The 57,671-nt window shown below is 43.7% G+C and carries 54 protein-coding genes and 1 CRISPR repeat array (1 of these 55 running past the window's edge); of the genes, 10 read left to right on the plus strand and 44 right to left on the minus strand.

The window, feature by feature from the left end; genetic code table 11:
* Positions 1-173 precede the first annotated feature (173 nt).
* The 3 genes from BN1938_RS13620 to BN1938_RS13630 all read right to left on the minus strand — a co-directional run bounded on the left by BN1938_RS13620 (position 174) and on the right by BN1938_RS13630 (position 4,126).
* On the minus strand, positions 174-1,355 hold the full coding sequence (locus tag BN1938_RS13620) for a substrate-binding domain-containing protein (RefSeq protein WP_050641134.1): 1,182 nt from the start codon (positions 1,353-1,355) through the stop codon (positions 174-176).
* A 14-nt stretch (positions 1,356-1,369) separates the two neighbouring features.
* On the minus strand, positions 1,370-2,836 hold the full coding sequence (gene pepD / locus BN1938_RS13625) for a beta-Ala-His dipeptidase (protein WP_050641135.1): 1,467 nt from the start codon (positions 2,834-2,836) through the stop codon (positions 1,370-1,372).
* 339 nt (positions 2,837-3,175) lie between these two features.
* Complete coding sequence (locus tag BN1938_RS13630) at positions 3,176-4,126, minus strand: helix-turn-helix transcriptional regulator (RefSeq protein WP_050641136.1); 951 nt, start codon at positions 4,124-4,126, stop codon at positions 3,176-3,178.
* A 155-nt stretch (positions 4,127-4,281) separates the two neighbouring features.
* Between BN1938_RS13630 and BN1938_RS13635 the strand changes: the two genes are divergently transcribed.
* Together BN1938_RS13635 and BN1938_RS13640 are read left to right on the plus strand one after the other, a co-directional pair.
* Positions 4,282-5,652 carry an MATE family efflux transporter gene (locus tag BN1938_RS13635; RefSeq protein WP_050641137.1) on the plus strand — a complete coding sequence of 457 codons (1,371 nt, stop codon included), beginning with the start codon at positions 4,282-4,284 and terminating at the stop codon, positions 5,650-5,652.
* 21 nt (positions 5,653-5,673) lie between these two features.
* Positions 5,674-6,243 (plus strand): sugar O-acetyltransferase, encoded by a 570-nt coding sequence (locus BN1938_RS13640; RefSeq protein ID WP_050641138.1) that lies wholly within the window; start codon positions 5,674-5,676, stop codon positions 6,241-6,243.
* Between the two features lie 14 nt (positions 6,244-6,257).
* On the opposite strand, the gene BN1938_RS23785 is transcribed toward BN1938_RS13640, so the two are convergent.
* From BN1938_RS23785 to BN1938_RS13665, 6 genes are all read right to left on the minus strand, one after another.
* A complete protein-coding gene (locus BN1938_RS23785) occupies positions 6,258-6,395 on the minus strand; it encodes a hypothetical protein (protein ID WP_207642676.1) in 138 nt (45 codons plus the stop codon).
* Positions 6,396-6,570: 175 nt separating this feature from the next.
* On the minus strand, positions 6,571-7,491 hold the full coding sequence (locus tag BN1938_RS13645; RefSeq protein ID WP_242843862.1) for an alpha/beta fold hydrolase: 921 nt from the start codon (positions 7,489-7,491) through the stop codon (positions 6,571-6,573).
* A 23-nt stretch (positions 7,492-7,514) separates the two neighbouring features.
* Positions 7,515-8,507: a substrate-binding domain-containing protein gene (locus tag BN1938_RS13650; protein ID WP_050641139.1), complete on the minus strand. Its 993-nt coding sequence runs from the start codon at positions 8,505-8,507 to the stop codon at positions 7,515-7,517.
* Positions 8,508-8,521: 14 nt separating this feature from the next.
* Positions 8,522-9,487, minus strand: coding sequence for an ABC transporter permease (locus BN1938_RS13655; RefSeq protein ID WP_050641140.1), 966 nt, complete (start codon positions 9,485-9,487; stop codon positions 8,522-8,524).
* A gap of 12 nt (positions 9,488-9,499) precedes the next feature.
* Positions 9,500-10,990 carry a sugar ABC transporter ATP-binding protein gene (locus BN1938_RS13660; protein ID WP_242843863.1) on the minus strand — a complete coding sequence of 497 codons (1,491 nt, stop codon included), beginning with the start codon at positions 10,988-10,990 and terminating at the stop codon, positions 9,500-9,502.
* Between the two features lie 30 nt (positions 10,991-11,020).
* Positions 11,021-11,935 carry a cupin domain-containing protein gene (locus BN1938_RS13665; RefSeq protein WP_050641141.1) on the minus strand — a complete coding sequence of 305 codons (915 nt, stop codon included), beginning with the start codon at positions 11,933-11,935 and terminating at the stop codon, positions 11,021-11,023.
* Between the two features lie 274 nt (positions 11,936-12,209).
* On the opposite strand from BN1938_RS13665, the gene BN1938_RS13670 reads away from it, so the two are divergent.
* On the plus strand, positions 12,210-13,253 hold the full coding sequence (locus BN1938_RS13670) for a LacI family DNA-binding transcriptional regulator (protein ID WP_050641142.1): 1,044 nt from the start codon (positions 12,210-12,212) through the stop codon (positions 13,251-13,253).
* A gap of 102 nt (positions 13,254-13,355) precedes the next feature.
* Here the strand turns inward: BN1938_RS13670 and BN1938_RS13675 are convergent, their stop codons facing one another.
* Positions 13,356-14,384, minus strand: a complete 1,029-nt coding sequence (locus BN1938_RS13675) for a LacI family DNA-binding transcriptional regulator (protein WP_050641143.1) — start codon at positions 14,382-14,384, stop codon at positions 13,356-13,358.
* A 457-nt stretch (positions 14,385-14,841) separates the two neighbouring features.
* Between BN1938_RS13675 and BN1938_RS13680 the strand changes: the two genes are divergently transcribed.
* Positions 14,842-15,642, plus strand: coding sequence for a hypothetical protein (locus BN1938_RS13680; RefSeq protein ID WP_050641144.1), 801 nt, complete (start codon positions 14,842-14,844; stop codon positions 15,640-15,642).
* A gap of 377 nt (positions 15,643-16,019) precedes the next feature.
* On the opposite strand, the gene BN1938_RS13685 is transcribed toward BN1938_RS13680, so the two are convergent.
* From BN1938_RS13685 to BN1938_RS13750, 13 genes are all read right to left on the minus strand, one after another.
* Entirely contained in the window at positions 16,020-16,730 is a 711-nt protein-coding gene (locus BN1938_RS13685; protein ID WP_050642697.1) for an HAD-IA family hydrolase, read from the minus strand.
* 52 nt (positions 16,731-16,782) lie between these two features.
* Positions 16,783-18,471 (minus strand): glycoside hydrolase family 3 N-terminal domain-containing protein, encoded by a 1,689-nt coding sequence (locus BN1938_RS13690; protein WP_050641145.1) that lies wholly within the window; start codon positions 18,469-18,471, stop codon positions 16,783-16,785.
* 33 nt (positions 18,472-18,504) lie between these two features.
* Entirely contained in the window at positions 18,505-19,458 is a 954-nt protein-coding gene (locus BN1938_RS13695) for an ABC transporter permease (protein WP_050641146.1), read from the minus strand.
* Between the two features lie 10 nt (positions 19,459-19,468).
* Entirely contained in the window at positions 19,469-20,956 is a 1,488-nt protein-coding gene (locus tag BN1938_RS13700) for a sugar ABC transporter ATP-binding protein (RefSeq protein WP_050641147.1), read from the minus strand.
* Between the two features lie 168 nt (positions 20,957-21,124).
* Positions 21,125-22,135 carry a sugar ABC transporter substrate-binding protein gene (locus tag BN1938_RS13705; RefSeq protein WP_050641148.1) on the minus strand — a complete coding sequence of 337 codons (1,011 nt, stop codon included), beginning with the start codon at positions 22,133-22,135 and terminating at the stop codon, positions 21,125-21,127.
* 451 nt (positions 22,136-22,586) lie between these two features.
* A complete protein-coding gene (locus tag BN1938_RS13710; RefSeq protein ID WP_050641149.1) occupies positions 22,587-23,567 on the minus strand; it encodes a sensor histidine kinase in 981 nt (326 codons plus the stop codon).
* Positions 23,557-25,158, minus strand: coding sequence for a response regulator transcription factor (locus BN1938_RS13715; RefSeq protein ID WP_050641150.1), 1,602 nt, complete (start codon positions 25,156-25,158; stop codon positions 23,557-23,559). The genes BN1938_RS13710 and BN1938_RS13715 overlap by 11 nt, the downstream gene beginning before the upstream one ends.
* A 137-nt stretch (positions 25,159-25,295) precedes the next feature.
* Entirely contained in the window at positions 25,296-25,973 is a 678-nt protein-coding gene (locus tag BN1938_RS13720) for an NAD(P)-dependent oxidoreductase (protein WP_050641151.1), read from the minus strand.
* Complete coding sequence (locus BN1938_RS13725; protein WP_050641152.1) at positions 25,970-26,698, minus strand: NAD(P)-dependent oxidoreductase; 729 nt, start codon at positions 26,696-26,698, stop codon at positions 25,970-25,972. Before BN1938_RS13725 ends, BN1938_RS13720 begins: the two co-directional genes overlap by 4 nt.
* A 131-nt stretch (positions 26,699-26,829) precedes the next feature.
* Complete coding sequence (locus BN1938_RS13730; protein ID WP_050641153.1) at positions 26,830-27,408, minus strand: GNAT family N-acetyltransferase; 579 nt, start codon at positions 27,406-27,408, stop codon at positions 26,830-26,832.
* Positions 27,409-27,417: 9 nt separating this feature from the next.
* Positions 27,418-27,993, minus strand: a complete 576-nt coding sequence (locus BN1938_RS13735) for a methyltransferase family protein (RefSeq protein WP_050641154.1) — start codon at positions 27,991-27,993, stop codon at positions 27,418-27,420.
* Positions 27,994-28,497: 504 nt separating this feature from the next.
* On the minus strand, positions 28,498-29,103 hold the full coding sequence (locus BN1938_RS13745) for a hypothetical protein (RefSeq protein WP_050641156.1): 606 nt from the start codon (positions 29,101-29,103) through the stop codon (positions 28,498-28,500).
* Complete coding sequence (locus tag BN1938_RS13750; protein ID WP_050641157.1) at positions 29,100-29,309, minus strand: 4Fe-4S binding protein; 210 nt, start codon at positions 29,307-29,309, stop codon at positions 29,100-29,102. Before BN1938_RS13750 ends, BN1938_RS13745 begins: the two co-directional genes overlap by 4 nt.
* 223 nt (positions 29,310-29,532) lie before the next feature.
* On the opposite strand from BN1938_RS13750, the gene dapA reads away from it, so the two are divergent.
* From dapA to BN1938_RS13765, 3 genes are all read left to right on the plus strand, one after another.
* Positions 29,533-30,495 (plus strand): 4-hydroxy-tetrahydrodipicolinate synthase, encoded by a 963-nt coding sequence (dapA, locus tag BN1938_RS13755; protein WP_050641158.1) that lies wholly within the window; start codon positions 29,533-29,535, stop codon positions 30,493-30,495.
* Positions 30,496-30,520: 25 nt separating this feature from the next.
* On the plus strand, positions 30,521-30,784 hold the full coding sequence (locus tag BN1938_RS13760) for a hypothetical protein (protein WP_050641159.1): 264 nt from the start codon (positions 30,521-30,523) through the stop codon (positions 30,782-30,784).
* Between the two features lie 202 nt (positions 30,785-30,986).
* Positions 30,987-31,721 (plus strand): TraX family protein, encoded by a 735-nt coding sequence (locus tag BN1938_RS13765; RefSeq protein WP_050641160.1) that lies wholly within the window; start codon positions 30,987-30,989, stop codon positions 31,719-31,721.
* Positions 31,722-31,920: 199 nt separating this feature from the next.
* Here BN1938_RS13765 and BN1938_RS13770 read toward each other — a convergent pair whose 3' ends face one another.
* Together BN1938_RS13770 and BN1938_RS13775 are read right to left on the minus strand one after the other, a co-directional pair.
* On the minus strand, positions 31,921-32,670 hold the full coding sequence (locus BN1938_RS13770) for an alpha/beta fold hydrolase (protein ID WP_050641161.1): 750 nt from the start codon (positions 32,668-32,670) through the stop codon (positions 31,921-31,923).
* A 171-nt stretch (positions 32,671-32,841) separates the two neighbouring features.
* On the minus strand, positions 32,842-33,117 hold the full coding sequence (locus BN1938_RS13775) for a DUF1905 domain-containing protein (RefSeq protein ID WP_050641162.1): 276 nt from the start codon (positions 33,115-33,117) through the stop codon (positions 32,842-32,844).
* 399 nt (positions 33,118-33,516) lie between these two features.
* Between BN1938_RS13775 and BN1938_RS13780 the strand changes: the two genes are divergently transcribed.
* Positions 33,517-34,152 carry a GNAT family N-acetyltransferase gene (locus BN1938_RS13780; protein ID WP_050641163.1) on the plus strand — a complete coding sequence of 212 codons (636 nt, stop codon included), beginning with the start codon at positions 33,517-33,519 and terminating at the stop codon, positions 34,150-34,152.
* Between the two features lie 109 nt (positions 34,153-34,261).
* Here the strand turns inward: BN1938_RS13780 and BN1938_RS13785 are convergent, their stop codons facing one another.
* Both BN1938_RS13785 and BN1938_RS13790 read right to left on the minus strand, forming a co-directional pair.
* Entirely contained in the window at positions 34,262-35,431 is a 1,170-nt protein-coding gene (locus tag BN1938_RS13785; protein ID WP_050642698.1) for an iron-containing alcohol dehydrogenase, read from the minus strand.
* Complete coding sequence (locus BN1938_RS13790) at positions 35,421-35,684, minus strand: hypothetical protein (RefSeq protein ID WP_050641164.1); 264 nt, start codon at positions 35,682-35,684, stop codon at positions 35,421-35,423. The genes BN1938_RS13785 and BN1938_RS13790 overlap by 11 nt, the downstream gene beginning before the upstream one ends.
* A 312-nt stretch (positions 35,685-35,996) precedes the next feature.
* Between BN1938_RS13790 and BN1938_RS13795 the strand changes: the two genes are divergently transcribed.
* Complete coding sequence (locus BN1938_RS13795; RefSeq protein ID WP_050641165.1) at positions 35,997-36,881, plus strand: LysR family transcriptional regulator; 885 nt, start codon at positions 35,997-35,999, stop codon at positions 36,879-36,881.
* 92 nt (positions 36,882-36,973) lie between these two features.
* Here the strand turns inward: BN1938_RS13795 and BN1938_RS13800 are convergent, their stop codons facing one another.
* The 3 genes from BN1938_RS13800 to BN1938_RS13810 are packed head-to-tail and all read right to left on the minus strand — an operon-like array spanning position 36,974 to position 38,713.
* Positions 36,974-37,834 (minus strand): aldo/keto reductase, encoded by an 861-nt coding sequence (locus tag BN1938_RS13800; protein WP_050641166.1) that lies wholly within the window; start codon positions 37,832-37,834, stop codon positions 36,974-36,976.
* 26 nt (positions 37,835-37,860) lie between these two features.
* The gene (locus BN1938_RS13805) at positions 37,861-38,196 is read right to left on the minus strand and encodes a carboxymuconolactone decarboxylase family protein (protein WP_050641167.1); all 336 of its coding nucleotides are present in this window, start codon (positions 38,194-38,196) and stop codon (positions 37,861-37,863) included.
* A 16-nt stretch (positions 38,197-38,212) separates the two neighbouring features.
* Positions 38,213-38,713, minus strand: a complete 501-nt coding sequence (locus BN1938_RS13810) for a flavodoxin (protein ID WP_050641168.1) — start codon at positions 38,711-38,713, stop codon at positions 38,213-38,215.
* A gap of 108 nt (positions 38,714-38,821) precedes the next feature.
* Here BN1938_RS13810 and BN1938_RS13815 point away from each other — a divergent pair, with 108 nt between their 5' ends.
* Positions 38,822-39,709, plus strand: coding sequence for a LysR family transcriptional regulator (locus BN1938_RS13815; protein ID WP_050641169.1), 888 nt, complete (start codon positions 38,822-38,824; stop codon positions 39,707-39,709).
* Between the two features lie 281 nt (positions 39,710-39,990).
* Here the strand turns inward: BN1938_RS13815 and BN1938_RS13820 are convergent, their stop codons facing one another.
* The 14 genes from BN1938_RS13820 to BN1938_RS13885 all read right to left on the minus strand — a co-directional run.
* Positions 39,991-41,046 (minus strand): LacI family DNA-binding transcriptional regulator, encoded by a 1,056-nt coding sequence (locus tag BN1938_RS13820; protein WP_050641170.1) that lies wholly within the window; start codon positions 41,044-41,046, stop codon positions 39,991-39,993.
* Between the two features lie 317 nt (positions 41,047-41,363).
* Entirely contained in the window at positions 41,364-42,407 is a 1,044-nt protein-coding gene (locus tag BN1938_RS13825; protein ID WP_050641171.1) for an autoinducer 2 ABC transporter substrate-binding protein, read from the minus strand.
* Positions 42,408-42,431: 24 nt separating this feature from the next.
* Entirely contained in the window at positions 42,432-43,349 is a 918-nt protein-coding gene (locus BN1938_RS13830; RefSeq protein WP_197278218.1) for an ABC transporter permease, read from the minus strand.
* A 31-nt stretch (positions 43,350-43,380) separates the two neighbouring features.
* The gene (locus BN1938_RS13835; RefSeq protein WP_050641173.1) at positions 43,381-44,343 is read right to left on the minus strand and encodes an ABC transporter permease; all 963 of its coding nucleotides are present in this window, start codon (positions 44,341-44,343) and stop codon (positions 43,381-43,383) included.
* A 9-nt stretch (positions 44,344-44,352) separates the two neighbouring features.
* Positions 44,353-45,861 (minus strand): sugar ABC transporter ATP-binding protein, encoded by a 1,509-nt coding sequence (locus tag BN1938_RS13840; protein WP_050641174.1) that lies wholly within the window; start codon positions 45,859-45,861, stop codon positions 44,353-44,355.
* 5 nt (positions 45,862-45,866) lie between these two features.
* Positions 45,867-47,174 carry an ArgE/DapE family deacylase gene (locus tag BN1938_RS13845; RefSeq protein WP_050641175.1) on the minus strand — a complete coding sequence of 436 codons (1,308 nt, stop codon included), beginning with the start codon at positions 47,172-47,174 and terminating at the stop codon, positions 45,867-45,869.
* Positions 47,175-47,193: 19 nt separating this feature from the next.
* On the minus strand, positions 47,194-48,369 hold the full coding sequence (locus tag BN1938_RS13850; RefSeq protein ID WP_050641176.1) for a M24 family metallopeptidase: 1,176 nt from the start codon (positions 48,367-48,369) through the stop codon (positions 47,194-47,196).
* A 453-nt stretch (positions 48,370-48,822) separates the two neighbouring features.
* Positions 48,823-49,728, minus strand: coding sequence for a hypothetical protein (locus BN1938_RS13855; protein ID WP_050641177.1), 906 nt, complete (start codon positions 49,726-49,728; stop codon positions 48,823-48,825).
* 166 nt (positions 49,729-49,894) lie between these two features.
* Entirely contained in the window at positions 49,895-50,353 is a 459-nt protein-coding gene (locus BN1938_RS13860; RefSeq protein ID WP_050641178.1) for a DUF2798 domain-containing protein, read from the minus strand.
* 230 nt (positions 50,354-50,583) lie between these two features.
* Positions 50,584-51,318 carry a class I SAM-dependent DNA methyltransferase gene (locus tag BN1938_RS13865; RefSeq protein ID WP_050641179.1) on the minus strand — a complete coding sequence of 245 codons (735 nt, stop codon included), beginning with the start codon at positions 51,316-51,318 and terminating at the stop codon, positions 50,584-50,586.
* Positions 51,319-51,813: a hypothetical protein gene (locus tag BN1938_RS13870; protein ID WP_148487216.1), complete on the minus strand. Its 495-nt coding sequence runs from the start codon at positions 51,811-51,813 to the stop codon at positions 51,319-51,321. It lies immediately after the preceding gene.
* Positions 51,791-55,213 carry an ATP-binding protein gene (locus tag BN1938_RS13875; protein ID WP_050641181.1) on the minus strand — a complete coding sequence of 1,141 codons (3,423 nt, stop codon included), beginning with the start codon at positions 55,211-55,213 and terminating at the stop codon, positions 51,791-51,793. Before BN1938_RS13875 ends, BN1938_RS13870 begins: the two co-directional genes overlap by 23 nt.
* A gap of 103 nt (positions 55,214-55,316) precedes the next feature.
* Positions 55,317-56,762, minus strand: a complete 1,446-nt coding sequence (locus BN1938_RS13880; RefSeq protein ID WP_050642699.1) for a DEAD/DEAH box helicase — start codon at positions 56,760-56,762, stop codon at positions 55,317-55,319.
* Between the two features lie 39 nt (positions 56,763-56,801).
* A CRISPR array of direct repeats spans positions 56,802-57,216; the repeat unit is 31 nt; unit sequence ATTTCAATCCACGTCCCCACACGGGAGCGAC.
* A 345-nt stretch (positions 57,217-57,561) separates the two neighbouring features.
* Positions 57,562-57,671, minus strand: partial view of a hypothetical protein gene (locus BN1938_RS13885; protein WP_050641182.1) — the 3' end only. It continues 661 nt past the right edge of the window; the window shows 110 of its 771 coding nt (coding positions 662-771); its start codon lies off the right edge, out of view; it ends in the stop codon at positions 57,562-57,564.

Genomic DNA, 57,671 nt, shown 5'->3' on the forward strand with positions numbered 1-57,671 from the left:
TTTCAGCTTAGCTGAAAACCCGCCCGCAGGGCATGCATTACGGGATGCCCTTGGGTATACCTTATTTTTCAGCTTAGCTGAAAATCCGCCCGCAGGGCATGCGTTACGGATGCCCTTGGGTTTATCTTATATTGAAGCAGGAAGACTGTTCATCTTCCCGCCCAATCAAATCTCTATTTATCCAGGAACAGTGCATCAATCTCTTCTTCTGACATGAAGCGGTCCAGGCACCAGTCATCGCTGCGGCCTTCACAAATCTCAAGTGCCTCATCCACACTGATCGCCTGTGTCACGGCGAGCCCTTCCATCCACGGTGCATCCGGGTCGCCGTCATCGGTAACGATATAAGGAGCCTCAAGGCGGATCTGATTGATCAGAGTCTCATCAAAGGAATTCGGAGTCAGAACTTCAGGGTTAATTTCATAACCATCCAGCAGTTTGATCGCGATATTCATTGCATCCACAATCTTTCCCGTATAGATGGAGTAAGCAATACAGGAAAGTCCTTCATCCTTCCAGCTCTGCAGGAATGACTTTGAGGTATGCCCAACCATCGGCACATATTCCGCACCCGAATTCTGGAATGCAAGCAGGGTGCCGGGAGCCATGTCATCCTGTGAAATAACTGCCTGAATCCTGTCTCCATATGTTGCGATGTCCTGTGAAATAATACTCTGGGCCTCAGAGTAATTGTAGTGGCATGGTGCGGACGCCAGGATATTGATGTCCGGATAATTCTGCTCCAGAACTTCATGCATTTTATTTACACGCACCGTATCATCTGAGTGTCCGGGAATTCCTGTAAGTTCTACAATATCACCTTTGCCACCGATAGATTCTGCCACCCATGTTGCCAGAGCAGTCGCCATCAGTTCATTATTGTCCGTAATGCAGTATGTATCTTTATAAGGTGCGGCATCCTGTATACAGAGAACCAGAATTCCTTTATCCACAGCAGTCTGCACCGCATCTGCCAGCGCTGTAGTAGACGCCGGGTCCAGCAGGATACAGTCCACACCTTCGTTAATCATCTGATTCATTTGGTTTAACTGCGTATTCACGTCGCTCTGGCATGTCTGTATCACTAATTCTTTTAATTTTCCTTTTTCCTTCAGCTGTTTTGCCCCTTCTTCTGCATCTTCCATCAGCTGTGCACGCCATTTGCTGGAGATCAGCGTATTCAGGAATCCGATTGTATAGCCTTCTCCCGAAACTTTTTCCTCATCTGCTTCTGATTCAGCAGCCTCCTTGCCCGCATCCTCTTTTGTCATCTCCGCTTCCTGGCTGCCGCATCCGCCTAATAATCCCGCCGTCATCATTGCCGCCATAACAAGTGCTAATATCCTTCTTTTCATACTCTCTCCTTCGCCTAAACCAGGCTCTTTAGTAATCTTTTAAAAATTTCCCAAACCTTACCTACAGATTCAATCTTAAGTTCTTCTTTTGGCGTGTGTACTCCATGCGTCTCGGTCCCTATTGAGATAATATCAAGTCCCTCTATCCTGCTCTTAAACAGCCCTAGTTCCAAGCTCGCCGGCATCACCTCAATCTGCGCTTCCTCCCCGGTCACATCCCGGTATGCTTCCTTTGCTTTCGCCAGCATATAGGACTTTGGATTATAGTCCCATTCCGGAGCATCCGTACCGATCTGATACCCCTTCACACCGTTACCGGCCAGTTCCGCCAATGCTGTAATCTGTTTTAAAACCTCATGTTTCCGTGAAGAAACACTGCTGGTTATAGTAGAAATGATTTTCACTTCATTATCCTTCGTGGTCATCAGACCTATATTATTTGAGCATTCCGATATTCCCTTTATTTTAAAGCTCATATTGATGACCCCGTTTGGAATAAGCAGCAGCGATTTTGTAAGGAGGCCCGCCGTCTTGCTGCTGAAAACGTACTCATAATCTTTGACCGACTCATTCAGCTCTATCACAATATTAGGATCTGTGATCTGATACTCCTCTTTCACTTCTTTTGCTGTGATCTCAACAATCTGTTTCACAAGCTCTGTCTCTGCTTCTTCCACCGCCAAAACGATCTCTGCTTCCGCAGGTATCACATTGTTCTGAACTCCTCCTGAAATATCAGCAATTTTTATCCCGGTCTTTTTCAAAAGATTATTCAGAAAACGGGCCGCAAGCTTGATCGAATTTGCCCGTTCCAGTACAATGTCGAATTCACAGTGCCCGCCATACAGACTATGGATAGACAGAGTATAAAATCTCTGATTCTCCGCCTTCTCCCACAAAACAGGAACCACATATTCCGCCGACACATCCCCCGCACATCCCGCAAGTATGTAATCATCCTTGTGCCAGTTCAGATCAATCATCCTTTTGCCTGTCAGCATCTGCGTTCTGTAGTTTTCTCCGCCAACCTTTCCCATTTCCTCCATAACGGTAATCGCCGCCTCCAGAGGAGGGTGCGGTATATCGTCCGAATCCAGTACGGCCAGAAAATACGCCAGACCGATTCCATTATCAGCCCCCAGGGTAGTTCCCTCCGCTCTTATGTATCCATCCTCAATTTTTAAGTCAAGTCCATCATTGAGAAAATCATGTGATACGCCCAGCTCTTTTTTACATACCATATCCATATGCCCATGGAGGATAACCGGCGGTGCATCCTCATATCCTTTTGTTCCGGGCTTTTTAATCAGGATGTTATAGTATTCCGGATCCTGGTAATATTCCAGCCCTCTTTCTTTGGCAAATGCAGCAAACCAGTTGCTTACCTGTTCTTCATGCCCTGAACCTCTCGGGATGTCACTAAGTATTTCGAAATAACGGAACACTTCTTCCGGAACCAGCTTTTTCAACTTTTCTCCCATTTTTACCTCCTATACTTTTTGCAGATGCTCAATATACTTAATTAATTTAACATCATTTTATAGCTTTTGTTTTCTTTATTAATCCACCTTCTTTCGTTATACTAGTTAACATTTTCTTCCAACGCATTAATTTGTATATTTTGCATCTTTTGTTATTATATTTATATCATTTATTGGTTAACATGTCAATATTATTTAGTAAATAAATTTATATTTTAACCTATATATTTTTAAATTTATTTAGTATTTTATTTTTTATTAAAAGCAGGGCGGTCTGTGTACTACAGACCGCCCCGCTTATATCTATTTCAGCGAAACACTTCAGCAAATTCTCTTCATTCAGAATGAAGCAATATAATTGCGTGGAGATTGATGGAAGTATTCCCGAAAAGCCTTATAAAAATTGCTGCTGTTGCTGTAACCAAGCATCAACGCTATTTCTTCAATTGAGAGAGTCGTCCCTTTCAGCAGGATGACCGCCCGTTCCATCCGCTGCTCCAATAAAATCTCAGTAAAAGTTTTTCCAAGCTCTCTATGCAGCAACGCGGATATATAATTCGGATGGTAAGAAAACCGGGCAGCTATATCTTTTAAGGTCACAACATCCGAGTGAGCCTTCATATATTGAAGGATTCGATCCGGCAGACGTGCCGCATCCGGTTCGGGATGCTCGGCGGTGTACTGCCGCATGACTTGTAATAAAAAGGAAAGTACCAGGGGTTTTAAAATATCCTGAGTATCCTCTTTTTCGTCCGCATATTCTATCACCATCATTTCTAAGAGGGTCCGTATGTTACAGTCATCTTCGATTTTGAAATGGATAAATTCATCCGAAAACTGATTTGTTGATGGGTCAATTAAGAAATGAAATAATTTGGAGTTGGCAGATATCATCGGCAAAAATGAACGAAAAAAGGTTTCCCGACGGATCAGCACGCCAATAATCGTTGTCTCTTTATCATCGTGAACGCAAAGCGCATGTCCTGCAAAGGGCTGTCCCGCATAGAGGTCCCCTTTATGAATCGTGATCCGATTGTCGTATTTATAACTGATAGATTCATACTCGCCTTCATAGGTATAATTAAAATAAAAGAAATCATGCCGGTGAAACAATTCCTGCCGCCCTCCGCTTTGATGTACTAAAATCAAAATCTCGTCATTTTCCGGTCCCGGCCAGCGATACATTTTTTCCATTTGGCCATCTATTTCGATATCATGATAGGTCCAGTCTAACGTTAGATACCGTTCCCGCAGCTTATCCACTGCCGAACATAATTTTTCTCTTCCCATATTTGCGCCTCCTTATCGTTACAGTATAGCACAATGATTAGAATATACCATATAAACTGTTAAGTTTTAGCGTTGTCCTCTGCTTAAACATAGCGTTATACTTTAATCTGCGGGTCTGCTAAACTCCGCAAGATAAAATAAACAGGAGGTTTTCCATGTCATTGCGAACAAAAAACGGCAATAAAACTGTTTTTTATCGAAAGCTGTTTTCTTTAGTACTGCCAATTGCCTTTCAGCAGTTTATGCTGGCCGCTGTCAGTGCCTCAGATGCTTTGATGCTGGGTGTTGTGAATCAGGATGCACTTTCCGCAGTATCTTTGGCGGGTCAGATTACATTTGTATTTAACCTTTTCATGGGCGGGCTTACCATGGGAACAAGTATTTTAGCCGCACAGTATTACGGGAAAGGGGACCGAAAATCAATTGAAAAGATTTTTGCTTATGTTACAAAAATCTCCTTCCTCATAGCTGCCGTATTTTTTCTTTCCTCTTTATGTATCCCAGAGCTTTTAATGAAAATATTTACCAGGGAACCACAGTTGATTTCCGGCGGCATCGTATATCTGCGTATTGTATCGGTTTCCTATTTATTCACTGGAGTCTCACAGATTTATTTGTGCATTTTGAAAAATACAAACTGTGCAGCCAAAAGTATGGTAATCGGTTCCAGTGCTGTCGTATTTAATATTTTTCTTAATGCAGCATTGATTTACGGACTTCTGTTCTTTCCCGAAATGGGGATTGCAGGTGCAGCCCTGGCTACAACTATTTCAAAGCTGATCGAAATGTTGTGGGCGTATGTTGAATCTTTGAGGGAAGGCAGAATCCGGTTACATATAGAATACTGCTTTAAAACGGAGAAATGGCTGGCAAAGGACTACTGGAAATATACGCTGCCGATGTTAGGCGATTATCTGGTATGGGGGTGCGGATTTACTATGTATTCTGTTATTATGGGGCATTTAGGAAGCGATGCCGTGGCAGCGAATTCCATAGCAAATATTGCCAAGAATCTGATCGTCAGCTTCTGTACCGGTCTAGCCAATGGCGGAGGCATTGTTGTTGGAAACGAACTTGGTACAGGCAATTTGAATCGTGCAAAGATGTATGGAAGGCTTCTCTGGAAGATGGCAATTGTCAGCGGGATTTTATCCGGTCTGCTTTTGGTTGCTCTGTCACCATTGATTTTAAATGTAACCGCGCTCAGTCCGCAGGCATCCGAATACCTAAAATGGATGCTGATGCTCTGCGCCTGCTATATGATTGCCAAGGCGATCAACATGACAACGATTGCAGGGATTTTTCCCGCCGGGGGAGATTCCAAATTCGGACTGGTCTGCGACACGATTGTAATGTGGGCGTTTGCTGTTCCATTGGGTTTCCTGGCAGCATTTTATCTACATTTACCGGTAGTGGCAGTATTTCTAATCATTAACCTGGATGAAGTTGTCAAGGTTCCTGCTGCCATCCTTCATTACAAGAAATATGGATGGCTGAAAAATATCACCAGAGAAGAAAGAGGCTAACAGAAAAATGGAGGTTATCAAATGACAGAATTAGAAAAATTGGAAGCAGGGCTTGAATATGATTTTTATGATGATGAAGTCAACTCCCGCAAATTACACGCCATCGAAGGGTGCTCGAAGCTGAATGCGGTCAGTCCTGCAGATGATAAGGCGCGTGAAGCCGCGATTCGGGATTTGTTTGGTACCGCGGGAAGCGCGCCCACGGTATTGCCGGTATTTAATTGCGACAACGGAAACAATATCCATGTTGGAGACAACTTTCTCGCTAATTATAATGTAACTATTTTGGATATTGCTCCAGTACACATCGGCAATTATGTAATGATTGGGCCTAATACCCTGATCACAACCGTCAATCACCCCCTCTCCCCCAAAGGGCGGCGGGCGCATTTAGGCCAGGCTAAGCCTGTTGCTATTGGAAACGATGTGTGGATTGGCGGAAATTGCACCATATTACCCGGCGTAACGGTCGGAAATAATGTCGTGATCGCAGCTGGGGCCGTGGTCACAAAAGATGTGCCGGACAACTGTGTTGTTGGCGGAGTGCCGGCAAAACTGATCAGAAAAATCGAGGATGACACTGAGGAATAACCAGTTTTTAATCTTTAACCAATGACTACCGTCGTATTTACGCCGGTAGGCACTAAAGCAGAGACCCGGTACCGCTCAGCCATGAAACAGCGCTGCAGCCTTTCGGTTGCAGCGCCTTGTATTTTTCCTTCGTATATCCGTATCTTATCCACTGAGGCCCGGCTCTTATGATTTTTAATTATCAATAATTCTTATACATTGATTTTCAGCTTTGCTGAAAACCTGCCCGCAGGGCATGGGTTACGGTGTGCCCTTGGGTATACATTAATTTTCAGCTTTGCTGAAAACCCGCCTGCAGGGCATAAGTTACAGTGTGCCCTTTGGGTATTATTTCTTTATCATAAAATCAATAATTGCCTCTGCAAGTTTTTCATCCTGCTCAATCGCCAGATGATGGCCGCATTCACGGAATACCATATCTTTTTCCACACTCTCAAAGATCTTCAGCGCATGATCCTTCACCGTGATGCCGTAGAATTCCATTCCGCCCACTGTCATGACCCGATGTTTTAATTTTCCGTTTTTCTCCATCAGTTCACGGTTAATATGCATATTTTTAATTTCCGCACGGTACGTTTCCAGGATTCCTCTCATACCTCCGGGAGATGTGAACCTGTCATTATATTCATTCATCAGCTCGTCGCTGTGTGCATTTGGGTTATAACTGCTCCCCTTTAATAACTGATCCCAAAATTCGCATTCGTGCCCCTGCAGAAGCATTTCCGGTATATTCTGTACAAAGAAAAACGGTACATGCCATAGCCATTTTCCCGTGTTATTATACTGCGCAATGATATTTTCCTCTGTAAAAAAAGAGGCTTCCTCGATCCCATAGCCAGAAATGGCCATTTCACCGTAAGATATATCAATTACTTTTTCCGGGTGGAGCTGCGTATAAGCCCATCCATACTCTGCTCCTCTGTCCTCTCCATGGATATGGAATTTTTCGATTCCGAGCGAGCTCATTAATTCATCAATATCCTGTGCCATCGTCAAATTATCGTAGCCCGCCGTTGCACCAGGTTTGTCCGTATATCCAAACCCTCTCAGATCCGGCGCCACCACTTGAAAGTAGGGTGTTAATCTCGGAATAAGCTTATGCCAGTAGCAGTTTGTTTTCGGGGTTCCATGCAGCAGCAGGAGCGGTTCTCCCTCGCCAGCCGTTACATAATGCATCCGGATGCCATTCACTCTCGCTAAACCGTGTTTTACTTCCTGTCCATTGTGGTCATACATTTCCATACTCATATTATTTTCCTCCTGCTTCTTTTCTATTCTGCATATTCTACATCATACTTCTCTTCATCACAGTTGCTGCTGTCAACCAATTCGAATGGGATGTCATATAATTCTTCAATCTTTTCACCCTTTGCAGCGGACAGCGCAACCTTCAGGCCGTCCTCTGCCTGCTGGGGAGCATTTTGGAAGGATGTGCATACAAGCGTTCCGTCTTTGATCGCCTGCAAAGCATCTGCAATACAATCGATTCCGCCCACCATAACCTTTCCTTCGTACTGCGTCCCCTTCAGCGCTTCAAGTGCCCCCATCGCCATGGAGTCGCTCTGCGCAAAAATGATGTCAAACTCCAGACCAGACTGGATAATATTCTCTACGGCTGACATTGCTTTCGCTCGGTCCCAGTCACATGTCTTTGTAGCAATTACCTCGATGTCCGGATTCTGGTCTAAAACCTCCTGCATTCCTTCCCCTCTGGCAATGACGCAGTCTTGTCCAGTAGGGCCTTCCAACACGACTAATTTTCCCTTCCCCTTCGCTTCTTCTGCTAAACGGGTCATTGTCTGAATCCCGGATTCTTTATGGTTCGAACCTACAAAAGAAGACCGGTTGGAGGAATTCGTTTCCTGGCACAATTCAATGACCGGGATACCCGCTTCTGCCGCCGCATCTACCCCCGGAGCACATCCGGCCCTGTCATACGGTACCATCAAAATCGCGTCCACGCCCTGGGATACGAGCGTCTCCATCTGAGATACCTGCGTTGCCGAATTGCTCTGCCCATCCATATGTACCAGTTCTACTTCATCGGCATAATTTTCCTTGCAGTATTTATCTACATATGATTTCAGCGTGGCCTGGTACTGGGTCGTCAGATCCATCCATGAACAGCCAATCACATAGGTCTCTTTCCCTCCCTTCTCTTTAGTTTTTGTATCGGAACCTGCGTCCGACTTACCGCAGGCACATACAAATACCATAACACACACTAATAATAAAACGGTTGATAATGATTTCATTTTTTTCATAATCTTTCCTCCTTTTAATTCCTCTTCGTCTGCACGATGTCCATCAGAACAGCCAGAACGATTACAATTCCTTTTACGATCTGCTGTATATAGGTAGATATATTCAAGATATCCAATCCATTGCTTAGTACTCCAAGGATCAGCATACCGATCACGGTTCCCGCAATGTGCCCCTTTCCGCCTGAAATGCTTGTCCCGCCAATTACCGCCGCAGCGATGGCGTCCAGTTCATAACCGGCCCCTGCATTTGGCGCGCCGGTATTCGTCCTTGCCGAAAGAATGAGCCCGACTATGCCGCAAAGGGCCCCCATATAAAGATACACAAAGAACTTGACATGTTTCACACTGATACCAGACGCCCTCGCCGCATCTTCATTTCCACCAACAGCAAAGATATAACGCCCTAACTTCGTACTATGTAAGATGACACCCGATATCGCTATAATCAAAATCAGTATCCATACCGGTACAGGAATTCCCAGAAGGCTTCCCTGTCCTATAAAATTGAAGGATTTTTTAAAATCGACAATCGGCTGTCCCTTGGCATATAATAGAGCCATTCCTCTTGCCGCAGTCGTCATCCCTAACGTCACTATAAATGGCGGCGCACCCGCATATGCCACAAGACTTCCGTTTACGGCGCCGGCAGCCAGACCGATGACAACGGCAGTTAAAAACACGGCGGCCAGCGGAAATCCGCTTTCCGGATGCGCCATATCCGCTGCTATTACGCCCGCCAATGCAAGTACCGAACCCACAGACAGATCGATTCCTCCCGTTATCAGGATCAAGGTTGCGCCAATAGCCAATATCCCCGTGATTGAGACCTGCCGGAATACGTTGACAATATTTCTGTATGCCAGAAACCGGCCGTCCGATAAAATCGAAATCACAATACACATGACAGCCAGGACAAGAAATATGCCATAGGTATTCAGTATTTTATTTACAGAACCTTTCTTTTTCTGCAATGTTTCCATGATTTTTCCTCCCTACCCAAGATCCATCATAATTCTTTCCTGGGTTATTTCTTTTCCGGTCAGGCTTCCTTTTATAACACCTTCGTGTACCGTAATGATTCTGTCACTAATCCCGATCAGTTCCGGCATTTCAGACGAAATAACAATCACGCCTTTCCCCTCATGTGCCATCTGTTCAATCAGTGTATAGATTTCCTGTTTCGCCCCGATATCTATCCCCCGGGTCGGTTCATCCAGAATCAGGATGTCCGGTTTTGTCAGAAGCCATTTAGCCAATACCACTTTCTGCTGGTTGCCCCCGCTCAGTTTTCCGACTTTGGTTTTAATGCTTGAGGACTTAATCCGCAGGTCTTTTGAAAACTTATAAGCCTGTTCCTTCTCGTTCCCGCGGTTCACGATTCCCACTTTCGCCAGATTGTTAAGCCACGAAATTGAAATATTATAAGAAATTGGTAAATCCAAAAACAGCCCAAATCTCTTCCTGTCTTCAGACGCCAGCGCCAGCCCATGGTTAATGGCATCTCTGACGCTGCGGATATCCAGTTTTTTCCCTTCTTTTATAATCTCTCCGCCCTGACGTTTTCTCAGCCCAAATATTGCCTCCATTATTTCCGTACGCCCTGCGCCGACCAGCCCTGCAAATCCGAGTACTTCTCCTTTATGCAACTTAAAACTTACATCTTCACAGACGCCTTTACACTTCAAGTGCCTGACCTCCAGCATTACCTCGCCGGTCACAGCCGGATGCCTGTCATAAATGGACTTTAATTCTCTGCCAACCATCAGGCTTACCAGTTTTTCCTGGTCGAGTTCAATGGATGGGGCGCTCCCGATGTACTGCCCGTCCCTCAGCACAGTAATGAAATCTGAGATTTTGAAGATTTCTTCCATTTTATGAGATATGTACAGTATTCCGACGCCCTTAGCTCTCAGCGTGCGGATGATCCGGAAAAGATTTTCTACTTCATGGTCTGATATAGCAGATGTCGGTTCGTCCATGATAATCACATCCGCCTTTGCAGATACAGCCTTCGCAATTTCCACCATCTGCATCTGTGCCTGACTTAATTCTTTCATAAACGCTTTCGAATCTATTCCCTCTATCCCCAGGTCCCGAAACAGCGCCTCCGTTTTTTGGTATAGAACCGACTTCTGCACGATCCCTTTCCTGGCCGGATAATCATACAGGAAGATATTATCCGCTACACTCATGTCAAGAATAGGCATCAGTTCCTGGTGTATCATGGAAATCCCTAATTTGTGCGCTCTCTTTGGGCTTTCTATTTTTACCTTCTGGCCGTTCAGTATTATTTCACCGTCATCGGGCTGATATATCCCCATCAGAATTTTCATCAGGGTAGATTTTCCTGCCCCGTTCTCTCCCATCAAAGCGTGGACAGTACCTTTTGCCAGCTGCAGTTCCACATGGTCCAGCGCCTTTACTCCCGGAAATTCTTTTGTGATACCGCGCATGACCAATAACTTCTCTTCCATCATCGTCATTTTAATCACCACTTTGCAAATGCTTACTCTTTATAGCTCCGGAGCAATGCAGAACACCGCATGAGCCGGTTGTGCCCAATTGTTTACCATCTGGTATTCTGTGTTTTTAGGAATAAACATCACTTCATCCTTTTCAATTTTGAACACTTCCCGTGACTCCATCATAATAAATGAAATCGTTCCCTCCGTAACAAACACTGCTGTTTCTCCTGCATGTGATTCAGGATCAGAAACACGGCACCCTACACCCCCTGAAGGAAGAATGAGTTCACCAAAATGTATCTTATCGTTACTGCAGGCAAATCTCATGAAATATGGGTTATCCAGTCCGTTGATTACATTGAGTTTATTTTCTTCTCTGATCAGCCGTAAATACTTGGGCTCTCTTCTTAATTCTTCTCCTGCAGCCGGCCAGCAGCCTACATCATTAATGGTTCCGTTTGTACCGGTTTCTTTACAATCCGGCCAGGGCTTATAGTCTGCTTCATCTTTCCCCTTCAGGACTCTCCACTTCCCCTCAAGGTCCGTGGGAAAAACCTGTTCTTCTTCATTGACCATCTGCGGGGCCAGTGCAAAAACTGCTTTCATCCTTTTAGTCCCAAAATTATAGCCGCCATGCGCTCCCTCCTGCGGGATAATCAGAACATCATTTTCCATAGCCCGTACAGCCTGCCCTGTAATCGGATTCACCTCCGTAAGCTCGCCTTCCAATATGTAATAGCACTCATCTCCCGGATGGTGATCCGGTGGTGAAAACATCGCCCCCGGGGCCAATTCGAAATATCCCATCGTCAATTCACTCGTACTGACATAGAGATTATTTAAATCACTGGTGCTAATGGCAAAATCCGGATATGTAAAATATCCCACCTGTTCTTTGCCAATCCGCATCGGTTTATCTTTTGGCACATCATATGGATGATTGCCAAATACGATTCTTGCCATATGTATCCTCCTTCTTTTTACTTAATTTTATTTAAGTATTTTTGTTAAGTTAACTTTATCATTTAATTTATAAATTGTCAATACAGCTTTTAATTACGGTGGTTTTTTCGTTATATTCAACAATTATTATTTCATTTTATTGCGTTTCTTCCCTTATTATTTGTTGATTTTAACAGTAGTTTTCTCATTTTATATTTTCTCATTTTTACAACTCAATATTTAACTTTACTTATATTAAGTTAATGTGCTAGAATAATCTGCAGGAGGTATTTGTATGAAAAATATAGACATCGCCAGAAAACTTGGCATTTCTCCAACCGCTGTGTCTCTGGCCCTGAATCACCACACCGGTGTTTCCGAAGAAACACGTCAAAGAGTCCGCAGTCTAAAAAACTGCTCCATGACTGGATCAGACGGCCGCAGCGCACTGCCCAATCGTTCCATCACTTTAGCGATTCATAAAAAACATGGGGAAATCATGAATGATAAACCATTTTTTTCAGATTTAATAAGTACGATACAGCAGGAAGCTCTCCAATATTCTTATAACCTCAATGTTTTGCATTATAAACTGCTTCAAAACAAGGAATTGTATTTAGATACCCTGCGGGCGGAAGACAATAAAGGTATTATCCTTCTTGCAACAGAATTGGATCAAGAAGATTTTGACATTTATAAAAAGATAGAAAAACCGCTTATATTGTTGGACAGTGTATACAGCGCCGTGCGTCTAAACGCGGTGACCATCAATAATAGGGGCTCTGTTTTTCAGGCAGTAAGGTATGCTTACAACCTTGGGCACCGCAGTATAGGATATCTAAAGAGCCTGACCCACATCAGTAATTTTAATCAACGTTTTGAGGGATACCAAAGCGCTTTAAAATACTACAATATAGAGCAGAATTATCATCCTGTTTTTGAACTTCCCTGCAGCATCGAAGAGTCCTGTCAGGAAATGAAAAAAATACTGCACAGTACATCCGGTATACAAATGCCGACCATTTTCCTCTCTGATTTGGATTACATAGCATTAGGCGCTGCAAAGGCTCTCAAAGAGTCTGGATACCGAATTGGGCAGGATGTTTCTATGATTGGTTATGATGATCTTCCTGCCTGCAAAATATTCGATCCGCCGCTGACGTCTATTCAAGTGTCACAGCATAGAATGGGCAAAGCCGCCGTGCGGCAGCTCATAGATCATATTACCACTCCGAAACCCTATACTTCCGTCACGGAAATCTCGGCAAAACTAATCCCCCGAGCCAGCACTGCCCCGCCATCATGTAGCACTACCTCCAAAATGAGAGGTGCCACGTAATGGTGGGACGGTACAACGTTTCAGGCTTGCCTGAACTGTTTCAGGACAGTAAAAACCGGGGACCTGAATGCCGCCTAAAACAGCATTCCAGCCCCCGGTAGATTATTCATTGATATCTTTTACGCTTTCTCTTTCTATCAGATCGGATGAAATTTGTGTGCTGGTATAATAATCTCCTTTTTCACTCATTTTTTCCAGCAGCCTGTTCATAGCCAGGCGTCCGATATCCTTACGGTTGACTCGCACTGTGGTTAAGGGCGGCTCAAAAACCTCGCATGCCGCTACATCATCATATCCTATCACAGAAATATCTTCCGGTATCCGGTACCCCTCTTCTTTCAGAGCCTGCATAGCCCCCAATGCGATATAGTCCAGATCCGCCAGGAACAAGGTGGGCATAACGAAATCCTTATCCTCCCGCAGTAATTCTTTCATTTTTTTGTATGCACCCTCGATATTGCACGGCAGACTGATTACCGGGTGCCGGTATTCTTCCAGCTGATATTCTCTGATTCCTTTCATAAACCCGTCAAACCGATGTCCGAAATTCTGGATAAACACCCCGCCTTTTAAATATCCGATATGGCGGTGCCCTTTCTTATATGCATAACTGACGGCGTTAAAAACTGAATTTTCATTATCTATAGTAACCGAATCCATGCATGCCAGCTCAAATGCACCATCCAGCAGCACAATCGGCACCTTTAGATTTTGGTAATACTCCAGATCCTCATAGGTCATCTCTGTTGCCATAAGTATGATACCATCGATGGGCATTCCTTCTATATACTCCACATACTGTTCCAGTTCCTGCCCCGGCATATAATGTGCGACCGTAAGAGTATAAGAACGTTTCATGGCCTCTTGCTGTATTGTTTCTATTAAGTCAGAAAAGAAAGGTTTCTCTTTTATGATCTCCCCATGCCTTTTATGAATGCTTAACAGTAATGTGCCATTCTGCTTCTTATCTGTATGAAGCATCTGATAGGACTTATTTGCGTCTTCGTTAATTAATTCCAGCACTTTAAGCCTTGTCTCCTCAGATACTCCGGGCCTGTTATTAATTGCAAGCGAAACCGCTGTAGTCGATATCCCTAATATTTTTGCAATCTCTTTATTCTTAATCCGCATATGGCATCTCCTTCACTTTTGAAAATGTTTCCTTTATGAAAGTTTAGCATTTAAGTGGACTAATGTAAAGTTTCTTTTTTATAGGTATGATTATGACCCTTAACTATTTAGCAAAAAGGGATACTAGTCGAAAAAACATTGTTTGGTACTTATTTTAGACGCAAAAGGCGGCTCCTGTTATGGACGGTTTATCTTAAATGTAGTAAAATTAACTTAATAGGAAATTAGAATTGACCAGGCAAAGCGAGGGATGCTTCTTGACCAAAAGCCAAGAAGAAGGATTTAGCGGTAATTTAAAATTTATTGAGGAGAAAAAATAACATGAAAAACAAAAAGTTAAATTCGATACTATATGGAATCGCGGCTATAATTTTTGTCATTCTTGGTATAACCCAGCATGAAGTAATTTGGTATATACTTGGTTGTGCATGTGTTGTTTTTTGTGGAGGTAGAAAATATGACAAAATATAAACTTAGTAAACAAGAATTTCAGGACCATTGGGATGACCAAATTCGATTTATTCAGAAATCAATTAAAGAATTTGACCTTGGTGACGAAAAAGAAGCTCAGCGACTTGCAACTCATCTCCGGATTTTATTCCATGAAACCAGTTCTTCAAAATCGATTTTTGGTCAGCTAAAACCACAAATCATTTTCTGTTCTAGTGGGGATTTATACACACCTAGTAACTTACTCACTTCATGGACTCTTCTTGATTTAATGGTAACCCCTGAGAGAATAGAGTATAATGCAAAATCAGTAAATCAGTCTAGGTGCTTTTTCCTGATGTTTAATGATTGGTGGAATGAGATTATTTTTGATGATAAAAAAAATAAATTTACCAGACGTGATATTGTCAAATATGTTGCAAATCAAGATGGAGGAACGCATGTTGATCCTGAACTAGATAAAGCATATGCAACACTTACTAAAATGAATTCGCTTGGTTGGGTTAATTCTAATGGAAATGTGCCTTCAAATAATCCGGCTTATCAGGCAATACGTGCTGTAGCAAATGAAGTACTTTCTTCAATTGCCATTTCCGCAAGTGGCCTTAAAAATAGAACAAAGCAAAAAGAAAAAGAGTTTGAAATGCGAATAGTTGATAATGCTGGAAGAAGATATAAGTGGTCAAAAACTGAGATACCCTGTAGCCCTGAGACTATGGCGTTAGTTTTAAAAGACAATGTAGAAAAAAGAACACTATATATTGATGAATACAAAAATGGTAGTAGAGTTAAATATATTGGCCCTTAAAAATTTCTAAGAAAAAAGATAAACTTCAAATATGAGTATGGCTAATCTAATATATATTAAGTAATATGAATTCCAGCTTGTTTCAAGCGGTGAAGAATTATGAATCGTATAAACAAAGAAAGGTCTGTAATAATAAATTAATAACAGCTAAAGGAATCATTAGATGAATGGATAAAGAAACTATGCAGGATTAGTACATGACTATATTTAGTATTATCGAGAAATGTAGGATGAACAGATAGTTTAAATTCTGCCACCTATGGTAGCAGAATTTAAAAGAGACATTATGAATAACATAATCCGTACGCTGGAATATAAAGATTTTGTAGACAGAATCATCTCAAAAAAAATTCAAAATTGTACAATTCACTTATATATCATTCATTCAAGACACTTAAAATATCCTTAAAGTTCTCCAGGTTATAATCCCCTAAATGCTCTTTTCCCGCCTGTCCCACACAAGCAGTCTCCATCCCGGCCCTATGTGCCGCCTCCACTCCGGCGGCGGCATCCTCCACTACTAGGCAGTCCTTCGGTTTTAATCCGAGTTCTGCGGCAGCCTTTTGAAATACTTCCGGGTGAGGTTTTGAATGTGTGATCTGAGTACCATCTATTATCGCATCGAATACATTAGCCAGACCTGTCTTTTTTTCAGCTTTCATGTCTGTCTCTGTTTCGGTATGCGCGGCAGACGCTGCGTACAGGCCCAATCGCCCCAGAATGAACCGTGCATTCTTGCTGGAGGATCCAACCGCAAGAGAGTACCCTTTTTCCCGCAGTCTTAAAATCGTATCGCGCACCTCTGCGGACAGATCCTGCTCATTCATCTGCTCCAGTGCCGTCCTGTAAATCTGATTCTTTTCAGCAAGTATCTTTTGTTTTTCAATCGTATGCAGAGGCGTTCCTGTATATTTTTCCAGAATAATCTCCAGGCTCTCCGATCTGGACACGCCTCTTAACCTTTGGTTGATCTCCTCATCAAAGTAAACCGGCAGCTGATCTGCCACCCGCTTCCACGCCATATAGTGGTATTGGTCAGTAGAACAGAGGACACCGTCCAGGTCAAAAATAATTCCTTTCCATTTCATTACTCTTTTATTGACAGGAAGGTGTTCTTCCCGCCCCTTTCCTTTATTTTTGCTATAGGGTGGTTCCAAACATTCCACAGAAAGGATCTACAGGAGAAATGCCTTTAAAGGGACTCCTGCCCATGATCTTTTCGATTACCATATCTATGATTGTCTGGGATACGTGGTATGTGTTGATGATGGTCGGAATCATGGGTGCATCTACAAATCCATATGGATTTCCCAGAGATACCATCAGGGTGGGAACCTCTTTTACAAAATAAGGTCCCTCCTGCGCCACTGCACCCTGCCATTGAATCCGGGCTGTTGTCTGGTAACTGGCATTGATGATATTGGAGAAATACATGATGACATCATATTTCTTCACAATCTCCTCCGTAGAAACGACTGTTTCTTCCATTGTTGTATGTTCGGCATCATAGACATCTACCTCAAATCCCGCCTTCTGCAAAGCGCGAATGACCATTTCCCGGCAGCGGCTGCCGCCGGTAAATCCCGGCTTATCCCCGTTTACATGGAGCCATACCCGTCTGTGCTTTTTTGGCGTAACCGGGAGCAGATTCTGCGTATCCTTTACTAATGTAATTGCCTGATCCGCACACTCAGCTGCCAGCCTCAAAGATTCTGGTGCGGCGATCAGCCCACGGTAATTGTCCGCAGTGAAATGTTTCTTTTCGTGAAGCCCCAGAGAAGCTTTTAATGCCAGAACACGCGTCACTGCCTCATCGAGCCGCTCCATGCTCACGACTCCTGTACGCACTGCATCGATCAGATAGGAAAGATCTTCCTCAAGGTTTTTGCCAAATAGTATCATATCCACGCCGGCATTGATTGTTGCCGGTATCAGATCTCTTCGTTTCATAGCCGTGCAGTAGCCAAGCATATTTGCGGCATCGGTAAGGACAACTCCCTGAAATCCAAGTTTTCCTCTCAGCAGGCCCTGAACCAGTTCTTTGGAACAGGAGGCCGGAAGTATCTGCTCCTCTGTAAGTTCCGGACTAAAATGGCGGCTGTATGCAGGCTGCAGGATATGTCCTGCCATCACGGTCTGGGCGCCTTTTTCTATCAGGCATTTATATATCTTCCCATAGGTGGCATCCCATTCTTCGCAGCTTAAGTCATTGACGGATGCAACCAGATGCTGATCCCGTTCATCACAGCCATCCCCCGGGAAATGCTTGATTGAGACTGCAACACCATTCTTCGCTGCGCCGTCCATATACGCCTCACACATACTGAGCACAGTTTCCGGATCACTTCCATAGGTTCTTGTATTCGTAATTGGGTTCCGCCAGTTTCTGTCAATATCACAGACAGGGGCAAAAGCCAGATTCACTCCAACCGCGCTCCCTTCCCGGGCACTGATATCTCCCAGATGATATGCCTGGCGGACGTCACCGGTGGCTGCCACTTCCAACTGGCTTGCAAAGTTTGTCCCCTCCAGTACAGCGCCGCTCCCCCCTGCTTCCAGATTCGCTGCAATCAGCACTGGAATCTTCGCCAGCGCCTGTAGTTTATCATTTCTATTCTTTAATTTGTCTGCCCGGCCCGGCCGATACATGATCCCGCCAAATTGAAATTTCCGGTACATATCCAGGATGTCCTCATCATGATCCGACTGGCCGATCACCAGGAACAATTGTCCGGCCTTCTCCTCCACAGACATCTGGTCTAATGTCTTTTTTACCCATTCCTGCTGTGTTTTTCCCAAATGAAAGGGTGTTTTACTTAAATCTGTCATTTTTGTTTTTCTCCGTTTTCCGACACCACATAATTATGCACTTGCCTTTTTCACAATCTTCGACCGTGTATCCATAATGACCGCCAGAATAAGAACTGCACCTTTGATCATATTCTGATAGTTGCTGCTCAGGCCGATCATAACGAGCCCCTGGGAGAGCACCCCGATAATCAATACCCCCGTTACAACACCACTGGTCTTTCCGGTTCCTCCTGAGATGGAAACACCACCGAGAACCGCGGCGCTGATTACGTCATTTCCTATATTGCTCCCGCTATAGGGACTTCCCGAGAAAGAACGGGACATCATGATAATGCCTGCGATTCCCGTCAGGAATCCACAGAGTATGCTTGCAATCATTTTGATTTTATTCACATGGATACCTGATAGCCGCGCTGTCTCATTATTGCCGCCTACCGCGAATAAGTATCTCCCGAGATATGTTTTATTTAATATGAATGCCACAATCAGGGCCAGCACGGCAAACACGATAACTGCCACCGGAATTCCCAGGATATAGTTCTGCCCAAGAAATTTGATACTCTCCGGCAGCCCGTATATGGTAGCTCCGTCCGTTAAAATCATGTTCAGCCCATCCACTACCTGCATCATCGCAATCGATACGATCAGCATCGGAATGCCAAATTTCATGGAAATATACCCTGTTATCATGCTGATTCCTATGCAGGCCAGTACAGAGATCAGCACCGATATCCATATTGATATTCCTGCTTTATACAAAAGTGCACACACCACTCCTGCAAATGCGTAAACTTTTCCGACCGAAAAATCAAGGCTGCCGGTCAGCATCAGGAATGAGACACCCAATGCTACGATTCCCATTGTAGCTACTTGTCTTATTATAGTAAGTAAATTCTCCAGCGTAAAAAACGTAGCCGGTTTCATTGCCGCAAAAATAATGATAATAAGCAATAGCAGAATCTGCGCGACAAATTTTTTTATTTTTATCAACACTGTTGTATTCATATTTTTCTCCTTAGCGGCTGCCGGATGCCAAATCCAGCAGTATTTCTTTATCAAACTCCTCACTGCCTGCCTCTCCTGCAAGTTGTCCCTCGGCAAGAATGATAATGCGGTCTGACATTCCAACTAGTTCTTCAAAATCCGAAGATACCATAATAATCGATTTTCCGCTTTCAACAAGTTCATGCATCAATTGATAGATCTCGAATCTTGCTCCCACATCAATTCCTCTGGTAGGCTCATCAAAAATCAGAATATCACTGTCAACATCCAGCCATTTCGCCACGATCAGCTTCTGTTGGTTACCGCCTGAAAGATACTGCGCCTCCTGCCAGATACCAGGGGTCTTGATCTTCAGTGTTTCTACATATTCCTGCACATGCTCCTGTTCTTTTGCCTTATTGATTTTTCCCATTTTACAGTACTTCATCAGGCTGGAAAGTGTGATATTGGCAAATACAGGCTTATCAAGCAGGAGCCCTTTGCCCTTTCTGTCCTCCGGCAGGAGTCCAATGCCCGCTTTAATAGCCTCATATGGATGCCTGATATCCACCTCTTCTCCATGGATATATATCCTGCCATTCTCTTTTCTTACATCACCAAACAGTACGCTCATGAGTTCTGTCCTGCCGGCGCCCACCAGTCCGGCAAACCCTAAGATTTCGCCTCTGTGCAGTTCGAAACTGATGTTACTGACGCCATTACCGCTTACATTGTCTGCTTTAAGAACAACTTCATCCTTCGCGCAGTAACTGTGTGGATACGTAATGTCATCCAGTTTCCTCCCAATCATGGCGCGGATTAGTTCCGGCCTGGAAGTCATCTCCGTCTCCATTTCACAGATGTAACATCCGTCGCGCATGACAACAACACGGTCCGTGATCTCAAAAATTTCTTCCATTCTATGACTGATATATACGATAGACACACCGTCTTTCTTTAACTTGCGGATGATGGAAAACAGCGTATCAACCTCTCTGACCGTAAGAGGCGCCGTAGGCTCATCCAGAATTAGTATTCTGGTTTTCAAAGAAACTGCTTTTGCAATCTCCACAATCTGCATCATGGCCGGAGAGAGGGAACTCACCATCGCCAAAGGATCAATCGGAACTCCAAAATCATGAAAGATTTTTTCCGCATCCTGAATCATTTGTTTTTTATCTACCAATATACCGTTTCCGCGCAGGTTCCCCATAAACACATTCTCTACTACCGGCAGTTCCGGCACCAAAGTGAACTCCTGATATACCGCCCCAATCCCAAGATTTCTTGCATCTGCCGGTGTGATTCTCGTATATTCGTGTCCGTCTGCAGCGATCGTTCCCGAGGTAGGTTCATTGGCCCCGGTAATACATTTTACCAATGTAGATTTTCCAGCGCCATTCTCGCCCATCAGCGCAAGGACTTCTCCCTCATACAAGTCAAGGGAAACATCTGATAATGCGTTGACTCCAGGATAGACTTTACTGACATGGCGAAACTCTAATATCTTTTTCTTCACCGTTTAATCCTTTCCTTTGTGTATTCTTAGTAGTTCCGACAGGTCTGCGCATTAACTGCGCAGACCGTACGAAAACTTAGTGGTTGCAGGCATCCAGCCTTTCGCCGCAGGCGAATTTCAATAGGCTGGATGCGCTACAGTTCAGACAAGTCTGAACTGTTACCACTCTTATTGGGTTACATACTCTGACGCATTATCGCTGTTGATTAATACATATTCTGCGATTACGTTTTCTGCAGTATTGTCTGTCATATACTTACAAATTGCCTCTCCGACTTTCTGTCCTATCAGTTTTGTATTTGCATAAACTGTGCTTCTAAGTGTTGAATTATTTCCGGCGATTACATTCAATGCCTCCTCGCTGCCGTCCAGTCCGCAAACCATAACCTCGTCTTTTCCAACCCCTTTTGCTTCCAGCGTCTGTGCAACCGCAACTCCCATCTCATCACTTTGACAGAAAATTAGTTTTACATCCGGGTTTGCCGCGAGAATCGCCTCTGTCACATCCATTGCCTTCGTGGAATCCGTTGCATACTGGCTGTTTACAAGATTGACGCCCTTCCCCTTTACCAACGTCTTTTCAAACTCGGCTTCCATGGCTTCCTTGAATACTCCGGCCGTCGTATCCGGGTTTGCAGAGTCAGACAGCCAGATTGCAGCCATTTCACTGCCCTCTCCTGCACTTTCATCCACAAAATCCGCCATAGCGTCTGCGATCAGTTCCGCTTCCTCTTTTGGATTTTCTTCTACAAGGGCATCATAGTTCACCAGCAGATCAGACCATCCGATGATATAAATCCCCTTTTCCTGTGCCTGTTTACAGAGATCTGATAAACCGGCCGGATTCATGGCGTTTACTACGATAGCCTTACACCCTGAATTAATCAGGTTCTCCATCCCGGACAGTTCATTGTCAACAGAAACCTGTGAGTCCGAAACAACCACATCATAGCCTTCCCCTTTTACCGCTTCTGTCACAGAATCTACAATGTCATTGCACCACTGGGAACCACTTGTAACAATGAGAATGCCGACTGTTCCACCGTTTTTTTCTTTACTTTCGCTGCTCTCCTTACTCCCGCTGTCCGCTTCCGCCGGACTTTTGGAAGAACACCCGGTCAGCAACGCCAACAGCATTGCCGCTGATAAAATAATTCCCATCCATTTCTTTAATCTCATTTTCTTATCCTCCTGTTTTGCTTTTTGGTATACAGTTATCTTTTATTTGTCTTTATTTTATCTTTCTTCGGTTATCTTTTTAATGCCTCTATATTCAGAAAAGTGTCACATTTTTCACAGTATACCCGCAGGGCACTCCATAACACATGCCCTACGGGCGGGTCTGCCGCAGAGCTGCAGAATAATGTATGTATAAAACTTTTTCGGAGATCAAAAAAGCGGCCGTCAATGCGGCCGCAGTCTATATCTTTTTCGTTACTATGCACGGCCTATGGGCCGTGCATAGTAACGGCATCTGGCTCAGTTAAAGTCGCCAGTGACGAGGGTGCTATGCGCCAGTGGCGCATGTTAAGCACGGACCGAAGCGGAGCGGAGACCAGATGCCCGCCCCCATCACTTTATTGGCTCGGATGCCGTGCAGCGTGGTGCACGGCCCCGTGAATAGTAACTCTTATTCTTCTCTTGCCTCCTTATAAAGAGGCAGGCACACTTCGATCTGAGTTCCCACCTCCGGCGTACTCATGACCTTTAGACCATACTCTTCCCCGCAGAACATCTTAATCCGCTTGTTTACATTTCCAAGTCCAATCCCGCCCTGCCCTTTTCTCTCTTTCGTATTCTCCTGTACTTCCGCCATCCTGTTTCCATCCTCCGGCTGTTCGGGTTTTCTGAATCTCTGATTCATACATGCTACCTGCTGCTGGCTCATCCCACACCCATTGTCCTCTACATCAATATAGAAATCACCTTCCCGGATCTCCAATGAAACGGTAATGCATCCTCCTCTCCGCACATTTCTCAGGCCATGCCGAATGGCATTTTCCACCAGCGGCTGCAGCACAAAACGGGGACACATCTCCAGCAGAAGCTGTTCCGGCGTGCAGTTAATTACCTCCTGATATTCGAACCGGTCTGGGAATCTCAACTGCTGCAGCTGAATATATTTGGAAAGATAATTTAGTTCCGCATTCATACTAACCATTTCCACATCGTAATTCACACTGTACTTAAACATCACCGAAAGCGCTTCTATCATATCGCTTAGATGCCTGTCTCCATTCTCAAGCGCAAGCCCACGGAACGTATCCAGCGTATTATACAAAAAATGTGGATTTATCTGGGTTTCCAACGCTAGCAGCTGCTGGCGTTTCTGTTCAAGTTCTGCTTCCACAGCTTTCTTCTCGGACTCTGCCTTTTGCAGGATTACCCGATGCATCCGTCTGGTATTACGGACAGAAACCCACAACAGGCTCAGAAAAAGCACGTAATACACCAAAAGCAATACTGCTGTTTTGAAATCAGGGGCCCACAGAAGCAGAAGAAGGAATAACAAAGTTCCTGCCACAGCAAAACCTGCCTGAATATAAAGACCATGCAGGATGCTTTTCTCTCCCTTTATGCAGTCTCCCCTGAGTGATTTTCTACATTTCATCCCGCAGTCCTTTCAAATATATTCTTCGGTACTCACTTGGTTTCATCCCGCTTTCCTGCTCAAAAATCCTGCTGAAATAGCGGGTGCTGGCATATCCAACCTGATTGGCGATCTGCGAAATATTCAAATCCAGCTTTTTTAGCAATTCCTTTGCCTTCTCTATCCTGATTGAAGTAAGATATGCTGAATAGTTGATCCCTGTGCTCTCTTTAAAAATGGTAGACAAATAAACCGGATTCACATGAGCCTCTTCTGCAATCCTGTTCAGGGTAATATTTTCCGCATAATGTTCTTCAATGTATTGTTTTGCGAAATGGACATAAACGAGCACATGGTCTTTTTTGCCGGCCAGATATTTATTCATGTTATCAATACAGAACTTTTCCGTTACGCTTCGCAGCATGGTTATCGTATCGCAATTCTCCGAAAGTCTCTGAAGCTGCCGCTTCACGTCCTGGGTTTCCCTGGGATGGATATTCAGTCTGCCTAGAACATCCGCAAGCCGGTTCCCCAATTCTGTTGCCATATAAAAATACTGGATATAATTCTGATCACTCCGTTTCTGATATTCTTCGAACAGCCCCCGTATCACCTGTTTCACTCCGCTTTCGTCAATCGCTTCAACAGAACTCTCAAACCGCCGCATCTGTGAGGAGTCGATTGGGCGGTTCTCTCTCAGAAGCTTATCCGCCTGTGGAAGAATATCCGCTACATACATCCGGCTGTCCCCATACCGTAGTCTTCCGCTCATGAAAAAGGCCGCGGTTTCCATCGATATTCTGAGGTCATTTAACTCATTTACCGCTTTTCCAACGCCCAGATAGAGATGAAACGGAAGATTATCTCTATAGTTTTGAACTAATCCCCGGTAGGTGGTATCCAAGATCCGCAGAATCCTGCTCTTCATATCATCTTTAATCTGAAGCACGATGTTATAGCGAAGCCAGGAAGACGGAAACATCTCCTGTTCCACGCAGCATTCAGAAATGTTTTTCCGGAGGATATTCCAGATATCCCCCGCCACCTGCTCAACCTCTTCTCCCTCACGGCAGCCGCAGAAACCCAGCTGCAATACCCGGAAAAATGCACCTTCTTTTTGGAAATGAAGACAATACTTTTTCTCCACCGTCTCAAGATCCGGTACCGCGGTATCTCCCGCCAGAACCTCACGGAACTTCTGCCGGATTGCCTTTTTTCTGAATTCTTCTTCCCCTCCTTCGCTCTCCTCCTCTGCCAGGGATTTTAAGACCGCATTTACCTCATCCTCATTGATCGGTTTCAGAATATAATCCGATACGCCGAGTTTGACTGCTGCCTGTGCAAACTCAAAATCCCGATACCCGCTTATCAGCACAAAACGGCACTGAATCTGCTGTTTCTTGATTTCTTTTATCATCTCTATCCCATTGAGTCCCGGCATCATAATATCTGTGACTACAATATCAACTTTTTCATGCTGCATAAATTCAATGATATCTTCTGCATTATCAAATTCGCCTGCCAGATTAAGCCCATATTCCTCCCAATGCACCAGATGTTTCAATAGGCTTCTTACATGTACTTCGTCATCTGCAATGATTACATTTTTCATCTGTTTTCACCTGTCCACATATAGTTTTCCACACCACACGGCTGATTGTCTTCAGTATATCACAGCAATCCGAAAAAGACATCCTCACGGGTGCCTTTTCCTTAATATAACAGTTCAGGCCGGCTTGAACTGTTACCTTAATATCCTACTGTATATCTGCATTGGTGATGACGCTTCTGTTCCACCTCGTCTATCATACAGACCGCAAAGTCTTCCATAGAAATATGACAGTTCTGTTGAATACTGATCTCTTTATTCTCCGGGTCTATCAGTACCGGATATTCCGTCCCCATCCGGTATTTTCCCGTTCGTCCTCCCATATTTTCCTCCATCCACAGTGGTGCGGTCTGACAGCACCAGTCGAAATCATGAACCGTCCGCAGGTACTCCAATGCAATCTCATGGCTTCCTATGATCGCATCGTTTGCCTTATGGGTCTGCCGATGCCCCGGAACCTTTTGGTCATCCAGCATATACACTCCGGGCCTTACCCACGAGGACACGCCTCCGCAGATATAGATCATCCGCGGCACTCCCGCTATCTTACATGCATCAATCGCACTCTGAACTACGGGTATAATCCTGTCTAAGCCTTTTAATACCGGAATCACGGCAAAGATATACACGTCACACCCCTGGATTGCCCCCGCAACACCTTCTGTATCCTCCATGTCTATTTTATGGAATTCCACCTGGTTTTTCAATTCTTCCTTTATATTTACGTCAATACCGACGACCTGATGTCCGCGCATAAGCGCTTCTTTTGCAATCCTGCTGCCTACTCTTCCGCTTGCTCCTAAAATAGCGATCTTCACTTTTCTTCTCCCTCCCAATACATTTCATGTTTTTGCTTCCACGCCACACAGATTCGTTTCCCACTGTATTTCGGATGCTCTATCTCATCCAATACAGCACGGGCAAAATCCTGTGTGGAGATATAGCTGCTGTCCGCAAACGGAAAATGATCCGGATCCGGAGTCTTTAACTCAGCGACCAGCGGATCCAATGTGCAAAGCGCATCTTCTGCAATCATATACTCCTGCCCGCCTTTGTCCGGCAGACATTTTGCTGCCGGCGCAATTTCTACCCACTCAAGCTCTGTTTCCTTCAGATAGAGTTCATGAGTCTTCTCATGTTCTCCAAACCAGGTTCTGTACATTGGTGTCAAAAACGTCGTATCTTTTAACATTTTATCAGGAGTCACTTTAAACACGCACGCGTCTCCAATGGCAATCAGCCTTCGGATCCCCATTTCTTTACAGGCTCGAATCACATTGCTGCATAAATTGGAAAACCGTTCCGGCTGAAACGGATCGGGTATCAGCGAATTAACAACGATGTCACTGTCTTCCGGAATGGTTTCTTTCAACTGTGTATAATCGCCCGCATCCGCCTTCAGGGACTCCACATCCGGAGTCAGCGTATATTTAATATCTTCCGGATGCCGTGAAACCACTGCCACAACATGCCCCCGTTTTACTGCCTCTGCAGAAATTTCAGCTCCAAGCCAGCCTGTACCGCCTAAAATTGTTATTTTCATAATATAAGCACCTCACTTTTTTTAAGGGTATCATAAAAAGTGAGGCGCTTATATGTCACATATTTTAGAATCTGTACCAGATTTTTAGAACTTACGGATAAATGGGCAGTTCTTATCACAGAAGATCTGATTTAAAACAGTTCGTTTCCATCCGATTTTACCATGTCTTTCTCTTTCCACTGCTGTTTTGTCAGACAAGTAATATGTTCCGTCCGAATGTCCCCCATAAGCGGCCAGAAAATATTCTCATTGGTATGATGATATACAAAACCGCACTTCTGCTGTACCCTGAGCGATTTATTGTTCCCCTCGAAATAGCCGCACCAGAGCTTATCCATACCCAGCTCATCGAAGGCATATTGTATCAAAACATGCGCGGCCTCCGGAATGAATCCTTGACCCCAATATGGGACACCGATCCAGTAACCGATCTCCGCCTCTGTATCTGCCGTGACCAGATCACTTGCGCCGCCCAGCAGCAGGCCAATACTGCCCACAGGAAGATTATTTTCTTTTAATACAACCGCATAGGTTCCCTCGGCCGTAAGCACATCTTCTATAATCTCACGGCTGTTTTCCACACTGGTATGCACCGGCCATCCCGCAGTTGGGCCTACCCTTTCATCTTTTGCATACCGGTATAATTCTTCTGCATCCCCGGTATTCCAGGGCCTCAGTATTAGACGCTCCGTCTCAAATCTTTCTTTCATTCTTCTCTCCTATCGTTTTCTTCCCAAATATCTACAGACTTTGCTACAGTATGTCAAATATGATTCCCCAAAAACCTGCGGCAGATATTTCTCTTCCTGCAAGATCTGCAAATGAAGCATAACAGCTGCAAAGACAGAAAACAAAAGCAGCACGCAGTTGAAAAACATCAGCATTATCCCCAGATATACAAGGTCAAATCCCAGAAACGCCGGATTTCTGCTGAACCGATATATCCCCGCCGTCACCATTTCCGTTTTATCATTCTCAGCAATTCCGGCTCTCCAGTTATCTTTCATTGTGATAACCGCAAGAGCAAAAACCACGTCTCCCACGAATCCTAATATCATTCCCACGAACCTCACATAAGACGGCACCGCCGGCTTCACAGACACAATACTGATCACTTCTATAATGACTACCAAATATGTAGCTGCCTTCATGATAAGTTCTATATAAAACACTTTATCTCTGCGGGTTCCTTTTGCAATCTGGTCTGTCTGAATGCCCTGCCTTCTCTGCAGAACCATCTTCCCAATATAGACAGAATAGAAAACCAATAATATTATGAAACCGATCGCTCTCATATAACTATCTCCTAATCCTATTTATTTTTCCCTCTGTACGCGACACGTAGATTTCCCAATATTTACCTGTAGATTTGCAACATTTTCAGCCCTATCATTTTTATAGGGGGAATTATTGATGAAAAAGAAACTATGTATTATTTTTATAACTCTCGTTTTAATTCTAACAACAATCAACATGCTTCCCGACTATCTAATCGCAAATGAATCGAACATTACAACCGATCAATCAAGAGAAGTAAGGCTCAGCGTTGTAATTTACAAGTTCTGGACGATCAAAAATACAACAGAACTAATTGTGCGGGAACATACAAAGATACATGGCACACCCAACTCCATTATTCTTGATATATATGGTTCTCACTACTGTCTGAATCAGGGTTTTGCGCCGTATAAGACCATCACCAAGAATTTCTATTAACACTCCGTGTACCAGTCTAGTATATCATAAAATTGCAGCCGGATTATAGTTTTATAAAACCATATCCGGCTGCAACAGACATTTTAGCTATGTTCTGTATTTTGTGGTAAGCTCACGCTCTTACCTGACTTTGCTTTGCAAATAAGCTGTGTCATGGTCCCCATCGGGCAGTACACACACCAGGAACGCGGTTTGAACAGCACCATTGTAATCATGCCCAGTATCGTAGATGTCAGCATCACGCTGTAAAATCCAAAGGCGAACTGCGCAATCCACGGCGCAAACGCCGTTCCATCATACGCCCAGTGCCATGGCAGTTTAAACGTCCAAAGGATCGTCACCATCTGGCTTAGGCTGTGCGCCTCACCAAACACCAGCCATGTGCTCCAAATCATCTGAAAAAACATGGTAAAGAAAAAGAGCAGGAACCCGTAGCGGAACCATTTGCTTCGCAGGAATTTCGGCGGGTCCTTTCTGCGGGACAGGCCAAACCGTCCGCCCAGTAAGGAGAAAAGCTGCCCCCTTCCGCAGTAGCGGTTACAATATCCCTTACCGCCTCCGGCGATGGAAATAATCAAAGGGATAAAAAAGCAAAGCAGCCCGATCCATGCAAAAAGGATGTTGAAAAAACCGAGCACCAGGTAAACAGCAGAAAATATCCAGAGATAGTCATACCATTGTTTTTTCATGCAGGCACCTCCCGAATTTCAATTACGCATGCAGGGCATTCTCGTGCACACTTACTGCAGCCAACACATTTTTCCAGATCAGCGTCTGCAAAAATTCCTTTCTCAATATGAATAGCATCTTTTGGGCATACCTTTACGCAGCATCCACATGCCACGCACTCATTTTGTACAATAAAAGCCTTTTTACGCAGTTTTTTATCAGCCACAATCAATAACCTCCGACTTTATTTGTTGTCAGTATACATGATGAAGGCAATTTTTACTGTGACTTTGTTACAAACCGGCTTACCGGCATGGGCGCGCTCAGCCCGCCCCGTAATATTTATATCTTTTTAATATCTTCTGCTAAGACTTTTATCCCTTTTTAATCAAGGAATCCATATGATAAATGTATCTAAAATAGCTATGATTAAAGGAGAGGCCATCATAATGAAAAAAATGATTTTTAAAGGAGCGGGTACTGCAATCATAACCCCGATGCAAAATGATTTTTCAATTAATTTTCCTGTTTTTGATGATTTACTGGATATGCAGATCCGTGAAAATGCGGACGCTGTCATCGTTGCCGGAACAACCGGGGAGGGTTCCACACTGACAGATGAAGAGCATATTGAACTGGTACGTCACGCAGTCAAACATGTGAACGGGCGTATTCCGGTGATCGCAGGAGCCGGCAGCAACAATACCGCCCATGCGGTTTATCTGTCAAAGGAGTGCGAAAAGGCCGGCGCGGACGCGCTGCTCCATGTCACACCGTATTATAACAAAGCATCACAGCAGGGTTTATTCCTGCATTTTACAGCATGTGCGGATGCAACGAGTCTGCCGATTATTTTGTATAATGTGCCTTCCCGCACCGGAGTAAATATTTATCCGGCTACTTTCAAGCGTCTCAGTGAAGTAGATAATATCGTGGCCGTCAAGGAGGCAAGCGGCAATTTTTCCCAGATTGCCAAGATCGCCGCACTCTGTAAGGACGACCTTGCCATATATTCCGGAAACGATGATCAGATAACTTCGGCACTGGCATTGGGGGCAAAAGGAGTGATTTCCGTCCTTTCCAATCTCGTGCCCGGGGAAGTGCATGCCATCTGTTCCTCTTATTTTGACGGCAACAGTGACGAGAGCGACAACCTTCAGCTAAAATATCTGGAGCTGATCGAAGCTTTATTTTTGGATGTCAATCCCATCCCCGTCAAACAGGCCATGCGCGCACTGGGCTATAACACAGGACACTGCCGGCTTCCCCTCTGTGACATGGATTCCACAATTGCAGAGAAATTATATTCCACTTTGCAGAAATACAATCTGCTGTACTGTAAAAAACCCATTCGTTCTGTTACGGTTCACACACCCGGAAATGCCGGTTCCATTTTAAAACACAATTTATAAGCATTTTTTTAAGCGGAGGTATCTTATGAAAACAGCATATATTCTTTTCAGTAAACAACAGCCAAACCACCATGAAATGATTCTGGATTTAATTACTCACTTCTGCCGGGAACACAGCTTAACTTACAGGCTCCATCCAGACTATGACTTCAATACAATTACGATTGAGGGGTATGATTATCGTATCAATCTCCTTGAAATAAATGATGGATCCGAGCCGCCATACTGGATGATATATTGTTCACTGATAAATAAAAGGAATGCACATGTGAATCACACAGCTGCTTAGAATTATATTGCATGTTCAAGGCAGTTCTTCAGCCGGGAGACAAAATAGACCTCAAAAAGGCAGATAGACGAAGCTGCAGAGATATGTTAAAATATGAATCATGCAGTAACCGTTTTGAGCCATAATGGATCGAGGTAGGATACCCACTTTTGGCAGGTTAGGCGTACATAAAAACGATAATCGCAGAAGTGAGGTATCACACATGAATACATTTAAGATTAAAATTATCGCATTAATTCTAATGGTAATAGACCATATAGGCTACTATTTTGAAGGAACGCCAATATGGTTCCGCTGGCTGGGCAGAGCGAGTTTTCCTCTTTTCCTGTTTTGTATGGTATGGGGTTACCACTATACAAAAAACCGCAGGATATACTTATTGCGTTTATATCTAATGAGTGTGTTCATGTCAATTTTCGGTTATGCTATTGACTACTTTATGCCAACCGAATACGGTTATGGTAATCACAATATTTTTCTTACTATGTTTATAGTAGGCGTTTTAATCAGTACAATTGAAATTTTTTTGCGGGACCATAAAAAGGGCGGGATACTGCTTGGATGTATTTTTGCAGTTCAGCTTCTTTTCTACATACTGCCGTTTGCACGTAATTTAAGCGGCGATATGCTGACCGGAATTATCCCCAATATTTATTTGAATGAATATGGGTTTGAATTTGTTGCTCTTGGAGTATTGATGTATTTTCTGAAAGAAAAAAAAGAGTACTTTATTGCCATGTACATCATATTCTGTATTAACCAGTTTAGCATGGAAATGCTCGATGGTATTTACGGGCTGCAGTGCCTGATGGTATTGGCCCTGCCAATCATGCTGAAGTACAATAATCAAAAGGGGCCGGGCATGAAATATTTCTTCTATATTTTTTATCCCGCCCATACATTCCTGTTGTTTTATCTGGCCAATTTTGTTTTTTAAGGATAAATTTTATTTGAGGGATAAACTTAGAGTTTCTATTGAGCAGCCATCACTGGATATTCCCTTTGCAGCTTTCATTACTTCCGGTATATAAAAAGGCATGAACATTTATTTTTATATTTGTCCATGCCTTTTCTGTGCCATTACCTGCCACAGCATTATTTAACAAAAGGAATATACCGCGATCCGGCGGCCATTTCTACGATTCCAGAAATTCGCAGATGGCTTTTGCAGCCTCCTTTGCATTAGAAAGAATTGCGGGATGCCTTCCATTTGGAAAAATACAAATCTCAGCCCCTGTTTCACTGGCTATTGCAGCGTACTCCTCCTGAAAATCCTCCCGGGACATTTCATCTCCTTCGCTCCCCATGAGCAGCAGCGGAACCTGCAGACTGCACAGTGGTTTTGTGAATAACGGCAGCTTTTCTCCGGCACATTGAATCAATGCCTTTGTATCCATATCCACGATGCGTTCCCAGTCATCTCCCTGGCACCACTGGTAAAAACCAATTCCCATTTCATCCTTTTTGGCGTTCGTTCTCTCCTGTACCAGGTTCTTAGAAAAATCGTCCGCCAAAGTCCGGCCGTCAAAACTGTCCGCTACAATCTTCCCGGCCAGCTCCGGGCGCTCTAATGCAGCATTGATGGCAACCCAGGCGCCGCCGCTGGTGCCCACAAGATCCACCTTTCCAAGGTTCAGATGTTCCAGCAATGCGATGGTCTGGCGGGCTTCTTCTATCCAAAGATCTGCCGTAAACTCTTCAAGCCGGTCGGATTTCCCATGCCCTAGAAAATCGATGAGAATGATATGAAACTGATCCTCATACAAGGGCAGCAGCAGCTCAAACATCCTGGAAGATGCCGTATTGCCATGCAAAAACAGCACTGGTCTTCCGCTCCCCGTTTCTGTGTAATAAATCTTTTTTGACTGATAATAAAAATATGACATCATTTGCCTCCTAATCACTGATCTGTTTTTTGTTTCCTGATTAGCAAGGCCTGGAAAAACACCAACACCTTGCCGTTAGTGCTTATTTGTCCAAATTCCCATAATTTGCAGCCTCCGTTCATTAAGATGCTTCTAGTATATCATACAACCACTTTGATTCAACAGAAATAGTTATTTTTCTCTTTCCCGTTCTTCCAGCGTCACATGAAGCTTATCTCCCGGTTTTTTCCCTATTTTTTTGCGGATGTCCTTCCTGACGCCAATTATATGGCATGGCGTACCCATTTTCACGGCCTGTCCATCATAAGGTTCGCCATCAAAAGTTGCGTGTACCAGTACCCGTGACTTTCCAAAAATTTCTTTCATATCGAAAGGGATCTCTATATATGCGGCATCCATATCCGGTTTTTTAACCAGAACTGCATCAAATTCCAGAACTTTTTTCATATTATTTCCTCACTTTTACTTTTTGTATATTTACTTTTGGTTTTTCAGCTTCATTCGTGCACTGCCAGGTAACTGAACTACCTGAACTCTCGATACAGTGCCTGCGGGTTCCACTGGCTGCATCGCATCCTGTGCAGCCTGCGTGGGCGGGCTACTATATATAATAAGTTTTCCTTTATACATTTATGTATACCACACAAATAAAAAAACAACAATAAATATGACTCATGATGGAGATTAGCCCCTCCGGGGAGAAGTTTTTTTATTCGCCAGTTTTTAGGGTATCAGGTCACTCTACCCTGTAGTAAATACGAATAGACAGAGAAAGTCCCTATGTGTTACAATATCTCAACAGAATAAGCGGCACAATAAACATGATTTTAGAAAGGCGGACTCATAATGCTGACTATACGAAATGAAAAAGAAGAGGATTACAAGATCGTAGAAGAAATAACAAGAAACGCATTTTATAATCTTTATGTACCGGGCTGTGTTGAACATTATTTGGTTCATATAATGCGCCAGCATGAAGACTTTATACCAGCGCTGGATTTTGTTGCTGAGCTGGATGGGCAGGTGATTGGAAATATCATGTATACCAAGGCAAAACTAGTCGACGAGGAGGGCTGTGAGAAGGCAATCCTTACTTTTGGCCCTGTCAGTATCGCTCCTGAGTATCAGCGGATGGGTTATGGTAAGAGGCTCATAGAACTTTCTTTTGAACAGGCAGTATTGATGGGCTATGATGTAATTGTCATAATGGGAAGTCCGATGAATTATGTGGGCCGTGGTTTTAAAAGTTGTAAAAAATACAATGTTTGCCTGGAGAACGGTAAATATCCGGCTGCAATGATGGTGAAAGAACTTATTCCCAATGCTTTGGATGGAAGAAAATGGTTGTACCGTGAAAGCCCCATCATGGCTATCAGTGAAGAAGAAGCGATGCGGTATGATGATTCATTTGAAAAAATAGAGAAGAGGCATCAGCCGAGCCAGGAAGAATTTTATATCATGTCCCATGCTTTCATCGAGTAGGAGAAACTGCCTGCGGACAGCCCCCTGACACAACCATAAGCATTTTTCAACTCACCTTTTAACACCAGGAAATGGATGCCCCTTTCATAGAAGCATCCATTTCTTTCTGTTACCGGTAAGATTTTCGAAAGACTCCGGCACAATCTTCATCTGTCATTTCACATGGATTGGCAAGGAATAAGCCGCCCTGCATGGAGCGCGCTCCCTTTGCCAATGTCATACACTCGGACTGATCAAATCCATAATCACTCATTCTCAGACCAGCCACGCCGCAGGCCTCCTGCAGTTGGGTCAGCGCAGTTATAAAATCCTCTGGTTTCGCGGCATCGGCAATCCCCATTGCCTTTGCCATCTTGACAAATTGTTCATCGCATGCATGACGTTCTATGAAAAACTCTGCAAATGCCCTGGAAATCATGATCAGTCCTGCACCATGCGGAAGGTTATGATGATATGCGCTCATGGAGTGTTCCATAGAATGCTGTGCCGTGGTGGATGTCAGCTGCATGGTTATTCCAGCCATCGTACTGCCGTACGCGATATGCTCACGGGCCTCTATATCGCTGCCGTCTTTCACGGCACGGGGGAGATATTTTGCAATACTTTCAATGGCGGAAAGGGCAATTGCCTCACTCAGGATATTCCCCCCATTGGACATCATAACCTCCGTATTGTGGAACAGTGCATCAAACCCCTGATAGGCAGTATACCTTGGAGGAACAGTTACCATAAGCTCGGGATCAACCACGGCCAGAACCGGTGTCAGTGACGGGTCTCCGAAGCCAATTTTCTCCTGCGTCTCCGGGTTGGATATAACGCCCCATTGGTTGATTTCTGAACCGGTACCTGCGGTCAGAGTAATCGTCACAATTGGCAGGCCCGGATTAGCCAGCGGCTTACCCTTGCCGGTTCCGCCGTACACATAATCCCACAGATCCCCGTCATTGGCCGCCATGGCAGCGACTGCCGCAGAGGAGTCCAGTACGGCGCCCCCGCCAAGAGCCACGATAAAGTCACAGCCGTTTTCTCTGGCAAATGCTGCGCCTTCCATGATCATATCCTTCACCGGGTTCTCCATAACCTTTGCAAACTCGGCAATTTCCACACCTGCCTTTTTCAGCTGCGCAACGGTTCTGTCGTAAGCGCCGCTGATCTTTGCCGATCTGCCGTTAGACATCAGCAGAAGCGCCTTTTTTCCGGGCATCTGCTGGCTGCCAAGTTCGTCCAGTTTCCCCCGTCCAAATAAAATGTGGGTAGGATTGTTAAAATCAAAATTCATTTCCATGAGAAGTTCCTCCTTCATATTCTTGTTTTTTTAATTTGTAAATCAGAAAATCCAAACAGTCCAGCTCATTCTGGCTTTTATGGACTTTTCCCAGCAAAGTTCCACGGTATTTCCGGAGCAGCGGAAGAATCTCTGCAGCATTCGTATGTTCTGCCAGCTCTATACACCGTTGAATGAACTCCCTGTCGCAACCTGCATCCCGCAGGTTCTGAAGCAAAATACCACTTTCATCTGATGCTTCTGCCATAGCTCCACCTCCTTTATGTTCATAATAGGTTACTATTCACGGCCCATGGACCGCGCATAGTAACGGCATCTTGCTCATTTAAAGCCGCCTATGGCGAGGAGCCGGATGCCCGGCCCCATTACTTTACTGGCTCGGATGCCATGCAGCAAGGTGTACGGCCCCGTGTACAGTAACCATAATATTACAAGATGAAGAAATTATCCAATACCTGTTTCTTATTTCCTGTTATTCTTGTAATGAATATCTCGCCCTGATATAATGTAATATATAACCTATCTATAATACAGGAGTAATAATTGAGGAGGATTACAGATGGAAATTCGGGTACTTCGCTATTTTTTGGAAATAGCCAGAGAAGAGAATATGACCAGGGCCGCCGAACGGCTTCACATTTCCCAGCCTTCTCTGTCAAGGCAGATGAAGGAACTGGAAACGGAGCTTGGGAAAAAACTCTTTGTCCGCAGCAGTTACAGCATACATCTGACCGACGAAGGAATGCTTTTAAGAAAAAGGGCAGAGGATTTGCTGGAGATGGCAGATAAAATCACGAATGAATTTAAGTCTATGGATGATATCGCAGGCGGAGATGTTTATATTGGTTGTGCAGAATCTTATCTGATAAAATACCTTGCTTTTGCCGTAAAAAGGTTGAACCAGCGCTATCCCGGCATCCATTACCATACCGTCAGCGGGGATACCGAAATCGTGGCCGAACGTCTCGACCGGGGCTTGTCTGATATGGCCTTTATCGTGGAACCGCCGGACCTGTCGAAATATAATTATCTGGAAGTGCCGGAAAACGATACCTGGGGAGCTATCATGAGAAAAGACTGCCCTCTTGCCGAGAAGAAGGCAATTCAACTGGAAGACCTGCTGCCATATCCCGTCTTTTGTTCCGAGCAGTCTGCGAAAGTAGATCTCCCCCGCTGGTGCGGAGAAAAGATCGATCAGCTTAATATCATGGCAACCTTCAATCTGACGAACAACGGTGCTGTCTTCGTGAGGGAAGGTCTTGGAATTGCACTGACCTTCGACCGCATCATTGAGCTCACTCCTGACAGCGAACTATGCTTTCGCCCCATTTCGCCGGCGCTTCACACAAAGATGTATGTGATCTGGAAAAAATATCAGGTATTTACACCTGCCGCACAGCTCCTGCTCGATGAATTAAAGCAGGTATTGCAGAAAAAAGACTGATGATTCACTGCGCCCTGGTTTGTTATTGCTGTCATAGTGTTTTATATGGAACATCGTCTAATAATAAACCGGACACTTAAGCTGATCTTATTTTATGATGCACTACTCTGCCCTTTCACTACCTGTACGAACCACTCTACTGTAGACGGGTCGTGGTGGGAAAAGAACGAACTTTGATCTTTATCAAGATGCCCGATTTTTTTCATGTCTTCCTCATCCATGGTAAAGTCAAATACATTGAAATTTTCTGCCATACGCTCATAATGTGTTGACTTTGGGATAACTACCACTCCTCGCTGAATGTTCCATCTAAGCATTACCTGTGCAGTTGTTTTTCCATGCTTCCTGCCTATTTCCATAAGCACGCCGTCTTCAAACAGGCCGCCCCGCCCCTCTCCAAAAGGCGCCCACGCCTCTGTCTGTACACCATATTTATCCATATATTCTTTTGCAAGAACCTGCTGGTTATATGGGTGTACCTCCACCTGGTTGATCATTGGGCGGATTCTTGCAAAAGCAGCAATGTCTACCAATCTGTCGGGATAAAAATTAGAGATTCCAATGGCACGTAGCTTTCCTTCTTCATACAGTTCCTCCAATGCCCGCCATGCGCCGTAGTAATCGGAAAACGGCTGGTGAAGGAGCATAAGGTCAATATAGTCTGTCTTAAGCTTCTTAAGCGATTCTTCTACGGATTCCCTGCATTTTTCATAACCATAACGATCCACCCACACCTTTGATGTCAGGAATATCTCTTCTCTTGGTATCCCGGATTCTGCAATTGCCGTGCCAACCTCTTCTTCATTGTAATAAGCCTGCGCCGTATCGATGGAGCGGTACCCTGCCTTTAATGCATCGGATACACATCTTTCGCACTCCTCCTTTGTCACCTGATAAACACCATAGCCTAAAATCGGCATTTTAATTCCATTACTTAAGGTTACATATTCCATTATAAAGTCCTCCTACATTTTAATTTCTACAGCAGTCCATCTTTCCAAATTTCCTTTGCCATATGAAAAGCTGCCCACGCTTTCGGCCATCCAACATAGAAAGCTGCATGTGTCAGGATCTCCGCGATCTCCTCCGCGGTCACGCCATGGTTCTTTGCATTGGTCAAATGGAATTCCAGCGAACTGTCTAAGATACCGCTTGCCATTAGTGCCGTTACTGTGACAATACAGCGGTCTCTTGCCGGCAGCTCATCCTCCCTTGACCAGACCTCCCCAAACAGCACATCATCGTTTAACTCTGCAAACTTTGGAGCGAATGCTCCGAGTTTGTCTCTTCCTGCAGTTACTTTTTCCGTCTCCATGTTATCTTCCTCCAATTCATAACCAATTTTCAATGTCTTTCTTCGACCGGTTCACACTGCCGCCCCGTATTGCAAGCCCCTCCTCTACATTAGCCCCGGGACACAACGTCATAATATCCTTTCTGCTGCTGCCCATCCCGCTCCCCTCGTGGGTACAGAAAGGCCTGATAGTCTTCCCGCTGAAATGAAAGTGTTCCAGAAAAGTAAATACCGCCATCGGCATTGTTCCCCAATAGTTCGGATAACCAAGGTAAATAACATCGTAAGGTTCAATACTCTCCGGATAGGTTTTCAGTTCAGGACGGGCCTCTCTTTTTTGGTCTTTCTGTGCTTCAGCAACGCATTCGTTATAATTGGGGGAATAATCCAGCACAGGCTCAATCTTAAAAAGATCCCCTCCTGTCAACTTCTGAATAATACCGGCAGCCACCTCCGTATTTCCTACATCCAGCTTCTTAAGCATTCCGTTCACATAATTCTCATCCTTCCTCGAAAAGAACGCAATCAAATCGGCCATCTCAAGCACCTCCTTCTTTTTCCCTATATATTACCGTCATTTCTCTTGAAACGGAATCTCCGATATGTTATTATCGTATAAACTTTTCGTTCATATAGGAGGTGTCTCATGTATAACCATATGCTGGATACTTTTATCGCAGCTGCCGACTGCGGCAGCTTTACAAAGGCCGCCAAGCGGCTGTACATTTCTCCGACAGCCGTTATGAAACAGATGAATGCGCTGGAGAACCATCTGGATTTGAAATTGATTGAACGCACACCGTCCGGCATCCGTCTGACAGCAGCAGGCGCCCTCATTTACCAGGACGCCAAATTCATGAAGGACTACTCAAAAAAATCTATAGCAGGCGCCAGAGCGGCCATGCATTTAAGCGACACGACCTTCTGCATCGGCACCTCACTTTTGAATCCCGCGAAGCCATTTATGGATCTGTGGTACCGCGTGAATCAGGACTTTTCCGAATACAAACTGCACCTTGTGCCTTTTGAGGATAATCACGAGGGAATTCTCGCTGAGATAGAACAACTGGGGAAGAAGTTTGATTTTTTGATCGGCGTATGTGATTCCAGAGAGTGGCTACGCCGCTGTAATTTTCTCCCGCTTGGAAGATATAAAAAAATGATTGCGGTATCCAGAGAACACCGCCTTGCAAGAAAAGAATCCATTAGGATTGAAGATTTATATGGGGAAACATTCATGATGGTTGAACGTGGGGATTCCGGGGTCAATGACTTTCTACGCAATGACCTGGAAAAGCACCATCCCCGGATTCATATAGAGGATACACCTCAGTTTTATGATTTGTCGGTGTTCAACCGCTGTGCGGAGACCCGGAATGTCCTGCTAACTCTTGAGTGCTGGAAGGAGGTACATCCCGGACTCGTTTCAATACCCGTGGATTGGGAATACAGTATTCCTTATGGGCTGCTGTACAGTTTTGATGCGCCGGAGGATGTATGCCGGTATGTTGATACGGTTAAAAAAATTTTGTAGATCGTTTTGATTCTCAGCATATGATTATTAGTAAATGCTGTCATCATTGCGATTTACATACCCTACCATACTTTTTCACAAAAGTATGATGCCGGTAACGCCTATGATGAAGCATGGATGACGATTACAGCAACATATTATCTGAAAAGCGCCATGTATACTCTGCATCCATATGAACCTGTAATATTGCTTCTTTTGCCATATCATCGCCTCCTTTTGCAATACAAACGCACTACATTATTCCATTTTTGTCAATAGTATCTGCAATATTCGAAATTTTATTATTTAACCACCCGGCAGGATTCTCTCTTAATCAGCTCCACGCCTATTCTTGTCTTAAGATTTGTCTTCCCCTCCTGCCTGATCTGTCTCATCAGGGTTTCTATTGCCATATCAGCCATATCCCCCCAGGGCACACTAACCGTGGTCAGCTTAGGCGTCATAAGTTCAGAGATTGCAATATTATCAAACCCAATTACAGAAACATCATCAGGCACCTTAATTCCAAGCCCCTGGAAGCTCTTCAGCGCTCCGACAGCCAGATAATCACTCTCGGCAAACAGTGCCGTTGGAAGATTACGCTTCTCTGTCAGGGCTTCGCTTAATCCTGTCTCACAGTCTTCAATCGTCGAACCGACCTGATAAATATTTGCAGGGTCTAAATCAATGCCGCACTCGTTAAGGGCTGCCTCGAACCCTTTCTGCCTCTCATCAAAGTTATTGACTCTGGCTACAGACTTCAGATATCCTATCTTCTTATGTCCCAATTCAATCAGGTATTTTCCGGCAGCATATGCGCCTGCATAGTTATCCATAACAACACAGTCCACATTAATATCAGAATAGTAGGAGTCAATTGCAACCACCGGGACTCCCAGTTCCTGTACCTGTTTTATATAAAAAGAGGGAATAGCAGTGCTCGCTACTATAATACCTGCCACATGATAGTTCGTTACGATCTTATGTACTTCTTCCTGAAAGGAACTGTCCATATTAATGGATTTAAACACAAGATCATATTGGTTTTGATTTGCACTCCTCTCTACCTCTTTGATAATCTCATAGAAAGAAAGGGATACATTCCCGCTCTCCACCTTTGTAAAAGGAGTGCTTGGACAATTCAGCAATAAAATCAGCTTCGAAGTATTTGCCTGCTGAAGCTGATCAATTTCATCAAATTTAATTAATGTTCTGGGTGTATAGCCGCACTCACTTACAATATCCAGGATTTTTTTCCTTGTTTCGTCACTAATTCCCTCTTTGTTATTCAGCGCAAAGGATACCGCTGTTATGGATACACCTGCTTTTTTTGCGATATCTTTAATTTTTAAAGCCATTGAACTGCTCCTATCTTATACTTTATTCTGCAGCTTTGCTGCAGATCCGCCCGCAGGGCATGTATTACGGGGTGCCCTTTGGGTATACATTATTCCGCAGTTTACTGCGAATCCGCCCGCCGGGGCATGAATTGCGGGGTGCCCTTGAGTATACTTTTCCGGTAACTATTACCATTATAGCAAATGCCTCTTGTTCTTTCAACGAAAGTATCTGCTGCGCTACAGCCTCTTAATACATGAACGCTATACCACCAGCAGCCCAAAACATAACACACCGCTCCCAGGTTGGGGACTGGGAGCGTGCTACTTACGAACCTTTAGAAATCATAATCATTAATATTGTCTTTTGTTATCTCAATGACACCGGTATAGACATTCTGCCCATCTACTCTAATTTCACCAACATCCGGAATTTCTGTCAATGTACTAATATCCGTGCCTTTTGACATTTCGTTTAGCACATATACGGATGCATATCCAAGTACGCCCGGATCCCATACACAGAACCTCTCAATAATCCCGTTTTCCACGTATTGCTTCACCAGGCTCGGCATTCCAAAACCTGTTAGGGCTACCTGGCCCTTCTCTATCTGTCCGTTTTCAACTGCCTCGGATATTGCTTCAGCAGCGGCCGGCGATTCCGCACCGGCAAAAGATACAATTCCATCCAGATCCTTGAATGTGGCCAAAATATTCTGCGCATTTTCATAAGCCTTCTGCTGTTCATCATTGCTGGCATATACCTCCAGAACCTCGATATCAGGATAATTCTTTTCCAGATACGCTTTCGCTGCGTCAACCTGTGTAATCATATTCTGTGCTCCTAAACTTGCTACCATGAATACAATTTTCCCTTTCTCGTTAATCTGCTTTGCCATCTGTTCCACGTAGGTCTCACCAAGGCGTTCCTGCGTCTCTGCAGCTACAAAGTAAGCGCGCTCTGATTCGGCGGCGTCAGAATCCCAAGTGATCACATTTACCCCTTTATCAATGGCGCTTTCGATAACCTGTCCGATTGCATTCGCGTCATTAGGAGAAACTGCCAGCCCGTCTATATCTCTTGCCAGCATATCATTGATCATGCTGATCTGCTTTGAGGAGTCCGCATCGCTCGGCGCATTAAAGATGACTTCCGCTCCCAGAGCCTCTCCGGCTTTCTTCGCTCCTTTTTCAGCTGCCGCCCAATAAGCCGGTCCTATATTCTTAGGGTTAATAAAAAATGTCTTTTTCCCTTCCGCTGATGAATCGCTTTCTTTTTCTTCCTGCTTTGATACCGTTTCCTCTTCCTTAGCCTGACCCCCGCATGCAATCAGAGAACATGCCATAACCAGTGCTAGTAATACGCTTAGAAATCTTTTCATAATCTGCCTTCCTTTCCCACTACATTAATTTTGCTCCTTTTCCACCTGACGGCTGACTGCTATCAATATTAATACTCCGATAGCGACCATCTGATATAATGCGGAAACCCCCAACAGGTTCAGCCCATTGCGCAGTGTGCCAATGATAAGTACTCCAAGAATGGTTCCTGACAATTTCCCTTTTCCGCCAAATATATTGGTACCTCCCAGCAAAACGGCCGTAAGCACTTCCAGTTCCATGTTCATTCCAAGTGTTGTTTCAGCGCTCCCCAGCCTGGATACATAACAGATTCCGGCAAGTGCGCATAATGCGCCTTCTATGCCGTACAGCACTATCCTAATCCTGCGGATATCAATACCTGAATATAAGACCGTCCCCTCATTATTTCCCATACAATACAGATATCTGCCTATGATGGTTTTATTTAATATAAATATTCCAACAATGTAAATGACTGCAGTGATCAGAACATTAATCGGTATTCCTAAAATATCCCCCTGGCCTAATGTAAAAAAGGACTTCGGAAAACCGCTGATCGGCCTTGCATTGGTAATTCCATAGATAATCCCGCGGAACAACGACATTGTGCCAATGGTAACCATAATAGGCATCATTTTCAGCTTTGCTACGAAAAATCCATTCAGAAGACCACACATGGTTCCTACGATAAATGCTGCAATAACGCCTAAGAATAGTGGAAGCCCCCTCTCAAAGCAAATCCCCAGTGTAATCGCTGACATACCCACAATGGAGCCTACCGACAGGTCCATCGCGCCGCAGACCACGATAAGTGTAAGCGGCAGGGCTACAATTGCGATTTCTGTGATCTGTCTTAGAACGTTGAGGATATTATCAAAGTTTAAGAAATATGGTGACTGAAAGCTGAAAAACACGATTAATATGAAAAGGATTGCTGCCAGCACAAATGTGTTTGATTTCATAAGGCGCCTTGCTCCTTCTTTTAAAGCCATATCAGACAAGCCCCCTTTCCAGCTCTTTCTTTTTCCGAATTTGCTGATAAGTACTAATCAGCATAGCTGCCAGAATCATCCCGCCTGTTATGGCATCGATCCAGTAAGTGGACACCTTAATCAATATCAGCGCATTTTTGATCATGCCCAGCAGCAGAGCACCTGCTACTGTGCCGAAGATGGTTCCGATTCCTCCATATATGCTCGCGCCCCCGATCAATGCCGCCGCCAGCACATCATTCGAAAAAGTGGTTCCCGCAGAGGAGGCCTGTATGCTGCCTACTTTAGATGCATAGAGCACTGCCGAAACGGCCGCCAGCATTCCGCTGATTACATACACCGTAATTTTTATTTTTTTATAATGTATCCCTGATATTTTTGCTGCCTCCAGATTACCTCCGCATGCGTAAATCTTCCGTCCAAACATGGTATATGCCAGTACATATGAGAAAATAACTGCCAGGACCAGCGTGACAACCGCAGGAAACGGGATATTTAAAACCGTCCCTTTTCCCAGATAATCAAATGCCTCTGGAAAGTTAGTCATCCACTGGCTCTGGCTCACAGCGATGGCTGCTCCCCTGAATATGTACATGGTTGCCAGTGATACAATGATATCCGGGATTCCAAGCGTTGCTATGATCCATCCGTTAATGAAACCGCACAGCATCCCGGCCAATATCCCGGCCAAAATAGCCGCAGGTATTGGCACCCCTTTAAGCATCAGAATACATGTAACCGTTGCCGTAAGACTTACGACCGAACCAATCGAAAGATCCATACCGCCTAAAATAACCACCATGGTCATCCCAATTCCCATGATTGCAATCGAAGTGGACTGGCTCAGGATCAGCGCTATGTTCTTCCATGTAAAAAACTCTGCAGACATGAAACTGAATACAGCAAACAGCACAACAATCAGAACTACAATTGAAATTTCGGATCTCAAATTTCTTTTTTTCATAAGCCTCTCCTATTCTGATCTTGTCACTTCATGCAGTAATTGTCTCTGTGTTACACTTCCTCTTGAATATTCATTGACAATCCTGCCGTTTCTCATGACTAAAATACGATCCGACATGCCAAGCACCTCGGGCATATCCGAAGAAACCATCAGGATTCCCATGCCAGACCGGGCCAGCTGCCTGATCAGTTCATAGATTTCTGACATTGCCCCAATATCCACTCCCCGGGTCGGTTCTACCATAACCAGAATTTGGGGATGAATTGACAGCCACTTTGCAATTACAATCTTCTGCTGGTTGCCCCCGCTCAGATAATTCGTAATCTGCTCCGGCCCCGTGGTTTTTATCTTCAGCTTCTGAATAGATTCATCTACTACTGGTTTTTCCTTTTCCGTTTGGATCACTCCTGCGCGGTTCGAAAGTTCTTTTAAAATCGGCAGTGTAATATTTTCCTTCACTGTACGCTCAGTAATCAGCCCAAATTTTCTTCGATCCCCCGGAATATAACCTACTCCGGACTTCATTGCATCCTGCGGTGTATTAATTCTGACCAACTTACCATCTATTTTTATCTCTCCGCTGTGGCTTTTTAATCCAAACAGACATTCCGATACGGACTGTGCACCTGCCCCTATAATACCGAACAAACTAACGATTTCACCAGGATGGAGGCAGAAGCTCACTTCCCCTTTTTCACCGAACTTAAGTCTGGTCACTTCCATGAGATTCTTTTCCTGATCCGTAGATTGTCCGGCATCCGAACCATAGAGATTACCAATCTCATTTCCAATCATCATCTTTATGAGATCCTGCTGTTCTATATCTTTTACCTTTACAGTGTCTACTTTAGCGCCGTTCCTCAGAACCGTAACTTTATCGGCAATTTCGAAAACCTCGCCCAGATGGTGAGAAACATAAATGATTGCGACTCCCTGGTTCCTCAAGTTACGGATCACCTGAAACATGTTTTCCACCTCATTTTCGGGCAGTGCAGCAGAAGGCTCATCCATAATCAGTATCTCCGCCTGCGCATGCAGCGCTTTGGCTATTTCCACCACCTGCTTGCTCTGTACATTCAGATCCTCCACCAAATCTTCCGCCCGGATTTTGTCACTGATACCGCTAAGCGTCACATTTGCCTCATCATATACCTGCTTCCACGATATTCTCCCTCTATGTGTTTTCCTTGCCTCATCCTGGTTAATGGTATCCATAAAAATATTTTCTGCAACGCTCAGATTCGGAAAAAGGTTAAACTCCTGATGTATGATCGATATTCCATTTTTCTTCGCCTCATCCGTACTCTTAAAGTCCACTTCACTGCCCTTATATATCATCGTGCCCGAACTTTTCCTATAGACAGCTGAAATAATCTTCATCAACGTGGATTTACCTGCCCCATTTTCCCCAACCAGAGCGTGAACTTCACCAGGATAGATATCCAGATCGATGTGTTTTAATGCTGCCACACCTGCAAACTCCTTTGAAATATCATTCAGGGATAAAATTGCTTTCATTCTTCTCACCCTTCCACTTGGCACCACTCCATAATAGCCAATGCAATCATCTTGACAGCCTCTATGTATTCCTCTACCGGGACAAATTCATTATCCTGATGTGCCACGGCCGGGTCGCCAGGCCCGAAATTGACGGTAGGTATGCCTACTCTCTCAGGCCATCCCATATCTGTGTGAAAATATGAACCTTCCAACTCCGGCTTGTACCCAATCTCTTTCAGACAATTACAAAGCGTCTGCACAAACGGATGTCCGCTGTCCGTCTCTCCGCAGTCTGCGTTGACCATCCATTCGACTACAGGAGGGTGTTCTTTTAACCATGTGTCCGTCTCACTTACTTTCCGGATAAATTCCTCAACTTCCTGCATCACCAGTTTTCCACCGCCAAAGTGGTCCCGCTCTTTCGGAAGGAACTGGATGTCAAAGCTGATCTCCGCCTTATTCGCATATGTAGAAGGAAATTCTCCTGCAACCACCTGCCCCACAAGGAGCTGGCACGGTACTTTTAGCAGCGGATGGACTTTTCGAAGCGACCAATCCCGATTCAGCCTGTCGAACGAGTCCAATAAGAGCCTGGCCTTTTGGATCGCATCAACAGTCCCGCCCTCTCTCCAATCTTTCTGTGGGAGCTCAATGTGCCCGCTGCGTCCCGTTAACGTAACCTTTCCCCATAAAATCCCACGGCAGAGAGGCGCGATCTTCATCTGCGTAGCTTCCGTCATGATGCAGGCATCCGCACGGTAACCTCTGTCAACAAAAGCTAATGCTCCCATTCCTCCGGATTCTTCATCTACAACTGTCCCAACACACACATCTCCTTTCAGGACTATTCCGGATTTGCTGACAGCTCTCAGAGCCATCATCATGGCCGCGATTCCGCCTTTCATGTCTACCGCCCCGCGCCCATACAGCCTCCCTTCCTCGATCTCTCCTCCGAAGGGATCTTTCGTCCATCCTGACCCTTCTTTTACCGTATCAATATGCCCCATTAGCAGGAGACTTTTCCCTCCGCCTGTGCCTTTCAGCGTAGCCGCCATATTAGGTCTGTCACGAAATGTGTGGTCTGCAAAATATCCCGGCTGTCCCTCATATTTTGATAATTCTTCCGGATCCGGTTCCCACAGGTCCACTGCCGCGCCTAATTCCTTCATAAATTCTGCGGCCAGACGCTGTGCATTTCCTTCGCCCTTGTATGCCTCTTTCGTGTCAAACCAGGAATTCACGCTTGGAATCTGTACCAGCTCCTGCAAGAATTGAACCGCCTCATCCTGATGTTCGTCAATCCAATTTAATACGCTGTCTTTTTGTCCCATATTCATCCTCTCCCTTCTTTTATATCTGAAATGATATATCTAATGAATTTAGCGGTTCTGCGCCTTCTTCTGTGATCCTGTAGCCATTCTCAAGGCGCATTCCGCCCCAGTCGTTGAGGAACAGCGGTATATCAATGGAAAAGACCATATCTTTTTCAATTATTACAGCGCTTCCCGAGGATAGAATCGGGGACTCAAACTCGATAACGCCTGTACTGTGAATTCCTGTGTATGTAAAGTGCTCTCCCAGTCCGGCCGCATTGATTAACTGCCGCGAAACTTGATCTGCCTCCCGGGCGCTTATCCCAGGCCGTAGAATCGCTGCTGTCCGCTCCTGAGATTCTTTAAGTAGCGCAAGCCGTTCCTTCATATCTGCGGAAGGTGTTCCCAGGAAAAATGGTCTGGCGATGGCCCCGTGATATCCTTCATACCTTGGCGCAAGGGTAACCACAATCAAATCCCCTTCTTTTAATTTCCGCGAAGTTGTTCTGGATAGGATTGGTGCCGTATTTTGAATTCCAGATGCTACCATTGTCTCTATGCCCATGCCTTCTGAACCCATTTTTCTCATCACATACTCCGCCTCAGCCGCGGCCTCCCTCTCGGTTATCCCTTCTTTCAGTGTCTCCCTGATTCTATTCATGCCTGCTTCCGCTATTTTATATGCATACCTGATCACCTCCAGTTCGTTTTCTGATTTCACGGCACGCAGCATAGACATCCCGCTGTCTATATCACTTATATTCTCTTTGCCAAACTGCGCCTGCAGCATTTTCATAGTTAGGTAAGGTACAGCGCTTCCGCCACACAGACCTATTTTTTCGATTGGCCGCCCCATCTGCTCCTCCAGGCCTTTTCTGACCTTGTTCATAGATGTTATCTCACAGTATGGATAGTCTTCATCAGGATGTAAAAACTCCTGTATTGCATATGCTTTTTGACAATATGATGAATTCAGAATAAATTCTACGGATTCTGCACCTGTTGCAATAACGGTGTCCCCTGTTGCTGGTACTAACACAAGCGCCGGTTCGAATTGCGGCTGATAATTCACAAGCCATCTGGCGTAAGCCTGTCCATATACGAATCTGTCGTCCGCATACGCCACAATTAAGTCTAAGTTATGATCTGCCATCAAATTTTGAACTTGTTTCTTCCGCCTTTTAAAGTCCGCTTCCTTAATAATTGGTTTCATTTAATCCCTCCTATATAAATGTTTTAGCCGGCTTTTTATAAATTATTTTAGTTAATATTAGCACTTGTTTTGATTTGAGTCAATTATTTTTCTAAAATATTTTAATTTTAGTGATAATATCTATATTTCACCTTATGTTTCTGTATACTTTTACATATATTATTTTTCGTTTTATTTCTTATAGTTTCTTTTTTAATGGATTTGCTAAAATATTTTAGTCATTTTTACAAAAAAGGACAGCCACGTCATAAAATCCTTTAACGTAGTTGTCCTTTTTCTTTTCACCTTTTATTTCAATTTATAAAAGTATGTTTTTTATAAGTACCTATACTACTTGAGATGCTGCTTTTATGTTACTGCTTAGACCGTGCATGTGCAAAAGACGTAAACAGCAACGCTTTTATTGATTTTGTTCCCATGAGTCCTGCCATAAATTTTTTAGATACCTTGGCCCTATTTTACAGCCTGCAAAAAATCATGACTTTTTTTCTGTGCGGCTTTGATAAATTGTTTATAGCAGTCGCCTACAAAATCCGGATAAAAGTAGCAGAGCGTATTCAGAAAGTCATCTATATACGACTCCTGAATCCCCTGAATCTCATAAAACGGGCCAAGAAATCCTTTTCTGCATTCCTCGCCATACTCTTCTACCGTATCAGCCAGCCATTTCTCTAACTGGATATATTCCCAGTAATCTTCTTTCAAAGAATCCAGCATCATTTTCCTGGTTAACTGCTGAAGATTTCCATTTGGACTGTCAATATCAAGCCCAGCTTTGCTCAACTGCCACTCTCCCAGGTGAAATGCATCAGTTGTATCTACACGGTAAATATAATTGTCATGATTCAATACCACTTCAAAAGAATCTGATTCCAGAAATAATAGGTACAAAGCTCTAAAAGAAAAGTATTCCTCCCAGTTTACAGCACTGCTGCGGATTAGTTCGTAGGACGGTTCGGGGTCTGACAAGGTAAGATATCTTGCGCCAACTGTATATCCTGTTTTAAAATACTTTCGTTTTTCGCCTTCCGATATATGAAATAATTTTGATTCAGGTATATGCAGCCCCATGGCACAAGCAAGCTTTGAGTATATAAATTCATTTGCAGCGCAGTCACAATATTCATGTTTAACCAGATACTGTTCCCGGCGATTCACTTTTCTTTTTGCCAGCAGAAGATTGCCGCTGTCACCTACACGATCAAATGGCCTGATCGGTGAAAATATAAAATCCGCGGTCTCCAGCACATCTTCCGTATCAAGTTTTGGTTTTAGAGCATTATTCTTTATTTGACTCTGCAGACGGATCTCCCTGCACCAATTTTCAAATCGCTGTTGTTTCCACTCTTCTGATGTCATTTGTAAAGATTCCTTTCTTCCTGAATTGACCATACCACGTATCTTATAGGTCTGATTAGTTCTTAAGAAAAGTATAACATATTGCAGCACCAGTGCAACAACTACCCATACTCCGCTAAAAATCCGGCTATAATTTTTTATGTTCAGCCAGAAATATCTGCATAGATTACCGGACTTTCTTTTCTCTAAAAAGTGTGCGGAATATCAAACGCACCAGCGGCCCGCAGTAAAACAGCTGCCAGCAGACAGCCATCGGGAAGTTCATCGCGAACGTCTTTACCCATATACCGAAACCGGGTTCTTTAAATAAAAATACCGCAATAAGGCTCATAACCGGACACATAATGCAGCAGATGCAAATGGAAATCACATAGGTTATCAGCTGTGGTCTGTCCGTTGGTTTCATTACCGTAAATGCTAACATTTTTGCAGCTTTTCCAACAATAAAGAATTCAAGTACAAAGGCTATCGGAACCATAATTGGAAGTTCACACAGAGCAAGTAAAAAGGTCTCTCCAGAAACATTGCCGGTATTTAATGCAACGTTGTAGACAACCATACCATAAACCATGATAAGTGCCATAATTACTGTAAAGACTACATCCTGAAATTTGTTTTTGGGCATAAAAAAATCCTCCTGAATGATTTGTAATTATGTGTTGTTCGTTAATCATTCGGAGAATGTGCGTTTCCAATTAAACCATATGAAATTATTTTGCTTAGAAAGAATACCATATAGAATAAAGATTTGTCAAGAAAAAAATCTATTACCACTCTATTATCACTTAAGGCTCTTAGTTTGATATTTCCTTGACTGGATCAGGAAATATCAAACTAGGGGCGTGTTCATTCATTTCACTGAGCAACAACAATAAGCCTTTTACTCTCTTTGTCATAGGGACTTCTATCATAGTCACCATATATGTTTATATTATTAAACCCTGCTTTTGTTAACAGCCCTCTATATTCATCGTCAAGAATAATCCTATATACAATATCATATTGATTATTTTCCAATCTATTTTGAGAATGGTATAAATCTATTACATGAATTGTTTGGAATTGATCATCGTGCTCTTTCACAAATATCCTGGAAAAATTATCTCTGTTAACAACCACCTCTATTGATGGCAGCGTTAATGTAAAATGCGTTGTCCCCTGGGTCAATATAAGCAAACCATTTTTGTTCAGTCTGTCTTTCATGGATATAAGTGCTGTAAGTAAATCTTCATCCGTATGCAGATGGGGTAAGGCTGTTGTGAGGCAGACAACAGCGTCGAATTTTTCTGTAAATGCTTCCTGTAATTCTCTAAAATCACATCGGCTCAGGGGGATTTGTATCCCATGCCTTTCTAAATTTTTAGAGGCAACTTTCAGCATAGACGCAGAAAAATCAGATCCCGAGACGCGATACCCTAATTCAGCCAGCATATATAGGTGCTGTCCCGTTCCGCACGCACAATCTAATACGGATTGCACTTGATTCTCATTCAATATCTCTTTAAAGAACTGCCTTTCACTTCCAAGATAATTCTCAATGTCTCCGAATTCATCATAATCATATGCAAATTTTTCGTAGATATCTTTCAGTTAATTCACCTCGCTTTCCCCGGCCTTATAGATGGAAAGCTGTTTTCCCACATATTCAGTTAATACCTTCAGAAAGGTGTTAAGCGCATCATTTTGACAGTATTCAAAATCACACCAGCCATCGAGCATTTTATCAAAATGTTCCTTTGTCATTTGTTCCTTTTCTATTACAAGGTCCCATATCTGTCTCTGTTCATTTGCCCCCAGTTCCATGATTTCTTCCATAACATGATACAATTCCTGTTCAGCGTTATAACTTAAATCATAAAAAAGTTCTGATGTAACATGCAGCATACGCACCGCCTTGTCCCGGATTGTTCCGTTGGATTGATTCTCCCATATAGCCAGATCATATATCTCCAGCGTCTCATCATACTCATTTTCCAGGTCAGCCAATGTAGTACTATATCTGCTGTAATCAGAATATTTCCCTGCCGCAAATAATAATTTCTTTTTTAAGTTTTTTACATTATCAGCACCATCCATTGTTTTCACCTTCTAACTTCCATCTACATATTTCATTCCAAATCAATTCCAGCGGTTCGTATATTCCCATGTATTTGAGCAGATCCATTTCTTCTAACTGCTTCAAACTTACTACTTCTTCTCCCGATTTCAAGCGGTCATTGTCCCTGAGTATTTTGATCTGTTCTTCCGTAAACTTATCCGGTATTGCATCAAATAAAGAAAAACTGCTTATGCACTCCAAAGCAAAAAAGAAATCATTCTGGTAGAGTGTCCAGCCCGTTTGAGTACCATCTTCCAATACATCAAATTCCATATCCATTTCATCAATCAGATTATGAATCACCTCATCTATTGTATCGGCATACAGGTTACTATATGATTCACATGCCAATGGGATCAGTTCATATCTTTTAAACAGCTCCTGATCAAGCTCATATAATGCCAGCTCAGATAAACGCATCGTATCTTTCGCCCGTTGCCATGACCTTCCCGCTGCAATTAAGCTCTGTATCGTATAATCCTCTAAGCAGTAAACCGCCTTCTGTTCTTCATCTTCTGCCTTTTGAAATACATTTGCATAATATACATTACGCTCTGCATCAGACAGCTGACCTATATGGTCGATATAAACACTGAACAATATCATACGATTAGAAAGGCGATACCAGTGATGCCTGCGTACAAGAATATGGGACTCCAGCATTTTATCAATTATGTCGTCTCCCCCTAAACCAATATCCGGACACTTCGCCTCAAGTTCGACGCTGGATAGAATTCCCAATCTCCTTTCATAAGGGCGAAAAGAGTTTATGATTTGAAATAATGCTTCTTTATTTCCTCCACATTTCTCTGCCATATACCGGACTATGTCCCTGGAAGCCTCCAAGATGCTTTCCGGCAAATGCCCTGTATATGATACAAGCAGCGTTAAAAACTCTAAAGATTCCTCGTCATGGATAAAAAAATCCCAAAAGTCTGCGTGTTTATATAATGCTGCCTTCATAACAGACTGTATGTTTTCCGGCACCGCATTTATTTCCAACCAGGCCTCCATATCCTCAACCTCAGTAGGTAAAATTACATCCAAAAAGCTTTCCTTAAAGTCCCGTTTAATTTCCTCTATATTTTCTCTCAGCCCGGATATGCTTTCTTCATCCAGGTCTGAATCCTCATAGTCTGCATCTATCCAGCTGTCATAATGTCCAATCTCTTTATGCAAGTCATCCGATATTTCAAGCCCTAACTTTTGAAAAATCTCATGACATCGCTCATCCAAATAAACAAATTCATCCACATTATTCTCTGCTGCCGCAAGGCAGAACTCTGCTCTGTAATATCTATTCAAATATCGATCAATCTTTTCCCTGTTAGAATAAATATATTCATTCCAAAGTTTTTCATATGCTTCAGCAAATTCCTTGCCATCCAGTTCCTCGCGGTTTTTCATCAGACTATTCACATAAACGTCCATCATCCACACAATATTATCGCAGATGCCTTCCTGTTCCAGCTTCACGGCAATCTCTGGAAACACCTGCAAGTCCTCTTTTAATACGGACTCCGGGTATCGCTCGATTGACCGGATGATGGTTGTAAATATCTTTTCAAACCAGCCTTTCAGCTTAAAACAATTAATGCTCTTATACAACAGCAGTAATTGAAAGTACCTTCCATACCCCAGTTCTGAACAATCCTGTTTCGTATAATATCTTTGATAATACTTATATCGTTCCTCCCTTGTAGCAAGTCTGCGTATGTATCTGCTATAAAAAATGATAGATTTAGATTCTAAGAGTGAAATTGCTTTTTCCAGCATTGTCTCATATAGGTCATCTGAACCGGGTATATCATCCAGCAGCTTAAGATACTCCACGCACTGCGAAAAATATATACAGCCTTGTTGCAAAATATCCCGATAGATTTCGAAATTCTCACGAAACAATTCCATTATAAAATCCTTTGCCGATGGATTTTGAAATGTAACGACAATCCTTTCGGAGTAATTCAGGCTATACATATCAGTTCTTACGACAGTCTTCTCCAGTTCAATGATAATCTCGGAAAACCCTTTCCATTCCAACGATTTTTGATTGGCTTTCAGAACATTACAATAACTCTCTTCCAATATTTTGATTTCTAAAGGAAGGGGCATTATAGCCATTAGTAGATACACTACTTTGGCTTCCTGGGATAATTCCGTAAATATCTTCTTCCAAAAATCAACCGGACACTCCAAATACTGTATAAAGTTTTCAACACAGCATTGCGGTTCAATATCAGGTGTTACCGATTTTGTAAACATTTCAATCACACGGGGATTGTAGTTTTTAGAATTAATAATTCTTCTTTCTGCCCCCTTAAGGGCATTCACCTGGTCCCAGGTTAAAACCGTATTCTTTAAATGTCCATAATAAATTTTCAGTTTATCCGCCTCTGAATATTGATCAAGCCGGCACTCCAGCTTATTGGATTCCACTTTCCTTCTAAAATCCTCATTTTTCTTCAAACCTTGTTCCAGGACATATTCCCTTGTAGTCAAAATCAGAAGACAATCCTTCCTCTTTTGAATATATTCAATAAATGTAACTAATTCTTTTGTATGCATTCCATTTCCAAAAGCGTCAAACCCATTACTTCCCCAGAAGTCATCGAAAATGATTACCTTTCTTCCATCTATCCCCTGGGCCGTGTACAAATCTTCCACTGACGAAGCATATATATACGCCTGAAACTGATACTTTGCATAATAATATAGTGCAACCTGATTAGCTAAAGTGGTTTTTCCAACTCCCGGCTCTCCCGAAATGATCAGAACCTTATTTTTCTGTACCTTTTTAATGGCCTCTTCATAAATATCGGTTTCCACAAATAAATTAGCCTTCTCAATGGCTTCATTGAGATAAATCTCAGATTGATGCACCATTGGAGTGTGTACAGCTTCATAGATAGACCGCTTTAGTGCTGCTGTATTTTGAATCCAGAGTTTATAGTATTTCTCCTCAACAGGCCAGTATTTTTCCCGGTCAGTGCTCAAATAATTATTAAAGTCACCTCCCGTGACAATGTCCTCAAATGCCAGAATGTAGGGGGAAAATATTTTCCGGACTACTTCTTTTTTCTCAACCGTCAAATCTCCCGATAATGCCAGGATATAGCGGTCCACCCGCATTCCCTGTTTCACCAGATTGTCCAATTTAGCTTTTTCTTTCCGCGCTACACTTAATATCCTCTCGCTGGTATTTAGTAATCTTTTTGCCTGCATAATTATTGTATAGCCATCTGCTCTTACATGCCTCCCGTCAATCCCCATATCCTTACCTTCTGCAAAGGATTCTATAAAAATATCCTCCCTGATCTGAATCATATCCCTGGCAAAGTTCTGGAATTCTAACGGTGAAAATGAATTGTAGAAGTCGTAGGGTTTCATTCGGTTCTTCTCCTAAGTAATGAAATATCTTATTATGAGTTGCGGGCGGGTCCGCAGAAAACTGCGGAACAATGTATGCTATTTTGGGAACTTTCTTGAATATTTAATTCCCTTTCAATCCTGATCTCCTGACTTTCCGAATCTTCCCTTTAATCGGTCTTGTCTGAAGATATGCCATCACCTGATCCCCTTTACTATTTAGGATTTCCACGTAACTTAGGCTGTCTCTGATATCCACAATACCAATATCATCGGCCTCTACGCCTTCCATACTGCATATCGTTCCAACAATATCTCCTGCCCGCATTTTTGATTTGCGTCCTCCTCCGATTGAAAGGCGTGTAATCCCCTTATTCAGAGCCGTCCCTTTTTTAGGCTTTATCTCTGCTTTTATACGCTGAGATTTCCAGAAGTTTTTTTCTTTCTCAGCATCCAATACCGGAAGATCTGTAAACGGCAGTTTCCGCCCTGCATACTCTTCCACCTGCTTTAGCATCCTCTTATCATCCTCAGTCACCAAACTAATTGCCGTACCGCATTTTCCATTTCTTCCGGTTCTTCCAATTCGATGTACATAGGTTTCCTTCTTTGTTGGGAAATCATAGTTCACTACATGGGTAATGTACTCGAAATCAATTCCTCTGGCCGCCACATCCGTTGCAATCAGAAATCGGAAGCATCCTCTCCTGAATGCATCTACCGTTTTTAGCCGTTCCCTCTGCTCCATCTCACCGTGCAGCATCCCGCAAAATATCCGTCTTCTGCGAAGCTTCTGAAACAAAACATTTGTCATCTCTCTTGTTCCGCAGAAAATCATGCAGCTTTGTGGATTCTCGTGGATAAGAACATCAAGAAATGTATCATATTTGCCATCCTGGTCTGTGAAATATAACTTTTCTGTAATTGCTGCCACCTGCTCATTTGTGGCTCTTTGCAGCACAATCGTCATATCTGGTATGAATTCATCAACCAGTTGTTGGATCTCTGGTTTTAAAGTTGCAGAAAACAGGCATATCCTGCAATCCGCCGGGACAAGAGAAAGGATTCTTTTAACTTCATCTATAAACCCCATATCAAGCATTAAATCTGCTTCATCTATTACCAGCCATTTCACCATTTCCAGCTTCAGACTTTCCCTGCCCAGATGATCCATAATACGGCCCGGTGTTCCTGTCACGATATGAGTCTTCTGCCGCAAGGTCTGAATTTGCTTGTCGATCGGAAATCCACCGAATAGCGCCGGAACCTTCAGCCGCTTTTTTCTTCCGATATAAAACAGTTCCTCGCTGACCTGGACTGCAAGTTCCCTGGTCGGTTCAAGAATTAGTGCTTGCGGTGCGTTTTCTTCCCAGCTGATACTTTCGCATATTGGTATGGCAAATGCTGCCGTCTTGCCGCTGCCGGTAGGGGCTTTCACAACTACGTTTTTCCTCGCTAACATTGGCAAAATAACTTTTTGCTGTATACTCGTAGGTTTATTGTAGCCTAAGCCATTTAATGACTCTAAAATTTCTTCAGAGAGCTCGTATTTGTAAAATTCATTTGTCATATCTTCTGCCTTTCTTTGGGCCCTCGTATTTTGTAATTGGTTTTAATCCACGCCCCCACACGGGAGCGACGGGTTTCATGGCTGTACGATGGAGGACCTGCAGATTTCAATCCGCGCCCCCACACGGGAGCGACTTTCTTCTACGAATCCGTCCACTGTAAAGAAATTTCAATCCACGTCCCCACACGGGAGCGACAAAAAATGCTCTTTCAGACGGCAAGGCGAACAGCATTTCAATCCACGTCCCCACACGGGAGCGACATAGCTGTGACTGCCGATAGTATCACACAAGGTATTTCAATCCACGTCCCCACACGGGAGCGACTACACTTCGATGGCGTAGAAATTCAAACAGGGAGATTTCAATCCACGTCCCCACACGGGAGCGACGTTGCTCTACGTATTCCTTTCGCTCCTATGCAGATTTCAATCCACGTCCCCACACGGGAGCGACAGCAATATTGCACAATTTAATCACCAATTTTCTCGCCTTTCTCAGACAATTGATCCAACACCATTCTTTTAAAATAAGCCTGTCTTCTCAAAACCACTAAAAAACGTACCTAATTCCACAAATATCCAGGTGCGAATCTCCCTAGGAAATTATGTTTACTTGACATTCGCACTTGATATTTTTACTATACTTCCTCCATTGCCTATCGTCAACATAATTATCAATATCCCGCTTCTAACGCTTTCTTTATAATATACATTGCAACTTATCAATAAAAGGCATTGTAATTGCAGATAATACTCTGGCTTCCAGTCTTCTTAATAGAATTGTAATAAACCTAATAAGTTACACCGAAATAACCTCCTTGACTCTTACAAGCCCATGGGGCAGCAATGTCTCAGGATCAATAAATAAGCCTCCTGCCAGCTCACTTCTATTATGCCCCAACAATATGG

The sequence above is a fragment of the Eubacterium sp. SB2 genome, assembly GCF_001244405.1.
Classification (GTDB): Bacteria; Bacillota; Clostridia; order Lachnospirales; family Lachnospiraceae; genus Faecalicatena; species Faecalicatena contortus_B.

Excerpts from the sequence above, each read along its gene's own strand:
- BN1938_RS13775 (WP_050641162.1), bottom strand. The coding sequence starts at position 33,117 with ATGAAAAAAGTTCTGGAATTTGATGCAGTTCTGGTTAAAAAACCGGAT.
- BN1938_RS13805 (WP_050641167.1), bottom strand. The coding sequence starts at position 38,196 with ATGGAGACGGAAAAAGTAACTGCAGGAAGAGACAAACTCGGAGCATTC.
- BN1938_RS13715 (WP_050641150.1), bottom strand. The coding sequence starts at position 25,158 with ATGAAAAATGTAATCATTGCAGATGACGAAGTACATGTAAGAAGCCTA.
- BN1938_RS13660 (WP_242843863.1), bottom strand. The coding sequence starts at position 10,990 with ATGACGATGATGGAAGAGAAGTTATTGGTCATGCGCGGTATCACAAAA.
- BN1938_RS13730 (WP_050641153.1), bottom strand. The coding sequence starts at position 27,408 with ATGAAAGAAAGATTTGAGACGGAGCGTCTAATACTGAGGCCCTGGAAT.
- BN1938_RS13685 (WP_050642697.1), bottom strand. The coding sequence starts at position 16,730 with ATGAAATGGAAAGGAATTATTTTTGACCTGGACGGTGTCCTCTGTTCT.
- BN1938_RS13825 (WP_050641171.1), bottom strand. The coding sequence starts at position 42,407 with ATGAAAAGATTTCTAAGCGTATTACTAGCACTGGTTATGGCATGTTCT.
- BN1938_RS13695 (WP_050641146.1), bottom strand. The coding sequence starts at position 19,458 with ATGAATACAACAGTGTTGATAAAAATAAAAAAATTTGTCGCGCAGATT.
- BN1938_RS13725 (WP_050641152.1), bottom strand. The coding sequence starts at position 26,698 with ATGAAAATAACAATTTTAGGCGGTACAGGCTGGCTTGGAGCTGAAATT.
- BN1938_RS13635 (WP_050641137.1), top strand. The coding sequence starts at position 4,282 with ATGTCATTGCGAACAAAAAACGGCAATAAAACTGTTTTTTATCGAAAG.
- BN1938_RS13770 (WP_050641161.1), bottom strand. The coding sequence starts at position 32,670 with ATGTCATATTTTTATTATCAGTCAAAAAAGATTTATTACACAGAAACG.
- BN1938_RS13705 (WP_050641148.1), bottom strand. The coding sequence starts at position 22,135 with ATGAGATTAAAGAAATGGATGGGAATTATTTTATCAGCGGCAATGCTG.
- BN1938_RS13645 (WP_242843862.1), bottom strand. The coding sequence starts at position 7,491 with ATGAGTATGGAAATGTATGACCACAATGGACAGGAAGTAAAACACGGT.
- pepD (WP_050641135.1), bottom strand. The coding sequence starts at position 2,836 with ATGGGAGAAAAGTTGAAAAAGCTGGTTCCGGAAGAAGTGTTCCGTTAT.
- BN1938_RS13760 (WP_050641159.1), top strand. The coding sequence starts at position 30,521 with ATGAAAACAGCATATATTCTTTTCAGTAAACAACAGCCAAACCACCAT.
- BN1938_RS13680 (WP_050641144.1), top strand. The coding sequence starts at position 14,842 with ATGACAAAATATAAACTTAGTAAACAAGAATTTCAGGACCATTGGGAT.
- BN1938_RS13620 (WP_050641134.1), bottom strand. The coding sequence starts at position 1,355 with ATGAAAAGAAGGATATTAGCACTTGTTATGGCGGCAATGATGACGGCG.
- BN1938_RS13855 (WP_050641177.1), bottom strand. The coding sequence starts at position 49,728 with ATGACATCAGAAGAGTGGAAACAACAGCGATTTGAAAATTGGTGCAGG.
- BN1938_RS13815 (WP_050641169.1), top strand. The coding sequence starts at position 38,822 with ATGTATAACCATATGCTGGATACTTTTATCGCAGCTGCCGACTGCGGC.
- BN1938_RS13745 (WP_050641156.1), bottom strand. The coding sequence starts at position 29,103 with ATGAAAAAACAATGGTATGACTATCTCTGGATATTTTCTGCTGTTTAC.
- BN1938_RS13880 (WP_050642699.1), bottom strand. The coding sequence starts at position 56,762 with ATGACAAATGAATTTTACAAATACGAGCTCTCTGAAGAAATTTTAGAG.
- BN1938_RS13820 (WP_050641170.1), bottom strand. The coding sequence starts at position 41,046 with ATGGCTTTAAAAATTAAAGATATCGCAAAAAAAGCAGGTGTATCCATA.
- BN1938_RS13800 (WP_050641166.1), bottom strand. The coding sequence starts at position 37,834 with ATGGAATATGTAACCTTAAGTAATGGAATTAAAATGCCGATTTTAGGC.
- BN1938_RS13840 (WP_050641174.1), bottom strand. The coding sequence starts at position 45,861 with ATGAAAGCAATTTTATCCCTGAATGATATTTCAAAGGAGTTTGCAGGT.
- BN1938_RS13810 (WP_050641168.1), bottom strand. The coding sequence starts at position 38,713 with ATGGCCGATTTGATTGCGTTCTTTTCGAGGAAGGATGAGAATTATGTG.
- BN1938_RS13655 (WP_050641140.1), bottom strand. The coding sequence starts at position 9,487 with ATGGAAACATTGCAGAAAAAGAAAGGTTCTGTAAATAAAATACTGAAT.
- BN1938_RS13640 (WP_050641138.1), top strand. The coding sequence starts at position 5,674 with ATGACAGAATTAGAAAAATTGGAAGCAGGGCTTGAATATGATTTTTAT.
- BN1938_RS13795 (WP_050641165.1), top strand. The coding sequence starts at position 35,997 with ATGGAAATTCGGGTACTTCGCTATTTTTTGGAAATAGCCAGAGAAGAG.
- BN1938_RS13665 (WP_050641141.1), bottom strand. The coding sequence starts at position 11,935 with ATGGCAAGAATCGTATTTGGCAATCATCCATATGATGTGCCAAAAGAT.
- BN1938_RS13830 (WP_197278218.1), bottom strand. The coding sequence starts at position 43,349 with ATGAAATCAAACACATTTGTGCTGGCAGCAATCCTTTTCATATTAATC.
- BN1938_RS13735 (WP_050641154.1), bottom strand. The coding sequence starts at position 27,993 with ATGAGAGCGATCGGTTTCATAATATTATTGGTTTTCTATTCTGTCTAT.
- BN1938_RS13780 (WP_050641163.1), top strand. The coding sequence starts at position 33,517 with ATGCTGACTATACGAAATGAAAAAGAAGAGGATTACAAGATCGTAGAA.
- BN1938_RS13845 (WP_050641175.1), bottom strand. The coding sequence starts at position 47,174 with ATGGGACAAAAAGACAGCGTATTAAATTGGATTGACGAACATCAGGAT.
- BN1938_RS13670 (WP_050641142.1), top strand. The coding sequence starts at position 12,210 with ATGAAAAATATAGACATCGCCAGAAAACTTGGCATTTCTCCAACCGCT.
- BN1938_RS13765 (WP_050641160.1), top strand. The coding sequence starts at position 30,987 with ATGAATACATTTAAGATTAAAATTATCGCATTAATTCTAATGGTAATA.
- BN1938_RS13790 (WP_050641164.1), bottom strand. The coding sequence starts at position 35,684 with ATGGCAGAAGCATCAGATGAAAGTGGTATTTTGCTTCAGAACCTGCGG.
- BN1938_RS13690 (WP_050641145.1), bottom strand. The coding sequence starts at position 18,471 with ATGACAGATTTAAGTAAAACACCCTTTCATTTGGGAAAAACACAGCAG.
- dapA (WP_050641158.1), top strand. The coding sequence starts at position 29,533 with ATGAAAAAAATGATTTTTAAAGGAGCGGGTACTGCAATCATAACCCCG.
- BN1938_RS13860 (WP_050641178.1), bottom strand. The coding sequence starts at position 50,353 with ATGCCCAAAAACAAATTTCAGGATGTAGTCTTTACAGTAATTATGGCA.
- BN1938_RS13875 (WP_050641181.1), bottom strand. The coding sequence starts at position 55,213 with ATGAAACCCTACGACTTCTACAATTCATTTTCACCGTTAGAATTCCAG.
- BN1938_RS13785 (WP_050642698.1), bottom strand. The coding sequence starts at position 35,431 with ATGAATTTTGATTTTAACAATCCTACCCACATTTTATTTGGACGGGGG.
- BN1938_RS13710 (WP_050641149.1), bottom strand. The coding sequence starts at position 23,567 with ATGAAATGTAGAAAATCACTCAGGGGAGACTGCATAAAGGGAGAGAAA.
- BN1938_RS13630 (WP_050641136.1), bottom strand. The coding sequence starts at position 4,126 with ATGGGAAGAGAAAAATTATGTTCGGCAGTGGATAAGCTGCGGGAACGG.
- BN1938_RS13835 (WP_050641173.1), bottom strand. The coding sequence starts at position 44,343 with ATGAAAAAAAGAAATTTGAGATCCGAAATTTCAATTGTAGTTCTGATT.
- BN1938_RS13850 (WP_050641176.1), bottom strand. The coding sequence starts at position 48,369 with ATGAAACCAATTATTAAGGAAGCGGACTTTAAAAGGCGGAAGAAACAA.
- BN1938_RS13675 (WP_050641143.1), bottom strand. The coding sequence starts at position 14,384 with ATGCGGATTAAGAATAAAGAGATTGCAAAAATATTAGGGATATCGACT.
- BN1938_RS13650 (WP_050641139.1), bottom strand. The coding sequence starts at position 8,507 with ATGAAAAAAATGAAATCATTATCAACCGTTTTATTATTAGTGTGTGTT.